The 56,372-nt window shown below is 69.7% G+C and carries 54 protein-coding genes (1 of these 54 only partly in view); 31 read left to right on the forward strand and 23 right to left on the reverse strand.

Going from position 1 to position 56,372, the window contains the following annotated elements; translation table 11 throughout:
- The first annotated feature begins 139 nt into the window (after positions 1-139).
- The 3 genes from PV396_RS35360 to PV396_RS35370 all read left to right on the forward strand — a co-directional run bounded on the left by PV396_RS35360 (position 140) and on the right by PV396_RS35370 (position 4,419).
- Positions 140-988, forward strand: a complete 849-nt coding sequence (locus tag PV396_RS35360) for a 3-hydroxyacyl-CoA dehydrogenase family protein (protein ID WP_319211746.1) — start codon at positions 140-142, stop codon at positions 986-988.
- Between the two features lie 208 nt (positions 989-1,196).
- The gene (locus PV396_RS35365) at positions 1,197-1,520 is read left to right on the forward strand and encodes an STAS domain-containing protein (RefSeq protein WP_319211747.1); all 324 of its coding nucleotides are present in this window, start codon (positions 1,197-1,199) and stop codon (positions 1,518-1,520) included.
- Positions 1,521-1,755: 235 nt separating this feature from the next.
- On the forward strand, positions 1,756-4,419 hold the full coding sequence (locus tag PV396_RS35370) for an ATP-binding protein (protein WP_319211921.1): 2,664 nt from the start codon (positions 1,756-1,758) through the stop codon (positions 4,417-4,419).
- A 79-nt stretch (positions 4,420-4,498) separates the two neighbouring features.
- Here PV396_RS35370 and nucS read toward each other — a convergent pair whose 3' ends face one another.
- Positions 4,499-5,170, reverse strand: coding sequence for an endonuclease NucS (gene nucS / locus PV396_RS35375; protein WP_319211749.1), 672 nt, complete (start codon positions 5,168-5,170; stop codon positions 4,499-4,501).
- Between the two features lie 298 nt (positions 5,171-5,468).
- On the opposite strand from nucS, the gene PV396_RS35380 reads away from it, so the two are divergent.
- Complete coding sequence (locus PV396_RS35380; protein WP_006381684.1) at positions 5,469-5,861, forward strand: SCO5389 family protein; 393 nt, start codon at positions 5,469-5,471, stop codon at positions 5,859-5,861.
- Positions 5,862-5,950: 89 nt separating this feature from the next.
- Here the strand turns inward: PV396_RS35380 and PV396_RS35385 are convergent, their stop codons facing one another.
- The gene (locus tag PV396_RS35385; protein WP_319211751.1) at positions 5,951-6,979 is read right to left on the reverse strand and encodes an LLM class flavin-dependent oxidoreductase; all 1,029 of its coding nucleotides are present in this window, start codon (positions 6,977-6,979) and stop codon (positions 5,951-5,953) included.
- 252 nt (positions 6,980-7,231) lie between these two features.
- On the opposite strand from PV396_RS35385, the gene PV396_RS35390 reads away from it, so the two are divergent.
- Positions 7,232-7,567 (forward strand): ATP/GTP-binding protein, encoded by a 336-nt coding sequence (locus PV396_RS35390; protein WP_319211753.1) that lies wholly within the window; start codon positions 7,232-7,234, stop codon positions 7,565-7,567.
- 92 nt (positions 7,568-7,659) lie between these two features.
- Here the strand turns inward: PV396_RS35390 and PV396_RS35395 are convergent, their stop codons facing one another.
- From PV396_RS35395 to mce, 7 genes are all read right to left on the reverse strand, one after another.
- The gene (locus PV396_RS35395; protein WP_319211754.1) at positions 7,660-8,523 is read right to left on the reverse strand and encodes an ABC transporter permease subunit; all 864 of its coding nucleotides are present in this window, start codon (positions 8,521-8,523) and stop codon (positions 7,660-7,662) included.
- Entirely contained in the window at positions 8,520-9,740 is a 1,221-nt protein-coding gene (locus PV396_RS35400; protein WP_319211756.1) for an ABC transporter ATP-binding protein, read from the reverse strand. Before PV396_RS35400 ends, PV396_RS35395 begins: the two co-directional genes overlap by 4 nt.
- A gap of 182 nt (positions 9,741-9,922) precedes the next feature.
- On the reverse strand, positions 9,923-10,693 hold the full coding sequence (locus PV396_RS35405) for an ABC transporter permease (RefSeq protein ID WP_319211758.1): 771 nt from the start codon (positions 10,691-10,693) through the stop codon (positions 9,923-9,925).
- The gene (locus PV396_RS35410) at positions 10,690-11,685 is read right to left on the reverse strand and encodes an ABC transporter ATP-binding protein (RefSeq protein ID WP_319211759.1); all 996 of its coding nucleotides are present in this window, start codon (positions 11,683-11,685) and stop codon (positions 10,690-10,692) included. Before PV396_RS35410 ends, PV396_RS35405 begins: the two co-directional genes overlap by 4 nt.
- A 220-nt stretch (positions 11,686-11,905) precedes the next feature.
- Positions 11,906-12,844, reverse strand: a complete 939-nt coding sequence (locus tag PV396_RS35415) for a cellulose-binding protein (RefSeq protein ID WP_053745201.1) — start codon at positions 12,842-12,844, stop codon at positions 11,906-11,908.
- A 217-nt stretch (positions 12,845-13,061) separates the two neighbouring features.
- Complete coding sequence (scy, locus tag PV396_RS35420) at positions 13,062-16,910, reverse strand: polarized growth protein Scy (protein WP_319211762.1); 3,849 nt, start codon at positions 16,908-16,910, stop codon at positions 13,062-13,064.
- A gap of 243 nt (positions 16,911-17,153) precedes the next feature.
- On the reverse strand, positions 17,154-17,594 hold the full coding sequence (gene mce / locus PV396_RS35425) for a methylmalonyl-CoA epimerase (RefSeq protein ID WP_319211763.1): 441 nt from the start codon (positions 17,592-17,594) through the stop codon (positions 17,154-17,156).
- 149 nt (positions 17,595-17,743) lie between these two features.
- On the opposite strand from mce, the gene PV396_RS35430 reads away from it, so the two are divergent.
- Both PV396_RS35430 and meaB read left to right on the forward strand, forming a co-directional pair.
- Positions 17,744-18,946: an acetyl-CoA C-acetyltransferase gene (locus PV396_RS35430; protein ID WP_319211764.1), complete on the forward strand. Its 1,203-nt coding sequence runs from the start codon at positions 17,744-17,746 to the stop codon at positions 18,944-18,946.
- Between the two features lie 54 nt (positions 18,947-19,000).
- Positions 19,001-19,957, forward strand: a complete 957-nt coding sequence (gene meaB, locus PV396_RS35435) for a methylmalonyl Co-A mutase-associated GTPase MeaB (RefSeq protein ID WP_319211766.1) — start codon at positions 19,001-19,003, stop codon at positions 19,955-19,957.
- Positions 19,958-20,171: 214 nt separating this feature from the next.
- Here the strand turns inward: meaB and PV396_RS35440 are convergent, their stop codons facing one another.
- Complete coding sequence (locus PV396_RS35440) at positions 20,172-20,792, reverse strand: PepSY domain-containing protein (protein ID WP_319211767.1); 621 nt, start codon at positions 20,790-20,792, stop codon at positions 20,172-20,174.
- A 153-nt stretch (positions 20,793-20,945) separates the two neighbouring features.
- Between PV396_RS35440 and PV396_RS35445 the strand changes: the two genes are divergently transcribed.
- Together PV396_RS35445 and PV396_RS35450 are read left to right on the forward strand one after the other, a co-directional pair.
- Positions 20,946-21,611 (forward strand): response regulator transcription factor, encoded by a 666-nt coding sequence (locus PV396_RS35445; RefSeq protein WP_319211768.1) that lies wholly within the window; start codon positions 20,946-20,948, stop codon positions 21,609-21,611.
- On the forward strand, positions 21,608-23,038 hold the full coding sequence (locus PV396_RS35450; RefSeq protein WP_319211769.1) for a HAMP domain-containing sensor histidine kinase: 1,431 nt from the start codon (positions 21,608-21,610) through the stop codon (positions 23,036-23,038). The genes PV396_RS35445 and PV396_RS35450 overlap by 4 nt, the downstream gene beginning before the upstream one ends.
- Before the next feature lie 16 nt (positions 23,039-23,054).
- Here PV396_RS35450 and PV396_RS35455 read toward each other — a convergent pair whose 3' ends face one another.
- The 4 genes from PV396_RS35455 to PV396_RS35470 form a co-directional block, all read right to left on the reverse strand.
- The gene (locus tag PV396_RS35455) at positions 23,055-23,531 is read right to left on the reverse strand and encodes a MarR family winged helix-turn-helix transcriptional regulator (protein WP_319211771.1); all 477 of its coding nucleotides are present in this window, start codon (positions 23,529-23,531) and stop codon (positions 23,055-23,057) included.
- 92 nt (positions 23,532-23,623) lie between these two features.
- Entirely contained in the window at positions 23,624-24,421 is a 798-nt protein-coding gene (locus tag PV396_RS35460) for an AIM24 family protein (RefSeq protein ID WP_319211772.1), read from the reverse strand.
- On the reverse strand, positions 24,418-25,068 hold the full coding sequence (locus PV396_RS35465) for an AIM24 family protein (protein WP_319211774.1): 651 nt from the start codon (positions 25,066-25,068) through the stop codon (positions 24,418-24,420). The genes PV396_RS35460 and PV396_RS35465 overlap by 4 nt, the downstream gene beginning before the upstream one ends.
- Before the next feature lies 1 nt (position 25,069).
- Positions 25,070-25,702 (reverse strand): AIM24 family protein, encoded by a 633-nt coding sequence (locus tag PV396_RS35470; RefSeq protein WP_319211923.1) that lies wholly within the window; start codon positions 25,700-25,702, stop codon positions 25,070-25,072.
- 245 nt (positions 25,703-25,947) lie between these two features.
- Here PV396_RS35470 and PV396_RS35475 point away from each other — a divergent pair, with 245 nt between their 5' ends.
- From PV396_RS35475 to PV396_RS35500, 6 genes are all read left to right on the forward strand, one after another.
- Positions 25,948-26,301 (forward strand): DUF3817 domain-containing protein, encoded by a 354-nt coding sequence (locus tag PV396_RS35475; RefSeq protein ID WP_319211776.1) that lies wholly within the window; start codon positions 25,948-25,950, stop codon positions 26,299-26,301.
- Positions 26,298-26,591, forward strand: a complete 294-nt coding sequence (locus PV396_RS35480) for an MTH1187 family thiamine-binding protein (protein ID WP_319211778.1) — start codon at positions 26,298-26,300, stop codon at positions 26,589-26,591. Before PV396_RS35475 ends, PV396_RS35480 begins: the two co-directional genes overlap by 4 nt.
- A 144-nt stretch (positions 26,592-26,735) precedes the next feature.
- Positions 26,736-28,484: a cellulose synthase catalytic subunit gene (locus PV396_RS35485; RefSeq protein WP_319211780.1), complete on the forward strand. Its 1,749-nt coding sequence runs from the start codon at positions 26,736-26,738 to the stop codon at positions 28,482-28,484.
- Positions 28,485-28,487: 3 nt separating this feature from the next.
- Complete coding sequence (locus PV396_RS35490) at positions 28,488-30,470, forward strand: kelch motif-containing protein (protein ID WP_319211782.1); 1,983 nt, start codon at positions 28,488-28,490, stop codon at positions 30,468-30,470.
- An 84-nt stretch (positions 30,471-30,554) separates the two neighbouring features.
- Positions 30,555-31,064, forward strand: coding sequence for a MarR family transcriptional regulator (locus PV396_RS35495; protein WP_319211784.1), 510 nt, complete (start codon positions 30,555-30,557; stop codon positions 31,062-31,064).
- A gap of 77 nt (positions 31,065-31,141) precedes the next feature.
- The gene (locus PV396_RS35500; protein ID WP_319211786.1) at positions 31,142-31,480 is read left to right on the forward strand and encodes a DUF3817 domain-containing protein; all 339 of its coding nucleotides are present in this window, start codon (positions 31,142-31,144) and stop codon (positions 31,478-31,480) included.
- Between the two features lie 17 nt (positions 31,481-31,497).
- On the opposite strand, the gene PV396_RS35505 is transcribed toward PV396_RS35500, so the two are convergent.
- Complete coding sequence (locus PV396_RS35505; protein ID WP_319211788.1) at positions 31,498-32,115, reverse strand: TetR/AcrR family transcriptional regulator; 618 nt, start codon at positions 32,113-32,115, stop codon at positions 31,498-31,500.
- A gap of 181 nt (positions 32,116-32,296) precedes the next feature.
- Here PV396_RS35505 and PV396_RS35510 point away from each other — a divergent pair, with 181 nt between their 5' ends.
- The 9 genes from PV396_RS35510 to PV396_RS35550 all read left to right on the forward strand — a co-directional run bounded on the left by PV396_RS35510 (position 32,297) and on the right by PV396_RS35550 (position 40,917).
- Positions 32,297-33,277, forward strand: a complete 981-nt coding sequence (locus PV396_RS35510; protein WP_319211790.1) for a tetratricopeptide repeat protein — start codon at positions 32,297-32,299, stop codon at positions 33,275-33,277.
- 681 nt (positions 33,278-33,958) lie between these two features.
- The gene (locus tag PV396_RS35515; RefSeq protein WP_319211792.1) at positions 33,959-34,606 is read left to right on the forward strand and encodes a DUF6230 family protein; all 648 of its coding nucleotides are present in this window, start codon (positions 33,959-33,961) and stop codon (positions 34,604-34,606) included.
- Positions 34,607-34,706: 100 nt separating this feature from the next.
- Positions 34,707-35,342, forward strand: a complete 636-nt coding sequence (locus PV396_RS35520; RefSeq protein WP_319211794.1) for a DUF6114 domain-containing protein — start codon at positions 34,707-34,709, stop codon at positions 35,340-35,342.
- The gene (locus PV396_RS35525; protein ID WP_319211796.1) at positions 35,332-36,798 is read left to right on the forward strand and encodes a hypothetical protein; all 1,467 of its coding nucleotides are present in this window, start codon (positions 35,332-35,334) and stop codon (positions 36,796-36,798) included. Before PV396_RS35520 ends, PV396_RS35525 begins: the two co-directional genes overlap by 11 nt.
- Positions 36,799-37,636: 838 nt before the next feature.
- On the forward strand, positions 37,637-38,983 hold the full coding sequence (locus tag PV396_RS35530; protein WP_319211798.1) for a hypothetical protein: 1,347 nt from the start codon (positions 37,637-37,639) through the stop codon (positions 38,981-38,983).
- Positions 38,984-39,072: 89 nt separating this feature from the next.
- Positions 39,073-39,621 (forward strand): hypothetical protein, encoded by a 549-nt coding sequence (locus tag PV396_RS35535; RefSeq protein ID WP_319211800.1) that lies wholly within the window; start codon positions 39,073-39,075, stop codon positions 39,619-39,621.
- Between the two features lie 69 nt (positions 39,622-39,690).
- The gene (locus PV396_RS35540) at positions 39,691-40,194 is read left to right on the forward strand and encodes a hypothetical protein (RefSeq protein WP_319211802.1); all 504 of its coding nucleotides are present in this window, start codon (positions 39,691-39,693) and stop codon (positions 40,192-40,194) included.
- Positions 40,195-40,244: 50 nt separating this feature from the next.
- Positions 40,245-40,649, forward strand: a complete 405-nt coding sequence (locus PV396_RS35545) for a hypothetical protein (RefSeq protein WP_319211804.1) — start codon at positions 40,245-40,247, stop codon at positions 40,647-40,649.
- Positions 40,618-40,917, forward strand: a complete 300-nt coding sequence (locus PV396_RS35550; protein WP_319211806.1) for a hypothetical protein — start codon at positions 40,618-40,620, stop codon at positions 40,915-40,917. Before PV396_RS35545 ends, PV396_RS35550 begins: the two co-directional genes overlap by 32 nt.
- A gap of 147 nt (positions 40,918-41,064) precedes the next feature.
- Here PV396_RS35550 and PV396_RS35555 read toward each other — a convergent pair whose 3' ends face one another.
- Entirely contained in the window at positions 41,065-41,571 is a 507-nt protein-coding gene (locus tag PV396_RS35555; RefSeq protein WP_319211808.1) for an ATP-binding protein, read from the reverse strand.
- Positions 41,572-41,846: 275 nt separating this feature from the next.
- Here PV396_RS35555 and PV396_RS35560 point away from each other — a divergent pair, with 275 nt between their 5' ends.
- Genes PV396_RS35560 through PV396_RS35570 form a run of 3 tightly spaced genes read left to right on the forward strand, consistent with a single transcriptional unit; the run spans position 41,847 to position 43,434 of the window.
- Positions 41,847-42,698: a helix-turn-helix transcriptional regulator gene (locus PV396_RS35560; protein WP_319211810.1), complete on the forward strand. Its 852-nt coding sequence runs from the start codon at positions 41,847-41,849 to the stop codon at positions 42,696-42,698.
- Positions 42,699-42,706: 8 nt separating this feature from the next.
- Positions 42,707-42,898, forward strand: coding sequence for a hypothetical protein (locus PV396_RS35565; RefSeq protein WP_307626615.1), 192 nt, complete (start codon positions 42,707-42,709; stop codon positions 42,896-42,898).
- 53 nt (positions 42,899-42,951) lie between these two features.
- Positions 42,952-43,434 carry a hypothetical protein gene (locus PV396_RS35570; protein WP_319211813.1) on the forward strand — a complete coding sequence of 161 codons (483 nt, stop codon included), beginning with the start codon at positions 42,952-42,954 and terminating at the stop codon, positions 43,432-43,434.
- A gap of 75 nt (positions 43,435-43,509) precedes the next feature.
- On the opposite strand, the gene pyk is transcribed toward PV396_RS35570, so the two are convergent.
- The 3 genes from pyk to pta all read right to left on the reverse strand — a co-directional run bounded on the left by pyk (position 43,510) and on the right by pta (position 48,467).
- The gene (gene pyk, locus PV396_RS35575) at positions 43,510-44,940 is read right to left on the reverse strand and encodes a pyruvate kinase (protein ID WP_319211815.1); all 1,431 of its coding nucleotides are present in this window, start codon (positions 44,938-44,940) and stop codon (positions 43,510-43,512) included.
- A gap of 192 nt (positions 44,941-45,132) precedes the next feature.
- Positions 45,133-46,353, reverse strand: coding sequence for an acetate kinase (locus PV396_RS35580; protein ID WP_319211817.1), 1,221 nt, complete (start codon positions 46,351-46,353; stop codon positions 45,133-45,135).
- Entirely contained in the window at positions 46,350-48,467 is a 2,118-nt protein-coding gene (gene pta / locus PV396_RS35585; RefSeq protein WP_319211818.1) for a phosphate acetyltransferase, read from the reverse strand. The genes PV396_RS35580 and pta overlap by 4 nt, the downstream gene beginning before the upstream one ends.
- Before the next feature lie 191 nt (positions 48,468-48,658).
- On the opposite strand from pta, the gene PV396_RS35590 reads away from it, so the two are divergent.
- Positions 48,659-49,684 (forward strand): ATP-dependent 6-phosphofructokinase, encoded by a 1,026-nt coding sequence (locus tag PV396_RS35590; RefSeq protein WP_319211820.1) that lies wholly within the window; start codon positions 48,659-48,661, stop codon positions 49,682-49,684.
- 47 nt (positions 49,685-49,731) lie between these two features.
- Here the strand turns inward: PV396_RS35590 and PV396_RS35595 are convergent, their stop codons facing one another.
- Positions 49,732-50,466, reverse strand: a complete 735-nt coding sequence (locus PV396_RS35595) for a helix-turn-helix domain-containing protein (RefSeq protein WP_416071532.1) — start codon at positions 50,464-50,466, stop codon at positions 49,732-49,734.
- 546 nt (positions 50,467-51,012) lie between these two features.
- On the opposite strand from PV396_RS35595, the gene PV396_RS35600 reads away from it, so the two are divergent.
- Positions 51,013-51,462: a PPOX class F420-dependent oxidoreductase gene (locus PV396_RS35600; protein WP_319211824.1), complete on the forward strand. Its 450-nt coding sequence runs from the start codon at positions 51,013-51,015 to the stop codon at positions 51,460-51,462.
- Positions 51,463-51,526: 64 nt separating this feature from the next.
- Here the strand turns inward: PV396_RS35600 and PV396_RS35605 are convergent, their stop codons facing one another.
- Positions 51,527-52,270: an alpha/beta fold hydrolase gene (locus tag PV396_RS35605; RefSeq protein WP_319211826.1), complete on the reverse strand. Its 744-nt coding sequence runs from the start codon at positions 52,268-52,270 to the stop codon at positions 51,527-51,529.
- A 48-nt stretch (positions 52,271-52,318) separates the two neighbouring features.
- Between PV396_RS35605 and PV396_RS35610 the strand changes: the two genes are divergently transcribed.
- Positions 52,319-52,699 carry a helix-turn-helix domain-containing protein gene (locus PV396_RS35610; RefSeq protein ID WP_319211828.1) on the forward strand — a complete coding sequence of 127 codons (381 nt, stop codon included), beginning with the start codon at positions 52,319-52,321 and terminating at the stop codon, positions 52,697-52,699.
- 24 nt (positions 52,700-52,723) lie between these two features.
- On the opposite strand, the gene PV396_RS35615 is transcribed toward PV396_RS35610, so the two are convergent.
- Both PV396_RS35615 and PV396_RS35620 read right to left on the reverse strand, forming a co-directional pair.
- Positions 52,724-53,437 (reverse strand): response regulator, encoded by a 714-nt coding sequence (locus tag PV396_RS35615; protein ID WP_319211830.1) that lies wholly within the window; start codon positions 53,435-53,437, stop codon positions 52,724-52,726.
- Positions 53,434-55,239: a sensor histidine kinase gene (locus tag PV396_RS35620; protein WP_319211831.1), complete on the reverse strand. Its 1,806-nt coding sequence runs from the start codon at positions 55,237-55,239 to the stop codon at positions 53,434-53,436. Before PV396_RS35620 ends, PV396_RS35615 begins: the two co-directional genes overlap by 4 nt.
- A gap of 240 nt (positions 55,240-55,479) precedes the next feature.
- Between PV396_RS35620 and PV396_RS35625 the strand changes: the two genes are divergently transcribed.
- Positions 55,480-56,372 carry the 5' portion of a cation:dicarboxylate symporter family transporter gene (locus PV396_RS35625; protein ID WP_416071535.1) on the forward strand. 535 nt of this gene lie beyond the right edge of the window, so 893 of the gene's 1,428 nt are visible here — the first part of the coding sequence; the start codon lies at positions 55,480-55,482; its stop codon lies off the right edge, out of view.

A 56,372-nucleotide genomic window follows, 5' to 3' on the forward strand; every position in this document is an offset into this window, starting at 1 on the left:
CACGCCGGTGTGATGTCCGCCAGATGAGACGTGACGCGCGTTACTTACCGGTCACACAGCACCCTCACGACCGCTAGGGTCCGCCGAAGAGGCCCACTACGCGAGGCACACGTAAACAGCGCGTCAGGGGAGTCGCACAGTGGCACGGAAGCTTGCCGTCATCGGAGCCGGCCTGATGGGTTCCGGCATCGCCCAGGTGTCCGCACAGGCGGGCTGGGACGTCGTACTGCGCGATGTCACCGACGAAGCGCTCACTCGTGGCACCGACGGCATCAAGTCCTCGTACGACAGGTTCGTGGGCAAGGGCAAACTGGCCGCGGCCGACGCCGAGGCCGCCCTCGCCCGTATCACCGCGACGACCGACCTCGACGCGGTCGGGGACGCGGACGTCGTCGTCGAGGCCGTCTTCGAGAAGCTGGAGGTCAAGCACGAGATCTTCCGCGCTCTCGACAAGATCGCGCGCGAGGACGCCGTGCTCGCCTCCAACACCTCCGCCATCCCGATCACCAAGATCGCCGCGGTGACCGACCGCCCGGACCGGGTCGTCGGTGTGCACTTCTTCTCGCCGGTGCCGATGATGCAGCTCTGCGAGCTGGTCCGCGGCTACAAGACGAGCGACGAAACCCTCGCCGCCGCACGGGAGTTCGCCGAGTCCGTCGGCAAGACCTGCATCGTCGTCAACCGGGATGTCGCCGGCTTCGTGACGACCCGGCTGATCTCGGCGCTCGTCGTCGAGGCGGCCAAGCTGTACGAGTCCGGTGTCGCCACCGCGGAGGACATCGACCTCGCCTGCAAGCTCGGCTTCGGGCACGCCATGGGCCCGCTGGCCACCGCCGACCTCACCGGGGTCGACATCCTGCTGCACGCGACCAGCAACATCTACACCGAGTCCCAGGACGAGAAGTTCGCTCCTCCGGAGCTGATGCGCCGGATGGTTGACGCCGGTGACATCGGCCGTAAGAGCGGGCAGGGCTTCTACAAGCACTGAGACAAACATTCGGACAAGAACTGATACGCGCAGAGCAGTACCGCTCGTAGTCAACAGGCACGGAAACCGCACGAACCCCTGGGGTATCACCCCGTGGGGTGAATTGAGTATCGGTTCGCTCACAGACGGCAACCTGACCGCCTCTCAGGCAGTCAGAGGATGCATCACCTACCGACGCGGAGCACGACACGCACTCACGGGAGCGCATATGTACATCAGGGGCGACCACGCCGAGCTGGTCGTCGGGGGCCGCCTCGACGTCCGCAGCGCGGCGGACGCCCGTACGGTCCTGCACACGGCCGTCGACACAGGCGTCGGCGATCTCGTGCTGGATCTGTCCGAGCTGGAGTCATGGGACGCCACCGGCCTCGGGGTGATCATGGGGGCCCACCGGCGGTGCGGGCGATGCGGCAGACGGCTTGTGCTGCGGGACGTACCGCCGCAGATGCAACGCCTGCTGGTGGCCACCAAATTGCACCGTATTCTGGCGATCGAGGGCGGTATCGGGGTGGAATCACTGCCCAGAGTGTGAACCTGAGTCCGAAAACGCGCTTCACGCACAATCCTCACGAGACTGTGACGTCTCGGACGGCGCGGTACCCCGGCCTGTCATAGATACTGTGCGAAGGTTTAGGGTTCGGTCGCCCGCTGCCATGACATCCCACAAGCGGGCCCGGACCAGAAGCGACAGCGCAGTGTGCAGCAAGGCCGGGAGGGGCCTGGGTCCCGTCGACCCGCACACGACGCTTTTGGGGGGCTTGAACCTTATGGACCCGAACAACCAGGGCTCCGAGGAGTACGGCCATGACGCCGACGGCAACACGCCGCGTCAGCGCCCGCCTCGGGACGCCCTCACGTCCGACTTCGGCCAGCACACGCCCGCGCTCGCCCGCACGGCGCAGCTCGTCTCGGGCGACTACCTGCTCACCGTCAACCCGGTCGACGGCAGCGAGATAGAGGTCTGCCCGCCCGCCGAACGGCCCGGCCGGCCCGTCAAGCTCACGGCGGCCGAGCGCGCCGAGATCACCCGCGCCGCCAGGCCACCCGTACCGCCCGGCCCCGCGCGGCCCGAACTGCCGCTCGTCGAGCGCGACGGCGAGCGCGAACGGCTGGTGCGGCTGCTGGCGCGCGGCCGTTCCGTACGCCTCACCGGCCCGGCCGGATCCGGCCGCACCACGCTCCTCGACGCCGTCGCCGCGGACTGCGCGGACCTCGCGCCCGACGGCGTGGTCCGCCTCACCGGCTTCCACCGCACGCAGACCGACCTCCTCTACGACCTCTTCTACGCCGTCCACAGCGCACCTCTGTACCGACCGGAACCGGACGAACTGCGGGCGCTCGTCCGCGAGGTCGGCGCTGTCGTCGTCCTGGACGACGTGGAGTTCGGCGGCGCCGCGCTCGACGAACTCCTCGACGCGACGCCCGAGTGCGCCTTCCTGATCAGCGCCACCCCCGACGTACCGGCCCCGTCCGCCGACTCGCTGCTCGAGGAACTCTTCCTCGACGGCCTCGACCGGGCCGGCGGCCTGGAGCTCCTCGAGCGCGCGGTCGGCCGCGTCCTGACCGAGGACGAGGCCAACTGGGCCGGCGACCTCTGGTTCGAGTCCGAGGGCCTGCCCCTGCGGTTCGTGCAGGCCGGCGCCCTGCTCAGGCAGCGCGACAAACTGCGCGCCCGCGCCGACGCCTTCGACGACTTCGGCGTCTTCGAGGACATCCCGGCCGACGCCCCGCTCGACGCGCCCATCGAGGCCGGCATCGAGGACGACGTACCGCTGCCCTCGCTCGCCGAAGGTGCCGCGCCCGCGCCACTGCTCGCGTCCCGGCTCAGCGCGTCCGCCCGGGACACCCTGCGGTTCGCCGTCGCGCTCGGCGGTGAGGTGCCCCACCAGGCCCATCTGCCCGCACTGGTCGGCGACACCCACGCGGACGCCGCCCTCGGCGAGCTGCTCGGCTGCGCGCTGGTCTCCCCGGTCGGCTCCCACTACCGGCTCGCGGCCGGGGTGCAGACCCAGCTGGAGGCCGCCGGGTACGGCGACGGCGCCTTCGACCGGGCGTCCACCGCCGCCCAGCACTACGCCTGGTGGGCCGGACACCCGTCCGTGACCCCCGAGCGGGTCTGCGCCGAGGCCGACGCCCTGCTCGCCGCCCTCGCCGTCCTGGTCCCCGAAACCACCGCGCCGGCGGAGGACGAGGAGAGCACGGCCGTACGGCTGGCCCGCACGGCGGCGCCCGCCTTCGCGTCCGGCCTGTACTGGAGCGCCTGGGAACAGGTCCTGCTCTACGGTGCCGAGGCCGCCCAGCTGTCCGGAGAGGTCTCGGAACAGGCCTATTTCCACCATGAGTTGGGCATCCTCGCCCTCTGCGGCGAACAGCTCGACCTGGCCCGTACGGAACTGGAGGCCGCCCTCGGTCTGCGCGGTGCCGTCGCCGACAAGCGCGGCACGGTCGCGGGCCGGCGCGCCCTCACCCTGGTCGCCGACCGGGCGGGCGACACCCCCGGTCTCGGCTCCGGCCCGGTCTCCACGGCGGGCGAGGAGGTGCCGGACGCACGGTACGAGGAGTCCGCGTCACCGGCCGGCGGTGTCCCGGCGGTCTTCGGCGCGGCGGGCTACTCGCCGCTGCAGGCGTCGTCCGCCGGTTCCGCTTCGGCTTCCGGTTCCGGGGCCGGTGACTTCGCGCCGACCGTGATCACGTCCCGGACCGGGGGCGGCGGGGCGCACAAGGTCTCGGGCATCCAGCGGCTCGTGGGCGGCGCCCGGCGCAACCTCGTGGCGGTGGGCGCGGGCGCCCTGCTCGCGGCCGTACTCGGCACGGTGGTGACCCTGGGGGCGACCTCGAACCCGGGGGACGTGCCGTCCGACCAGGTCGGCGTCAACCCGTCCGCCAGTCCGGGCAACGACGACGACAGCCTGGGCGCCGACAAGGCCGACAACGGCGGCGGCACCGGCGGCAGCGACAGCAACGGCGACACGGGCACGGCCACGAGCCGCCCGACCGACCCGGGCCCCGACGGCACCATGGGCACCTCGGACGACCCGACTCCGCCTCCGGCGGCCGGTGGCGAGAAGCCTTCGGACGAGCCCACGGGGACGCGGACGCCGGGTGGCGGCAGCAGTACGGGGACGGGCGGGAGCAGCGGCAGTACGTCGCCGAAGCCCACTCCGACTCCGTCGGGTGGGTCCCCCTCGGAGACTGCCGGCGGTTCCCCCACACCCACCCCATCCGGGGGCTCGGCGACGCCGACGCCGACGCCGACACCGACGCCAACTGGGCCGACCGACGAGCCGCCTCCGACGCCGACCACTCCGGACACCACCGTCACGGCCAGCGGCCCGGCCTCCAGCCCGGCCCAGACCGAGACGGCCAGTGAGCCGGCGAGCGAGCCCGCGAGTGCCCCGGTCGACACCGACGCGCCGACGCCGGTGATCTGACAGCACGACGAAGGGGGCGGGCCCGTGACAACGGACCCGCCCTTTCTCGTACGACCGAACTACTCGCCCCGAACCGGCGTCAGAACAGCCGGAGTTTGTCGTCCTCGATGCCGCGCAGCGCGTTGTAGTCGAGGACCGCGCAGCCGATGCCCCGGTCCGTGGCGAGGACGCGGGCCTGGGGCTTGATCTCCTGGGCGGCGAAGATGCCGCGCACCGGAGCGAGGTGCGGGTCGCGGTTCAACAGTTCCAGATAGCGCGTGAGTTGTTCCACGCCGTCGATCTCGCCGCGCCGCTTGATCTCCACCGCGACCGTCGCGCCGTCGGCGTCCCGGCACAGGATGTCGACCGGGCCGATGGCCGTCATGTACTCGCGGCGGATGAGGGTGTAGCCGTCGCCGAGGGTCTCGATGCGGTCGGCGAGGAGTTCCTGGAGGTGCGCTTCCACGCCGTCCTTGATCAGGCCCGGATCGACGCCCAGTTCGTGCGAGGAGTCGTGAAGAATCTCCTCCATCGTGATGATGAGCTTCTCGCCCGCCTTGTTGATGACGGTCCAGATCCCCTCGTCGTCACCGGCCCCCTCTTTCAACGTGCAGGGCGGAGACATCCAGTTGAGAGGCTTGTAGGCGCGGTCGTCCGCGTGGATCGAGACGCTGCCGTCAGCCTTGACCAGGATGAGACGGGGGGCCGACGGGAGATGAGCGGTGAGCCGGCCCGCGTAGTCCACGGAACAGCGCGCAATGACGAGACGCATGGTCGGCAACGCTACTCGACGCGCGGTGGTCCACGCGATTCGCCCACCTCACAGTGGTGACACGTCCTTGGTGGGCCGAAGGAACATGCCAGTGGCAACTGTTCGTTGTTGGCTGATTGTGTGCCTACGAGCACGGTTCTGACCGGTCCTGTATCCGCGTTTTCCTGGTGCCGTCACGGTCCGTTGCTTACGGTAGTAACCGGGAGGTCGCGATGCGTGTACGGAGCGTGCTCGGTGTCGTGGGCTCCCTTTCCCTGTCAGGCAACCCCTGTCACCCGGGGGTGCGAGAGGAGAACTCATGTCGCTCGACGTCTCACCGGCCCTACTCGAACAGGCCGAGCGAGGCGAGGTCGACGAAGCTGAATTCGTCGACTGCGTCCGGACCTCCCTGCCCTACGCATGGGAGATGATCAGCTCTCTGGTGGCCCAGCTGAAGGTGGACGGCGGAGACTTCGCCGACAACCAGACGCCGCCGCCGGACGAGCAGGCACGTGGCCAGTTGCTGCGTGCGCTGGCGAGTGACGCGATACGCGGCGCGCTGCAGCGGCACTTCGGTGTGCGGCTGGCCTTCCAGAACTGCCACCGGGTGGCGGTGTTCCCGCTGGACTCCTCTGTGGACGTCAAGCTGGCCCGCTTCACCTCGGTACGCAGTCAGTTGCTGAACCAGTCACCGGAATTCAGGGACTGCTGACGCGAGGGGCAACGGCTTGCCGCTCCGTACGCGGGAGGTGTTTCTGTACGGGGCGGCAAGCTCCCGGCGGCAGGCGGGTGTTCAGTGGTTCAGCGCAGCTGCGTGAGCACCTCGGTGCCCAGCCGCCGTACGTTCTCCTCCGTGGCCGCCAGGTCGCCGGAGCCCTCGACGAGCAGGGCGAAGCGCGAGATGCCCGTCCGTTCCGAGGTCGCCGCGAGACGGTCGGCGCACAGCCGGGGCGTGCCCACCGGGTGCAGTCCGCAGAGGAGTTCGGTGTAGGCCACCGGGTCCCGCATCGACCGCTGACGGCCGTCCACCGTGACATGCGCCTCCAGTCCCTGTCGCAGCCAGCCCGGCATCGCCTTCGTCAGCGTCTCCACCGCGTCCGTACGCCGGTCCGCGATCTGGCAGACGCCGGCCGACACATGTGCGGCGCCCCGGATCTCGTCCCCGGAGCGGCCCGCCGCGCGCGCGAACTGCCGCCACAGGGCGACCATCTCGGCCTTCTCCTCGTCCCCGACGTGCATCCCGAGGAGCATCGGCAGCCCGCGCTCGGCGGCCAGCCGTACGCTCGAGGGGGAGGTGCACGCGACGACGACCTCCGGTCCCGAGGTGTCCGTCAGCGACTCCGACGGGCTGGGTACGACGGGCACTTCACGGAACCGGAACCGCTCGCCGTCTGCCGACACGGACGGTTCGCGCAGCCAGCGCAGCAGCAGATCGAGTGATTCCGGGAACGCCTTCTCGTACGCATCGAGGCCCGTCCCGAACACCTCCAGGTCGACCCACGGCCCGCCGCGCCCCACGCCCAGCGTGAACCGCCCGCCGGACGTCAGATGCAGCAGCGCGGCCTGTTCGCCGAGCGCCACGGGGTGGGTGGTGGGCAGCACGCTCACCGACGTACCGACCCGGATGCGCCGGGTGCGGCCCAGCAGCAGCGCGGCCAGGGTCGTCGCGGACGGACAGGCGCCGTACGGGACGAAGTGGTGCTCCGCCAGCCAGACCGTGTCGAGCCCCGCCTCGTCGGCGACCTCGGCGGACCTGACCGCTCGGTGCAGCGCCTCCCCCTGGCCCTGGCCCGGGAACTGGGCCGCCAGCACAAAACTTCCTACGCGCATCGCTCTTTCCTGCTTCCTAGGCCCCGACAAGGAGCTCCCCGCACGGCATAACCGCTCGACACGTGCCGAAGTCACGGCTTGGCGGAGAGATTGGCGGATTGTCTGCAGAATCAATCGGGCAGCCGGGCGGGGAGCCTCGTTTGAGAGAAGTGGTGGGGGTGCGTGCGGAGATGGTGATTTACCTCTACCCCGGATGGCGCCGCGTAGGCTGGAGTGGCCCCATGCCCCCTGAACCGCTCCGTGAGGTGTTCTGTGTCCCCGCGTCGTAACCGCCCCCAAGACCCCGGCGGCTCGTCCGGCCGGAGCGCCGACGGGGACGACTCCGGCCGTTACGGCGGCTTCCAGTCCTCCGAGAGCTGGCAGGGCGAGAACTGGAACGTCCGGCATGTCGCGGGGGCCAGCGCCCAGGGCAAGACGTACCGCTGCCCGGGCTGCGACCAGCTGATCCCCTCCGGCGTCCCGCACGTCGTCGCGTGGGCCGAGCACGCGGGTGTGGACGACCGTCGGCACTGGCACAAGGCCTGCTGGAACGCGAAGGACCGCCGCACCACGCGGGTGCAGCGGTCCCGTAACTCCCCGAAATTCTGACCGGGTCCGACAGGGTCCGACCGGGTCCGGCCGGGTCCGGCCGGGTGGGTGAACTCGCCCCGCAGCCGCGGGAGTTCACGCCTCCGGGTGAATCACACGTCCCGGCGGTCGAGCAGGACGAAGGCGCCGGCGATCGCAGCGGCGGTCAACCCGGCGAGCAGACCGAGCTGTGCGCCGCCGCCGCTGCCGTCGGCCTCGTCGATCCCGAAGATCTTGGCGAGGGAATTGGGGGCGTTGTACTCCAGCATCTTCTCGCCGATCGTCTGCATGCTCTCGGACAGCAGCAGGAACGCGGGCAGGATCGCCGGTACCAGGACGAGCCCCAGCATCGCGGTGATCGCGCCCGCCGAGTGACGCAGCATCGAGCCCACCGCGAGGGCGAGCACACCGAGCAGTGAGACGTACAGCGCGCCCATGACGACCGTGCCGCCCCACGCCTTGCCCTCGATGCCGGTGTGCATCGACTCGGTCACCAGACCGACGAAACCGATCGCGAACGCGGAAACGACGAACGCGACCGCGAAGAAGATGATCAGTTTGGCGGCGAGCACCCGGTGGCGCTGCGGCGAGGCGGTGAACGTCGTACGGATCATGCCCGTGCCGTACTCCGACGAGATGACCAGCACGCCCAGCGTGATCAGACAGATCTGCCCGAGGACCAGCCCGAAGAACGCGGGGATGGTGTAGGGCACGTCCCCGAAGTCCTCGCCGGTCGTCTGCGCCGCGACCAGCAGGCCGATGCCGATGACGAGGACCAGGAAGACCCCGAGCGTCCAGATCGTGGAGCGCACCGACTTGATCTTCGTCCACTCGGAGGCGAGGGCATGACCGAGGTGCGTGCGCGTGATGGGAATGGGCGAGGTGTAGGGGGCGTACGAAGTGCCGGGCGCCGCCTGCCGATTGGGCGCGGGCTGCGGCACCGGCTGCTGAGTCGGGGACTGGTAGGGCGTGCTCATCGGGCGTCCTCGGGCTTGGTCAGGGCGGGGGCTGCGGCGGCGGAGGGCGCCTGCTGAGGTGCGGCGGCGGGCTGCGCGTACGGGTTCGGGTGGCCGTCGGCGGGAGCGCCGGGGCCGCCAGGCGCGCCGTACGGGCCGGCGGGCTGTCCGGGCTGCCCGGGTGTCGCGAACGGCGACGGGCCGCCCTGCTGGGGCGGCGGAGGGGCGTACCAGCCCGGCTGGCCCTGCCCCGGCACCGGCATCTGCACCGGCGGCTGCGCGCCCGGCGGCAGCGGCTGCTGGAGACCGGCCTTCTGGTCGACGGTCGAGCGGTAGTCGACGGCGCCCTGCGTCATCCGCATGTACGCCTCCTCCAGCGACGCCTGGTGCGGCGACAGCTCCCACAGGCGTACGTCGGACGCGTGTGCGAGATCGCTGATCCGGGGCAGCTCCAGCCCGGTGACCCGCAGCGCGCCGTCCGGTTCGGGCAGCACCTGGCCGCCCGCCTCGGTCAGCGCGGCGGTCAGCTTCTCGCGCTGCTGCGGCTCGGTCTCCGGTGTGCGCACCCGCGCGAAGTCGGCCGAGTTGGTGGAGATGAAGTCCTTCACGCTCATGTCGGACAGCAGTTGTCCGCGCCCGATCACGATCAGGTGGTCGGCGGTCAGCGCCATCTCGCTCATCAGGTGGGAGGAGACGAACACCGTCCGCCCCTCCGCCGCGAGCGCCTTCATCAGGTTGCGCACCCAGAGGATGCCCTCGGGGTCGAGGCCGTTGACCGGCTCGTCGAAGAGCAGCACCTGGGGGTCGCCGAGCAGCGCGGCGGCGATGCCGAGCCGCTGGCCCATACCGAGCGAGAACCCCTTGGAGCGCTTGCGCGCCACGTCCTGGAGTCCGACGACGCCGAGCACCTCGTCCACCCGCCGCGCCGGGATGCCCGACAGCTGGGCCAGGCACAGCAGATGGCTGCGGGCTGACCGGCCGCCGTGTACGGCCTTGGCGTCGAGCAGTGCGCCCACCTGGCGGGGGGCGTTGGGCAGCTTGCGGTAGGGGAAGCCGCCGATCGTCACCCGGCCCGAGGTGGGCTGGTCCAGGCCGAGGATCATCCTCATCGTCGTCGACTTGCCCGACCCGTTGGGGCCCAGGAAGCCGGTGACGGCCCCCGGCCGCACCTGGAAGGAAAGGTCGTACACGGCCGTCTTGTCGCCATAGCGCTTCGTCAGGCCGACTGCCTCGATCATGCTCCGCACCCACCGAAAAATTCAGACAGCAGGGCACACGCCCCCGTAAGGGTTAGGAGCTTATCCGGACGCTGACGGTTCCCCCCAAAGAGCGGTAAAAATGTCGGGGCCATGACCGGGGCGTGGGGAGGCGTGGGTGGGGTGGGTGCGGCGGGTGCGGTGGGGGACACGACGGGCTGGGCTCAGGCGTCCCGCTTCTTGAGCAGCACATACCCGCCGAGCAGGGCCACCGCGACCCACGCCACCATGATCGCGAGCCCGCCCCAGGGGCCGTACGGGGTGTCGTTGTCGACCGGGGTGACCACCTGCATGATCTTGCTGCCGGCCTGGTCGGGCAGATAACGGGCGACCTTCTTCGTCGCCGAGACGGCGCCCAGAATGTTCGAGATCAGGAAGAAGAACGGCATCAGGATGCCGAGCGACAGCATCGGACTGCGCAGCATCGCGGCCACACCCATGGAGAACAGCGCGATGAGCGTCATGTAGAGCGCCCCGCCGATCACCGCGCGCAGGACGCCCGGATCGCCGATGGACGTCGAGTGACCGCCCAGCATCGCCTGCCCGAGGAAGAACGCGGTGAAGCTGGTGACCACCCCGACCGCGAAGGCCAGCCCGGCGGCCACCGCGAGCTTGCCGGCGAGGAACGTGCCGCGCTGCGGTACGGCGGCCAGCGAGGTGCGGATCATGCCGGTGCTGTACTCGTTCGACACGACGAGCACCCCGAACACGATCATCGCGAGCTGACCGAGACTCATCCCCGCGAAGCTCGTGTACGTCGGGTCGAAGGAGAGCCGGTCCTTCTCGCTCAGGTCGCCCCACTGGTTCTTGAACAGCAGCGAGATCAGCGCGCCTAGCGCGATCGTCACCACGGCCGCGAGACCGAGCGTCCACACGGTGGACGCCACCGACCGGATCTTGGTCCACTCGGACCGGATGACCTGGGCGGCCGTCATGACCAGCCCTCCTTCCAGCCGTCGCCCCACACCGCCGCAGGAGGCCCCGGCGGGGCAGTGGCCGGGAACCCGGAGGGGATCGCGGTGTCGCTGTGCGCGTGGTACTCGACCGACTCGGCGGTCAACTGCATGAACGCCTCCTCCAAGGAGGCCTGCTGGGGGCTCAGCTCGTGCAGGACCAGGTTGTGCTGCGCGGCCAGTTCACCGATCAGCTCGGCCTTCCCGCCGTCCACTTCGAGCGTCTCGCCACCGGCCTCCACGACGGTGATCCCGGCGGCGTGCAGGACGTCGAGCAGCCGTTCGCGCTGAGGGGAGCGGATACGGACGTACGAACGCGAGTTCCGCTCGATGAAGTCCGCCATGGACATGTCGGCGAGCAGCCGCCCCTGCCCGATGACGACGAGGTGGTCGGCGGTCAGCGCCATCTCGCTCATGAGGTGCGAGGAGACGAAGACCGTCCGGCCCTGGCCGGCCAGCGATTTCATCAGGTTGCGGATCCAGTGGATGCCCTCGGGGTCGAGGCCGTTGACCGGCTCGTCGAACATCAGGATCCGCGGATCCCCGAGCAGCGCGCCCGCGATACCGAGCCGCTGTCCCATACCGAGCGAGAACCCCTTCGCCTTCTTCCGGGCGACCGCGGTGAGCCCGACGGTGTCGAGGACCTCGTGCACGCGCGCGCGATGGATGCCGTTGCTCTGGGCGAGACAGAGGAGGTGGTTGAAGGCGCTGCGGCCGCCGTGCATGGCCTTGGCGTCGAGCAGGGCGCCGATGTACTTGAGGGGGTCCTTGAGCCGGTCGTAGTGCTGACCGTCGATCCGGACGTCACCGGCGGTGGGGCGGTCGAGGCCGAGCATCATGCGCATCGTGGTGGACTTGCCGGCGCCGTTCGGGCCGAGGAAGCCGGTGACGATGCCGGGTCTGACGGTGAAGGTCAGGTGGTTGACCGCCATTTTGTCGCCGTAGCGCTTGGTCAGCCCCTCTAGCTCGATCATGCGGCCACGCTAGTTCGGGGGGTGGGGGGCTGCCAGTTGGCTTCGCCGGGCGGGAGGCCAAGTGTGCGGCAACTTTTGGTGAACGCGGGTTCGTTCTTTTGGGGTGTGGCCGTTGTGGGTCGGCCGCCCGCCGGTGGGGGCTGGTCGCGCAGTGCCCCGCGCCCCCAAAGGCGGATGCCCGCACCCCTTTTCTGAGAGGTGCGGGCATCCGTGGTGCTGTTTAGCGGGACTGCTGGGCCGGGACTCCGCGGGTGATCGGCTCGTCGTCCGTGACGGGGGCGCCGGCGGCGGCGACCGCGGCTCCTGTCAGGGTGGCGAGCATCTCGCGGACGTTCGTCAGCTGGGCGTTGATCGAGTCGCGGCGGTTGGTGAGAGCCGCCAGCTCGCGCTCCGATTCCGAACGGATCCGGTCGGCCTTGGCGTTCGCGTCGGCCACGATGTCCTCGGCCTGGCGCTGGGCCGTCTCGACGGTCTGACGGGCGCGGCGCTCGGCGTCCGTGCGCAGCTTCTCGGCCTCCAGGCGGAGCTGCTCCGCGCGGTGCTCGATCTCCGCGAGGCGCTTCTCGGCCTTGGCCTGACGGGACGCGAGGTCGCGCTCCGACTGCTCGCGGCGCTTGGCGAGGTTCGTCTCGAAGTCCGCGGCGGCCTGGGCGGCCTTGGCGCGGGTCTCCTCGAAGAGGGCGTCCGCCTCCTCACGCTTGGACTGCGCGTCCTTCTGCGCCTCCTGGCGCAGCTGGGAGGCGTCGCTCTTGGCCTTCTCGACGATCCGGACGCCCTCGTCCTCCGCCTTGGACTTGCGGTCCGCCGCGAACGATTCTGCGTCGTTGCGCACCTGCTGGGCCGCCGACTCGGCGAGCTCACGGTGCTGCTCGGCCGCGCGACGGGCCTCCTCGCGCAGGTCCTTCGCCTCCTCCTCGGCAAGACGGAGGATCTTCTCGACGCGCGCGCCGAGACCCGCGTACGACGGCTCTGCGTCGCTGACCTGGGCCTGGGCGTTCTGCGTCTCGAGGTGGAGTTCCTCGATGCGCTTTTCCAGAGCAGTGATACGAGCCAGAGCGCTGTCACGGTCGGAGACGAGCTTCGAGATGCGTTCGTCCACCTGAGCGCGGTCGTACCCACGCCGCACAAGCTCGAAGCCGTAGGGGGAAGTGTCGCTCATGGGGTTCCTGTCGAATGAGACCGGTGAGGTGATAGGGGAATCCTAGGGTGCCAAGCGGCGTGTCATCGAGCAGTCACCCGATTGATATGGAGAATGAGACCCCTTTTGAGTGGCTAACCGGCGGGCCGCTTGCCAAAAAGTTGGTCAAAGACCCCAGAAAGCCCCACAGGGTGCACACAGCGCGCCCTGCGCGTCAGCCCTCAACGCACCCTTCGCACTAGCTCTCTGACGACTTGCCACCCGAACGAGGTACGCCGACGGCGGCGCCCGCCTTGACGCCGCCGTCCTTGCCGGCCGACGGGGCCTCAAAGGACTCCAACGCTTCCAGGACGTCCTGGACACGGGAGATCTCCGCCTGGATGTCCTCACGACGCCGGACGAGGATCTCCAGCTCCCGCTTGCCCTCCTCGACCGTGGCCTTCGCCTCGCGGATCGCCTCGGCCCGCAGTTCCTCGGCCTCCCTGATCAGCGAGGTCTTCTTCTGCTCGGCCTCCTTCAGGAGTCCCTCGGCCTTCTTGACGGCGGCGATGCGGACCTTGCCCGCCTCGGAGTTGGCCTCCGAGACCAGGTCCTTGGCCTTGGCCTCCGCCTTGGCGAGCTGTTCCTCGGCGGCCGTGATCAGTGCGTCGCAGCGGTCACCGGTCGACCTCATGGTCTCGGCGGCCTCACGGCGGGCCCGCTCGTGCAGGCTTTCGATCTCGGCAGTGATGCGGTCGCGCAGCTCCTCCGCGCGTTCCCTGATGGCGGTGGCGTCCCGGCGCGCGCCGACGAGCAGTTCGTCCGCGTCCGTACGGGCCTTCTCCACCGTCGCGTTGCCCCGGGCCGTCGCCTGCGCCAGCAGCCGGTCGGCCTCGGTGCGGGCCGCGCCCACCATCGAGTCGGCCTGCGCCTCCGCCTCCGCGGTCGTCTTCTGCGCGGCCTGCTGCGACTCCGACAGCAGCTTGTCGGCCTCGGCCGCCGTCTCCGTGATGAGCGTGTCGACCTGCTCGGCCGCCTCGGAGCGCCGCTTGTTGGCCTCCTTGCGGGCCTCGTCCAGCGTGGTGTCGGCCTCGTCGCGCGCGGTCGACATGAGCCGGTCGGCCTCCGCCGCCGCCTCGGCCTTGACCCGCTCCGCCTCGACGCGGACCCGCTCCGCGTGCTGCTGCGCCGAACCGACCGTCTCGGCGGCCTCGGCCCGCAGCCGCTCCGCCTCCCCGGTCGCCTCGGAGATCAGCTGGTCCGCCTTGGCCGTGGACTCGGCCCGGACCCGCTCGGCCTCGGCGTTGGTCTCCTCGGTGAGCCGCTCCGCCTCCGCCGTCACCTCGGTGATCAGCGTGTCGGCCTGCGCCGCCGCGTCCGAACGGATCCGGTTCGCGTCCTCACGCGCCTCCGCACGGCTGCGCGCCGCGTCCTGCTCGGCGTTCGCGATGGTGTCCGACGCCTCGGTACGCACCCGCTGGGCGTGCGCGGAGGCGTCCTGGCGCAGCCGCTCCGCCTCGGCGATCGCTTCGCCCACCGTGCGCTCGGCGAGCGCCTTGGCGTGCTCCGACGCCTCCGCCGCCTCGCGCCGTACGCGGCTCGCGTCCTCCGAGGCCCGCTCCCGCTCCGAGTAGGCGTCCGCGCGGACCCGGTCCGACTCCTCCTGCGCCTCGCGCCGCATCCGGTCGGCGACGTGCTCGGCGGCGGAGCGCAGCCCCTGGATCTCCTCCTGGGCCTGCTCGTGCAGCCCGGACACCGACTCCCGCACCTGCTGGGCGTGCTGCTCGGCCGCCGACACCATCTCGTTGGCGCGCCGGTCCGCCTCCTCGACCAGCCGTACGGCCTCGGCCTGGGCGTCCTCCACGCGCCTGCGCGCCGACGCCAGCAGCTCCTCGCTCTGCTCGCGGGCCCGCTCGCGCTCCTGGTCGGCCTCCTGGCGGGCGGAACCGAGGGTCTCCTCGGCCTCGCGCCGGCGCCGGGCGGCCTCCTCCTGAGCGGCGGCCAGCGTCTCCGACGCCTCCGCGGCCAGCCGCTCTGCGGCGGCCTGCGCCTCCGCCCGTACCCGGTCGGCGGTGTCCTGGGCCTCCGTCTTCAGCCGCTCGGCCTCCGCCGCCGCCTCGGACCGCAGGCGTACGGCGATGGCCTCACCCTCGGCCCGGGACGCGGACGCGTCCGCGGCCGCCTCGTCGCGCAGCCGCTGGATCTCCGCGTCGGCCTGCGCCTGCAGGCTCCGGATGCGCTCGGCGGCCTCGGAACGCAGCCGCTCCGACTCCTCGGAACCCTCGCGGCGGATCCGGTCGGCCTCCGCGCGGGCGTCGGTGAGCGCCTGCTCGGCGGCCGTGAGCCGGTCCTCGGCCTCGGACTGCAGCCGGGTCAGCTCGGCGGCGGCCTCCTCGCGGCGCGCCTCTATGGCCCGCTCGGTCTCCTCACGCAGCTCACGCGCGCCCTGCTCGGCGTCCGCCGTGATGCCCTCGGCCTGCTCGACGGCCTCCGCGCGGGCCCGCTCGGCCTCCTTGCGGGTGCGCTCCAGGGTCTCCTCGGCCTGCCGGCGCAGCGCCGTCGCCCGCTCGATGGCCTCCGTACGGACCTTCTCGCTGTCCGTCTGGGCGGTCTGGCGCAGCTCGTCCGCGTCCGCCTTCGCCTTGGCCAGCAGCTCCTCGGCGGTCCTGGCCGCCTCCTCGATCTGCTGGACGGCCTCACGGCGCGCCTCCGCGCGGATGCGCTCGCCCTCGGCAACCGCGTCGGCGCGCAGCTGCTCGGCCTCGCCGCGCAGCCGCCGGGCCTCCTCCTGGAGCTCGACCGTCTTGGCGCGGTACTCCTTGGTGTCGTCCTTCGCCGTGCCCTTGAGCTGCTCGGCGATGTCGTGCGCCTCGGCACGCAGCCGGTCCGCCTCCGCCTCGGCCTCGGCGCGGATGCGCTCGGCCTCCTCGGTGGCCGCCTTGGTGGTCGACTTGGCGTCCTCGGACGCCTTGTTCAGGACCTCCTCGGCGGTGCGGGCCGCCTTGGAGAGCTGGGAGGCGGTCTCCTCGGCGGTGAGACTGCGGGCGGTCTCCTCGGCCTCCGCGACGATCTTCTCGGCCTTGGCCTTGGCGTCGGCGACGACCTCCTCGGCCGCCGCCTTGGTGGCCTCCGCCTCCTGGCTGGCCTCGGTGACCAGCCGGGCGACCTGCTCCTTCGCCGTACGGGTGCGCTGCTCGTTGGCCGACTCGGCGCTCGAGGTCGCCTTGGCGGCGGTCTCCTTCGCCTCGGCGACGACCTTCTCCGCCTCGGCGCGCGCCTCACGCAGGGCGGCCTCGGCCTCCTGGATCCGCTGCTCGGCGGCGCGGCTCAGCTCGGTGGCCTGACGGCGGGCGCTGTCCGACTCGGTCGCCGTGGAGCTGCGCAGCTGCTCGGCGTGGTCCGCGGCCTCGCGGGCCTCTGACGTCGCGCTGTTCAGGAGGCGCTCGGCCTCGGCGCGGGCCCGGCGCAGCAGTTGGTCGGCCTCCGCGCGGGCGGACTCGCCCTCGCTCTGCAGCCGCTGCCTGGCCTCGTTCGCGACCCGCTCGGCCTCGGCGCGCGCGGCGGCCAGCGCCTGCTCGGCCTCGGCCCGCGACTCGTCGACGAGCCGCCGTGCCTGGGACTCACTGCGGGCCCGCAGCTGCTCGGCCCACGCCACGTTCTCGTTGACGTGCGACTCGACGGTCTGCCGGCGCTCGGCCAGCTCCTGGTCGAGCTGCTGGCGCCTGGTCACCGCCTCCTGGTGCAGTTCGGCCTGCAACCGGGCCGCCTGCTCGGCGTGCTCCTGCAGGATGCGCTGCGTCTGGGCGCGCGCCTGCGACATCTCCCGCTCGGCGTCCTGGCGGAGCTGGTCCGCCTGGATCTGCGCGTTGCGCAGCAACTGCTCGGCCTGATAGCCGAGGTCACCGCCGTCATAGGCGGGCCGGGACATGAGGGTGCGGCGCGCCTCGTGAAGCTTGGCGCGCAGCACCTCGACCTGGTAGCCGAGGTCCTCGGCGTGCTGAATCGCCTTTTCCCGCTCGGTCTTCAGCCGCTCCATCTCGGCCTCGAACCGAGAGAGGTGGTCGACGTCAGCCGCCGGCTCTCGCTCCTGGCGTTCGTAGCCCCGCACTGCGCGGTCCCATCCGTCCCTGGTCGCAACCTTCTCCGAACGAGCCACGTCCGTCCGCTGAACGGGGCCCCCGGGGAATGGTGTCAGATCAACGCCGAGGCACGGTCTCCCGCCCTCACCCTCGGCCCCCGAAACCTGTACCCCGGCCCTCGGATCCCGCACCTCGACACACCGGGACCCGGGCCGCTCCCCGACAACACGGCAGCGGCCGTCCCCAACCCTACCGGCCCATATGTACGAGGGTCAGTGCTCAGGTGACTCAACAGCCGCCGAAGTGACCAGTTCTGTCAGTACTCCGTGGCAATCCTTCGGGTGCAGGAAGGTGATCCGCGACCCCATGGAGCCGATCCGTGGCTCCTCGTACAGAACGCGTACGCCCTTCTCGCGGATGTCCGCGGCGTCACCGTCCACATCCGCCGTACCGAAAGCGATGTGGTGCACCCCTTCCCCGTTCTTGGCCAGCCACTTCCCCACGGCTGAGTCCTCGCGGGTGGGCTCCAGGAGCTGGAGGTAGGAGGCGCCGCCGTCGTCCGTGTTGTTGATCTTCAACATGGCCTCGCGTACGCCCTGCTCCTCGTTGACCTCGGAGTGGAACACCTCGAAGCCGTACGTGGCCCGGTAGAACTCGACAGTCGTGTCGAGGTCGAAACAGGCGATCCCGATGTGGTCGATTCGCGTCAGCATGGTGTTAGTGCAGCGCTCCGGAGGTGGTTACGCAACGTGCGCGCGATCACACCGACAGCCGGATGACGGAGGGACTACCGCTCAGTACATTCAAGTAAACCCTCGTTCACACACTCCTCAGCTCTTCAGCTGAAAGGGGATCCCACCTCATGTCAGGAACGAACAGCACCACCTCGGTGATCGTCGCGGGCGCCCGTACGCCCATGGGACGACTGCTGGGCTCACTGAAGACCTTCTCCGGAGCCGACCTCGGCGGCTTCGCGATCAAGGCCGCCCTCGACCGTGCGGGTATCGGTGGCGACCAGGTGCAGTACGTGATCATGGGCCAGGTCCTCCAGGCCGGCGCGGGCCAGATCCCGGCCCGCCAGGCCGCGGTCAAGGCCGGCATCCCGATGAGCGTCCCGGCGCTGACCATCAACAAGGTGTGTCTGTCGGGCCTGGACGCCATCGCCCTTGCCGACCAGCTGATCCGCGCCGGCGAGTTCGACGTGATCGTGGCCGGTGGCCAGGAATCGATGACGAACGCCCCCCACCTGCTCCCCAAGTCCCGTGAGGGCTACAAGTACGGCGCGATCGAGATGCTCGACGCGATGGCGCACGACGGCCTGACCGACGCCTTCGAGAACATCGCCATGGGCCTGTCGACGGAGAACCACAACACCCGGCTGGGCATCCTCCGCCCCGAGCAGGACGAGCTCGGCGCCCTCTCCCACCAGCGGGCGGCGGCTGCCCAGAAGAACGGCGTCTTCGAGGCGGAGATCACCCCGGTCGAGATTCCGCAGCGCAAGGGCGACCCGATCGTTTTCAGCCAGGACGAGGGCATCCGGGCCGAGACGACCACGGAGACCCTGAGCAAGCTGCGCCCGGCGTTCACCAAGGACGGCACGATCACCGCGGGCTCGTCGTCCCCCATCTCGGACGGCGCGGCGGCCGTGGTGGTCATGAGCAAGGCCAAGGCCGAGGAGCTCGGCCTGGAGTGGATCGCGGAGATCGGCGCCCACGGCAACGTGGCCGGCCCGGACAACTCGCTCCAGTCCCAGCCCTCCAACGCCATCCAGCACGCCCTCAAGAAGGAGGGCCTGGGCGTCGAGGATCTTGACCTGATCGAGATCAACGAGGCCTTCGCGGCGGTCCTGGTCCAGTCGATGAAGGACCTCGGCGTGTCAACGGAAAGGGTGAACGTCAACGGCGGCGCGATCGCTCTCGGTCACCCGATCGGGATGTCCGGCGCACGGGTCGTACTGCACCTGGCCCTGGAACTGAAGCGGCGCGGCGGCGGCGTCGGCGCGGCGGCCCTGTGCGGGGGCGGCGGCCAGGGTGACGCGCTGATCGTGCGGGTACCCAAGTCGTAAGGGGAATCCCATACGGCTGGCATCCCATACGGCTGTGATCGGAACGGAGTTGTGATGCAGGACGTCCCCGAGCTGGTGGCCCAGGCCAGGGAAGGCCGGCCTCGGGCCGTGGCCCGGCTGATCTCCCTGGTGGAGGGGGCGTCCGAACAACTCCGCGAGGTCATGGCCGCGCTGGCACCCCTGGCGGGCAACGCGTACGTGGTCGGCCTGACGGGATCACCGGGTGTCGGCAAGTCGACGTCGACCTCGGCGCTGGTCACCGCGTACCGGCGGCAGGGCAGGCGGGTCGGCGTCCTCGCCGTCGACCCCTCGTCGCCGTTCTCCGGCGGCGCGCTGCTCGGCGACCGGGTGCGGATGTCGGACCATGTGTCGGACCCCGGCGTCTACATCCGCTCGATGGCGACCCGGGGTCACCTCGGCGGTCTGGCCTGGGCGGCCCCCCAGGCGATCCGCGTCCTGGACGCGGCGGGCTGCGACGTGATCCTGGTCGAGACGGTCGGCGTGGGCCAGTCCGAGGTGGAGATCGCCGCGCAGGCGGACACCAGCGTGGTGCTCCTCGCGCCCGGCATGGGCGACGGCATCCAGGCGGCCAAGGCGGGAATCCTGGAGATCGGCGATGTGTACGTCGTCAACAAGGCGGACCGGGACGGCGCGGACTCCACGGCCCGCGAACTGAACCACATGCTGGGCCTGGGCGAGTCCCGGTCCCCCGGCGACTGGCGCCCCCCGATCGTGAAGACGGTCGCCTCCCGGGCGGAGGGCGTCGACGAGCTGGTGGAGGCCCTGGAGAAACACCGCGCGTGGATGGAGGAGCGTGGCGTCCTCACCGAACGCCGGCGGGCCCGCGCCTCCCACGAGGTCGAGACGATCGCCGTAACGACCCTGCGCGAACGCATCGGCGACCTGCACGGTGACCGACGCGTCAGCGCGTTGGCGGACCGAATCGTGAGGGGTGAACTGGATCCCTACAGCGCGGCGGACGAACTGATCGCGGGCCTGAAGGAGCAGTGAGGGGTTTTCCCACCCACCGGCGTTTGAAGGGCACCGTCGCCGTAGCCCAGGCCTCGTTTCCCGCCCGCCCACCCGTTTACGGCACGTGATCAGCGCGGCCCGGGTGTATCTCAGCCCGTCCGGCGTGTGAGGACGAGGCCCGTTCAGGGCCGTAGTGGGGGCCTGGGGGCGGTAGCCCCCAGGGATGGGACGGGTAGGGGCGGCGGGGGCGTTCTCAGTCGTCGTCGGAGTTGGCCCGCGTGACCTTGCCCGTGTCCAGCGCCACCTTCCACTCGCTCACCTTGCCGTCCTTCACCGTCTCCGCACCCCACGCCACCGCCCCGGCATCCTCCTCGGCCCCGACCTCCACAACCGTCCCCTTCGCGGCAGCAGCCCGCACCGCCTCCCGGGCGTCGACCTTCGCCCCCTTCAGCGCCGCCGACTCCGCCCGGTCATCGGCGTCCTCGTCCGCCTCGGTGTCCCGCTGAGCGCCCAGCACCTTCCCGCTGCCGGAGACCTTCACCTCGTACTCGGCGCCGTCACCCCGCACCACGTCCACGCCCCACACACCGGCCTCGGCGCCGTCGTCGTCCAGTTCGGCGGAGACGGCGGTGCCCGGCGTGTGCCGCAGCGCGGCCGCGATGGCCTCGCCGGCGCTGACACTGTCGCCGCCGCGAACCACCGTACGGTCGTCCGAGTCGTCGCCGGTGTCGTCGTCCCGGTCGGAGACCACCTGCACGGTCGTGCCCGTCCGAGGCCGCGCCTGCGACTCGTCGTCGCCCGCCGCGAAGGCCACGACGGTGCCTCCGGCCAGCGCGGCGGCGGTGAGGGTGGCGATGACGATGTTCCGCTTCATGGTGTGTTCCTGCCTCTTCGCTCAGAATCTTGGCGATCCGGATCTTGGCGATCCGCTCGCCTCGATGACGAGAACCAAGCTGCCCGAGGCCGCCTGAAGCTGACCTGAAGTCACCTGAAGGCGCCTTCAGGTTCGGTTTGCGAGGCTGTACCCATGCGCCTGTTGATCGTCGAGGATGAGAAGCGACTGGCCCTGTCGCTCGCCAAGGGCCTGACCGCCGAGGGATACGCCGTGGACGTCGTCCACGACGGCCGCGAGGGCCTGCACCGGGCCACCGAGACGCTGTACGACCTGGTGATCCTCGACATCATGCTGCCCGGCCTCAACGGCTACCGCGTCTGCGCGGCCCTGCGCGCCGCCGGACACGACGTACCGATCCTCATGCTCACCGCGAAGGACGGCGAGTACGACGAGGCGGAGGGCCTCGACACGGGCGCCGACGACTATCTGACCAAGCCGTTCTCCTACGTCGTCCTGGTCGCCCGCGTGAAGGCGCTGCTGCGTCGGCGCGGGTCGGCGGGGTCCTCGCCCGTCCACGTGGTCGGCGAGCTGAGGGTCGACACCGCCGCCCACCGCGTCCACCTCGGGGAGCACGAAGTCGTCCTCACGGCAAAGGAGTTCGCCGTCCTGGAACAGCTCGTCGTGCGGGCCGGCGAGGTGGTGTCCAAGGCGCAGATCCTGGAGCACGTCTGGGACTTCGCGTACGACGGCGACCCGAACATCGTCGAGGTGTACGTCAGCACGCTGCGCCGCAAGCTCGGTGCCCCGCTGATCCGGACCGTGCGCGGCGCCGGGTACCGGCTGGAGGCGTCGCGGTGAGACGCGCCCTCGGCTCGGTGCGGGCCCGCGCGACCCTCGGTGCCACCCTCGTCGTGGCCATCGCGCTGGTCGCCGCCGGGACCGCCGTCCTGCTCTCCCTGTGGTCCAACCTGAGCGGCCAGGCCGGTACGCAGGCGGAGCGGACCGCGCGGACCGTCGCCGCCGACCTGGCGGCCGGCACGGCCTACGACAAGCTGTCGCTCGATCACGACGACCGGCCCGTCCAGGTCGTCGACGAGTCAGGGCGCTTGGTGGCGGCCAGTGAGGACCTGGAGCGGATCAGCGGTACGGGTGTCACGGCGGTGCGCCCGCAGGCGACGACGGGCGGAGACCCGGACGACAGCGCGGCCGGGGAGGACGGCGACCACTCCCTCTCGCCCGGCGAGATCGACGACGACGTCTCCTTCACCGACGGATCCGCGACCGTCGAGGGCGACGAGGCCGACTACCGGTTCGCGGCCGTACGGGTCGAGGTCGACGGCAAGGGCACGCTCACCGTCCACGCGGGCGCGCCGCTCTCCGCCGAACAGAGCGCCGTCAGCACCGCGTTGACCGTCATGCTGATCGGTTTCCCGCTGCTGCTCGGCGTCGTCGCGGGCGTCACCTGGCTGGTCACCCGGCGGGCGCTGCGCCCCGTCGAGGGCATCCGGGCCGAGATGGCCGCGATCACCGCGTCCCAGGACCTCGCCCGGCGCGTTCCGGTGCCGGACACGCACGACGAGGTCGCCCGCCTCGCCCGGACCACCAACGAGACCCTGGCCGCCCTGGAGACCTCCGTGGAACGCCAGCGCCGGTTCGTCGCCGACGCCTCCCACGAGCTGCGCAGCCCCATCGCGTCCCTGCGCACCCAGCTCGAAGTCGGCGCCGCGCACCCGGAGTTGCTGGATGTCGACGGCGCCGTGGAGGACACCGTACGACTGCAGCGCCTCGCCGCCGACCTGCTGTTGCTCGCCCGGCTGGACGCGGGGGAGCGGCCCGGTGACGCGCGCTTCGACCTCGCGGAACTGGTCCGGGAACAGGCGGAAGGGCGGGTGGGGGTGACCGTGGTGACGGGGGCGGGGGCGGAGGTGGAGGTCGCCGGGTCCCGGACGCAGTTGGGGCGGCTGGTCGCCAATCTGCTGGACAACGCGCAACGGCACGCCCGGTCGGAGGTCACCGTGACCGTGCGGCAGGAGGGCGGGCGGCAGGGCGGCGGGCGCGCCCTGGTCGAGGTCGCCGACGACGGTGACGGGGTGCCCGTGGCGGACCGGGAGCGGGTCTTCGAGCGGTTCGTACGGCTCGACGCCGCCCGCAGCCGCGACGACGGCGGCGCCGGGCTCGGCCTCGCCATCGCCCGGGACGTCGCCGTACGGCACGGCGGAACGCTCACCGCGGGTGAGGCGGCGGCAGGCGGAGCCCTGTTCGAACTTCGCCTGCCGGTCACCTGATCCGTGGGGGAGGGCCCTACGGCCTGCCCCGGTGGCCGCGAAGGTGCTCCGCGACCGGCTTGAGCGACGCGCTGAGCTCGGCCAGGGCCTCCGGGGACAGCAGGCCGATGAAGTGCCGCCGCACGGACGCCACATGATGGGGCGCGACCTTGTTCATCGTGTCCATGCCCTGCTGGGTGAGCACCGCGTACAGACCCCGCCGGTCGGACTCGCAGTTCTCGCGGCGGACCAGGTTCGCGTTCTCCATACGGGTGATCTGGTGCGAGAGCCGGCTCTTGGACTGCAGGGTGGCGGACGCGAGGTCGCTCATCCGCATGCGTACGTCCTCCGACTCGGACAGGTTCACGAGGATCTCGTAGTCGTTCATCGTCAGGCCGAACGGTTGCAGGTCTTTTTCGAGCTGGTAGGTCAACAGCCTGTTGACCTCCAGGTGGGTGCGCCAAGCGCACTGCTCCGCGTCGGTCAGCCAGCTTGTGGCCGTCTCGGTCTCCATGAATGAAGTCTACCTAAAAGGTTGAAAGGCGAACTAGTGAGGGTGGTGTGACGGCGTGCACATGTTCGACGTCACACTCCGCAGACTACCGCTCACAGCCCGAAGCGACGCTGGAGGTCGCCGAGCTGTCCGGGAAGGCGTGGTGTGCCCGGCTGCTGCGGATGGCCCGCCGGGGTCCCGCCGCCACCCGGCACCCCGGGCTCGTGCGGAACCACGCCCGTGGCCTGCTCGGCCATGAGCGTCTCGGAGGACTGGAGCAGTACCGTGCCGGCCCCGACGAACTCGAACTGGTGCTCCTCGCCGGAGGCCCCGCCGAGGCCCGTCATCGCACGTAGACCGCCCATCAGGCCCGTCATGTACTGGTGGTCGTAGTGATGGCAGGGCGAGGGGCAGTCGGCCCAGCCGACCAGGGCCTGCGGGTCCACCCTGATCGGGGGTTCCATGAACACCACCGGCCCGTTCGACGCGGCCACGAACTTGCCCGTTCCGATGAGGGTCAGAAAGCCGGGCACGATCGACTGCTTGAGCGCGAGACTTGGCTGAAAAGCGAGGAGATTGCCCGAGCGAATGGTCAGGTTGCCCTCCTCCAGATCGTACGAATTCACGTCGAAGGCCCGGTCGGCGAGCAGCATCTTGCCCGACCCCTCGGCCACGACCCAGTCACTCGCGTGCAGAGGCGAATGGAAGGACGTACGGACGAGACGGTCCAGGCGGCCGTGTCCGATGCCGTTGAAGTCGATCGAGCCGTAGTAGGCGATCATCTTCCCCTTCTGCAGGAACCACTGGCTCCCCTTGAGCTCCACGCAGAAGGTGTAGTTGTTGACGTTGTCGTCGGACGGCAGCGTCATCGGATCGTGGACGACGGGCCCCGCGCCCGGGTAGGTGGTCACAGTTTCTCCTCGGACGCCTGGACGTACACCGCACCGCTGCCGCTCAGCTCGAGTTGGAAGGCCTCGCCCGAGCCGCGGCCCACCATGTCGCGCCAGCCCAGCGCCGTGGACAGCTTGTTGCGGACGTCGCCGTGGTGCGCGACGTACGCCTGCGGGTCGACGTGGACCGGGCGCTGAGGCGTGATCGGCACCTCGATCACCCCGCCGTGGGCCATGACGGCGACCGCGCCGTGCCCCTTGAGGGTGGTCGTGAAGAGCCCCTGGCCCGTCACCTGCCCCCGGACCATGCCCATGACGCCGCCCTGCGAGCCCATGAACATCGTGCCCTGCTGGAGGGTGCCGTCGAAGGCGAGGAGGCGGTCCGCCTCGACGCACAGCGTGTCCCCGGCGAGGTTGATGACCTGGATGTGGTGGCCGCCGTGCCCGAACAGGACCGTGCCGCTGCCCTCGACCGTCATCAGCGGGGTGGCCTCATTGGCGACCCGGCGGCCGATCATCGACATGATCCCGCCCTGGCCGCCCTGCATGTTGGGCGTGAAGGACACCTCGCCCTTGTAGGCGAGCATCGCCCCGCGCTGACTGAACAGGCGCTGACCGGGCATGACGGTCGCCTCGATCATCTTGGAGTTGATCTCACGGAAGGGCATGTCACACGTCCCCGGCGATCGTGTTGCGCTCACTGGGCTGGACGTACACCAGGCCGTCGCCCTCGAAGCGGATCTGGAAGGCCTCGCCGCCGCCCTCGCCCATGAACGTGCGGAACGACACGCCGGACTGGAAGGACTGCCGCAGGTTGCCCTGGTGCGCGATGTACGCCCCCGGGTCGACCGTCAGCGGGAACTGGGGGCTCACCCGGAGCACCACCGCCGGGCCGTCCGACATGATCGCCGCCTGGCCGTGCCCCTCGACGGTCGTCGTGAACAGCCCGTTGCCCTGCGAGGCGCCGCGCATCCCGGTGAACGACGTGCCCGTGCGCAAGCCCCCGTCGGTGGCCAGCAGGTTGCTCGACTCCACGTACAACTTGTCCCCCTGGAGGCCGACAAGGTTGATCTCGGAGGCGCGGTCGGCGAACCAGCAGGTCCCGTGCCCCTTCACCTCCATCAGTGTCATCTGCTCACCGGTGATCCGCCGGGTGACCATCCCCCGGATGCCCTCACCGCCCCCGCTGAGCTTCTTGAAGTCCATCTGGCCGTCGTACGCCACCATCGAGCCGTTCTTCGCCTTCACGGCGTCCCCGGTCATGTCGATGGCCAGCACCTTGCTGCCTTGAAGTCGAAACATCGCCACGGGGCGAAGGTAGCCCGCCGGGGACCTCCGGCAACAGATCCCGAAGGTGGAGATCGCCCCCCAATCTCCCCCTAGGGGCCCCTGGCCCGGCCTCGGGACCCGGGCCCTGGGGCCGGACCCCCGCCCCGGTCGCCCCAGCCACGAATGCCACAATGGGTGAACGTTTGTGCATCCATTCACAAAGCAAGCCTCTGAGTAACCCCCTGAGCAACCCCCGAGCGACCCACCGAAGGTGACCCGTGGACATCAAGACCGCCTCCGCCCTCCGCCGACTGCGGCTGGTCTCGGCCCCCGAGGCCGTTTCCTTCCTTCTCCTGCTGGTCTGCTCGGTGCTGAAGCGGACCACGGACTTCAACGCGGTGCCCGTCATGGGCATGGTCCACGGCATCCTCTTCGTCCTCTACGTGATCTTCTGGGCGGACGCCTGGAACCGCGCCAAGTGGTCCCTGAAGACCGCCGCCCTCTACTTCGTCCTCTCCGTCCTGCCGACCGGCGGCTTCTTCGCCGAGCGCAGGCTGCGCCGCGAGGCCGAGCACGCCGTCAACGCGGCCATCGCCACCCGGGTCCGCCAGGAAGAGGCCTCCAAGTCATGATCGTCGCCTTCTCCGTGACGCCCCTCGGTGTCGGCGAGGACGTGGGGGAGTACGTCGCCGACGCCGTCCGCGTCGTCCGGGACTCCGGGCTCCCCCACCGCACCGACGCCATGTTCACCTCCGTCGAGGGCGACTGGGACGAGGTCATGGACGTCGTCAAGCGTGCCGTCGCCGCCGTCGAGGAACGCGCGCCGCGCGTCTCCCTCGTCCTCAAGGCCGACATCCGCCCCGGAGTGACCGACGGTCTGACCTCCAAGGTGGAAACCGTGGAGCGCCACCTCTCCCGGTAAACGGGCACGCCGAACCCGCACGGTAAACCGGCTTCGCCGCTCACTCACCCATCCGCACTCACCCGTACGGACGCATCCAGTTCGACCAGCCGTCATATCTCCACTTTGGTGGGGATATCGGCTCGTTCGATCCCTGGAGGCGCTGTGCGGCCGGACGGCTACGACTACGACACCCACAGCCGACTGGCCGGGCCCCTCACCGAGGTACCGGCCGGATCCCCCTACCGCGTCCGGTACACCTCGCTCCTCTCCCGGGAACCGCGCCGCATCCGGGCCGTCCTCCTGATGACCCTCGCGCCGCTGCTCACCGGCACTCTGCTCGTCTACCTGGTCTGGCCCACCCACTGGGTGGAGCGCGAGGGCGGCAGTGCGTGGATGGTGCATCTCGACATCGTGATGCTCATGGCCATCGGGCTGATCGAGCTGTTCATGCTCGTCAACGTGGTGTCCATCGCCCACGCCACCATGGTCGCCCGCGACCCCGTGCCCGTCGTCCCCGAGCCCGGCACCCGCGTCGCCTTCCTCACCACGTACGTCCCCGGCAAGGAACCCCTCGCCATGGTCCGGGCCACCCTCGAAGGCGCGACCCGGGTCCACCACACCGGCACCCTGGACGTCTGGCTCCTCGACGAGGGCGACGACGAACAGGCCAGAGCGCTCTGCGTCGAGCTGGGCGTACGCCATTTCACCCGGCACGGGGTCCCCGAGTGGAACCGGGCCAAGGGCGTCCACAAGGCCCGCACCAAGCACGGCAACTACAACGCGTGGATCGCCCTGCACGGCGACGAGTACGACCTCTACGCCTCCGTCGACACCGACCACGTTCCGCTCCCCGACTTCCTGGAACGGATGACGGGCTTCTTCCGCGATCCTGACGTCGCCTTCGTCGTCGGCCCCCAGGTGTACGGGAACTACACCCACCCCGTCACCAAAGCCGCCGAGTCCCAGCAGTTCCTCTTCCACGCGCTCATCCAGCGCGCCGGCAACCGCTACCGCGCCCCCATGTTCGTCGGCACCAACAACGTCGTACGCATAGCCGCCGTCAAACAGATCGGCGGGCTGTACGACTCCATCACCGAGGACATGGCCACCGGGTTCGAACTGCACCGCCGCCGCAATCCGGTGACCGGGCGCCACTGGCGGTCCGTGTACACGCCCGACGTGCTCGCCGTGGGCGAGGGGCCCGCCTCCTGGACCGACTTCTTCACCCAGCAGACCCGCTGGTCGCGCGGCACGTACGAGACCCTCTTCAAGCAGTACTGGAAGGCCCCCTTCACCATGCCCCCGGGCCGCCTCTTCTCGTACACGCTGATGCTCGTCTACTACCCGATGACCGCCGTCAACTGGTTCCTCGGCATTCTGAGCTGCTTCCTCTTCCTCTGGTTCGGGGCCTCCGGCACCCAGGTCGCCGCCTCCGTCTGGCTGATGCTCTACAGCGACGCAGCCGCCCTCCAGATCGGGCTCTACCTCTGGAACCGGCGGCACAACGTCTCGCCCCACGAGCCGGAGGGCTCCGGCGGGCTCGCCGGCATGGCGATGTCGGCGCTCTCCGCGCCGATCTACCTGAAGTCGTTCGGCGCGGCCCTGCTCCGGCGCCCCTGCCGGTTCGTCGTCACGCCCAAGGGCGGGGACGCCAGTCCCGACCGGCTGCTCACCTTCCGCGTCCACCTCTTCTGGGCCGCGCTCCTCGCGACCTCGCTCGCCGCCTCCATCCACCTCGGGCACACCCATGCGGCCATGCGCACCTGGGCCGTCCTCGCGATGGTGATCTCCCTTGCCCCGGTCGTGGTGTGGATCGTCACCCGGGTCAAGGACCGCACGCCGGCCGACGAACCGGCCGTCGCCACGAACACCGTCGCCTCGGTCTCCGGCACCCCGACGGGAGGCAACTAGGCCATGGCCGCACAGCTGTCGAAGAAGACCCCTGCGCCCCGCACATCCCAGAAGGCCAAGAAGACTTTTCTGGGCATCGGAGGTGTCGCCCTCCTCGCCGGGCTCAACGCCCCCGCCGTGCTCGGCTTCGCGAGCGAGCGCTACCACGAGTACAAGATCGCCCAGCCCGGCTACCGGGCGAAGTACGGCTCCTGGAGCGCGGTCGACATCCCGAAGCAGTTCCGTACCAACGCCATCCACGCGGCCCTGCTGCACACCGGCAAGGTCCTGATCGTCGCGGGCTCGGGCAACGAACAGAAGAAGTTCGACAAGGGGTCCTTCGACACGATCCTCTGGGACCCGAGGACGGACACCTTCAAGAGGATCGCCACCCCCGACGACTTCTTCTGCGCCGGCCACGCCCAACTCCCCAGCGGGCGCCTCCTGGTGGCCGGCGGCACCGCCCGCTACGAGCTGCTCGACGGCGAGGTCGAGCGGGCCGGCGGCGGAATGCGCGTCAAGAACGAGAACCCCGACAAGCCGATGCGCCTGAAGAAGGGCACCCGGTTCCGCTCGCCCTCCGGGGTCGAGTACGTCAGCAGGTTCGACGTCACCGTCCCCAAGGCCAGGCGCACCCAGAAGATCACGTACGACGCGGCCGGGGTCATGCGGCCCTGGGTGACGAAGGTCGTCCCGAGCGAGGCGCGGGTCTTCGTCGAGGCGGCGAAGGCGGGGCCCGTGTCGATCACCGCCAAGCAGGCGCAGTACGAGATCGTCGGTCTGAAGGGCAAGGACGCCGACAACACGTACGGCCTCTCCGAGAAGATCACCATGGACAAGCAGGACTTCCAGGGGATCCGGGCCGCCTACGAGTTCGATCCGAGGGCAGAGAAGTACATCCCGGTCGACCCGATGGACAAGGCCCGCTGGTACCCGACCCTCGTCGGCCTCGACGACGGACGGGTGCTGGCCGTCTCCGGTCTCGACGACGTCGGGGCGATCGACCCCGGCGACAACGAGATCTACGACCCGAGGACGAAGAAGTGGACCCCGGGCCCCAAGCGCTACTTCCCCACCTACCCCGCCCTCTTCCTCACCAAGGGCGGCAAGCTCTTCTACCCGGCCTCCAACGCCGGTTACGGGCCCGCCACCAAGGGCCGGGCGCCGGGCCTGTGGGACCTGGAGAAGAACACCTTCGAGAAGGTGCCGGGCCTCACGGACGCCGACGAGACCGAGACGTCCGCCTCCGTCCTCCTGCCGCCCGCGCAGGACCAGAAGGTGATGATCCTGGGCGGCGGAGGCGTCGGCGAGTCGAAGAAGGTGACGCGGCGCACGGCCGTCGTCGACCTGAAGAAGGACAACCCGGTCTTCGAGGCCGGCCCCGACCTCCCCCAGGGCACGCGCTATCTGAACAGCGTCCTCATGCCGGACGACACGGTGTTCACGTCCAACGGCTCCACCGACTACCGGGGCCGCAGCGGCAGCAACATCCTCAAGGCACAGTTCTACGACCCCAGGGCCAACGTCTTCCGTGCCGCGGCCTCCCCGAAGGTGGGCCGCAACTACCACTCCGAGGCGCTGCTGCTGCCCGACGGCAGGGTCGCCACCTTCGGCTCCGACCCGCTCTACGACAACCAGCAGAACACCAAGCTCGGCCACTTCGAGCAGCGCATGGAGATCTTCACCCCGCCCGCGCTGCACAGGAACGGCAAGAACCGTCCCGTACTGGGTGACGGCCCCCAGGAGACCGACAGGTACGGCCGCGCGACCTTCGCCACCGCCCACCCCGAGCGCGTCTCGAAAGCCCGGCTGATGCGCCCCAGCGCGGTCACCCACACGACGGACGTCGAACAGCGCTCCATCGACCTTCCCCTCAGCAAGGACAGCACCTCGGTGACCATCGACGTACCGAAGGACCGCACCCTCGTGCCGCCCGGCTGGTACATGCTCTTCGTGACGGACGCGAAGGGGACGCCGTCGGAGGCGAAGTGGATCCAGGTGAAGTGAACCGAAGTGAAGGTGAAGTGCGGGGTCGGACCGAAGGGCGAGACGGGGCTGACCACGATATGACCGGCCGGTAAGGTCTCGTCCGTGCCGAAGCCGCTCAGTCTCCCCTTCGACCCCATCGCGCGTGCCGACGAACTGTGGAAGCAGCGCTGGGGAAACGTCCCGTCCATGGCCGCCATCACCTCGATCATGCGCGCACAGCAGATCCTGCTCGCCGAGGTCGACGCGGTGGTGAAACCGTACGGTCTGACGTTCGCGCGGTACGAGGCGCTGGTGCTGCTCACCTTCTCCAAGGCCGGTGAGCTCCCGATGTCCAAGATCGGCGAGCGCCTCATGGTCCACCCGACGTCGGTCACCAACACGGTCGACCGCCTGGTGAGGTCGGGCCTGGTCGCCAGACGCCCCAACCCGAACGACGGACGCGGCACCCTCGCCACGATCACCGAGAAGGGCCGCGAGACCGTCGACGCGGCGACCCGCGACCTGATGTCGATGGACTTCGGCCTCGGTGTGTACGACGCGGAGGAGTGCGCGGAGATCTTCGCGATGCTGCGGCCGTTGCGGGTGGCCGCGAGCGACTTCGCCGAGGAGTAAGGGGGGGAGTCAGCAGGCGGGAGGGGGTGCCGGGGCCGCCGGAAGATCGCCGGAAACCGGCGGTTACGCTCATTCCCATGAAAAAGAGCGTGCTGACCCGCTACCGCGTCATGGCCTACGTCACCGGTGTGCTGCTGGTTCTGCTGACCCTCGGGGTGTTCGCCAAGTACGTCCTGGACGTCAAGGGCGCGGACGGTTTCACCAGCGTCGTCGGCATCGCGCACGGCTGGCTGTACGTCGTGTACCTGGTGTTCGCCTTCGACCTGGGCTCCAAGGCGAAGTGGCCGGTCAGCAAGCAGCTGTGGGTCCTGCTCGCCGGCACCGTCCCCACGGCCGCGTTCTTCGTGGAGCGCCAGGTCACCCACGAGCTGGCGGTGCGGCTGGAGAAGCAGGCGCCGGTGGACGCCAAGGTGTAGCCGCTGAGGCGTGAGCGCTACGGGTGTCGGCCCAGCCCCAGCACCAGTACCCGAGTGAACGCCGCCGCCCATTCCCGGTCCACCGGCTCGGCGCTCACCAGTGTGCGGTGCACCACCGCGCCCGCCACCATGTCGAAGATCAGGTCCACCGTGCGGGCGGCCTCCTCCGGGTCCGTCTCCGGGGGGAGTTCGCCGCGCTGCTGCGCGCGGGCGCGGCCTTCCAGGACCAGGCGTTTCTGCCGGTCCACGATCGACGCGCGGATGCGCTCCCGCAGCGCGTCGTCGCGCGTCGACTCCGCGACGACCGCCATCAGGCCGCTCTTCGTCTCCGGGCGGACCAGGATCGCCGCGAACTGGAGGACGCAGCCCTCGATGTCGGCGGTGAGGCTGCCCCGGTCGGGCATCTCCAGTTCGTCGAAGAGGGCCGCGACCGCGTCGACGACGAGTTCGTTCTTGCCGGGCCAGCGGCGGTAGAGGGTCGTCTTCGCGACCCCCGCGCGCGTGGCGACGTCCCCCAACGTCAGCTTGGACCAGCCCAGTTCGACCAGGGCGTCCCGGGTCGCCGCGAGGATCGCCGCGTCCGCGGTGGCGCTGCGAGGGCGTCCCGTACGGCCGGCGGGGGTACGGCTCTGCATGGCATGACCATAACCGGCGGTTCCGGCCCGGTGTGGCCGTGAGGTAGGTCACTCGGGAGTGGTTCCCAGTGGCTCGCGACTCCCGTTACGCTACGACTCGTAGCGTAAGCGGCGTCCATCGACCGGGATGCTTTTCACAGGCCCTTTCACATGTGCGCGCGGGACGGGGGAGGATAGACGCATGCAGCCACGGAACATGTCCATGAGCGGGGTCGTCGACCTCGCCGCGGTGAAGGCGGCCCAGGAGGCCAAGTCGAAGGCGGAGCAGGCTCGCGCCGAAGCCGCCCGGCAGGGCGGGGGAGGGGCCGTCTCCCCGGCCGACCTCGTCATCGACGTCGATGAGGCCGGGTTCGAACTCGACGTCCTGCAGCGGTCCACCGAGGTGCCCGTCGTCATCGACTTCTGGGCCGAGTGGTGCGAGCCGTGCAAGCAACTGAGCCCTGTCCTCGAGCGGCTGGCCGTCGAGTACAACGGGCGCTTCGTCCTCGCCAAGGTCGACGTCGACGCCAACCAGATGCTGATGCAGCAGTTCGGTATCCAGGGGATCCCGGCCGTCTTCGCCGTCGTCGCCGGGCAGGCCCTGCCCCTCTTCCAGGGCGCCGCGGGCGAGGCGCAGATCCGGCAGACCCTCGACCAACTGGTGCAGGTCGCCGAACAGCGCTTCGGCCTCACCGGCCTTGTGGTCGACGCGGACGCCGAGCCCGGCGACCGGCAGGCCGCCGCTCCCGAGGACTTCCCGGCCGGGCCGTACGACGCGCTGCTGGAGGCCGCCGTACAGGCCCTGGACGCGGGGGACTTGGGCGGTGCGGTGCAGGCGTACAAGAACGTGCTGAGCGATGACCCCGGGAACACGGAGGCCAAACTCGGCCTCGTGCAGGCCGAGTTGCTCCAGCGGGTGCAGGGGATCGACCCGCAGCAGGTGCGCAGGGACGCCGCCGAGAAGCCGAAGGACGCGGACGCGCAGATCGCCGCCGCCGACCTGGATCTGGTGGGCGGCCATGTCGAGGACGCGTTCGGCCGGCTGATCGAGACGGTGGGGCGTACGGCGGGGGACGACCGGGACGCCGTACGGCTGCGGCTGCTGGAGCTGTTCGAACTCGTCGGCGCGGACGACCCGCGGGTCGCGGCGGCCCGGCGGGCGCTTGCGCGGGCGCTGTTCTGACGGGTCGGTCGGATGGTTGACGGGTGCGCCGCGCGCCGCCGTTCGATCAGTGGTCTGACCTGTCGCTAAACATGTCGGCGCGTGTTGTCCGCGTGAAGAATTTGCCGATCGGGTGTCAATGCGGCCGCGCTTTACCAAATCTTGGTAATCGCGGCCGCTGTTACTTGGAGTAAGTCAGAGGCGTCCCGCTGTCGGGATTGCGGTGAGAAGCGGGCGGTTTGTCACCCCCCTTGACGCCACCCAGCGTTGTCGAACAGCATCCGCGGGTCGCCATGCGGTTATCTGCCCGTTACTAGCCAGTAACGAACCCCCTTGTGCGGGCGGCGAGAATGCACCACGATCGGCGACGCTCGGTCCTATCCCGTACGCCGACAGCCAGTCGGCCGGACGGGAGTTGTTGGGTCCCCACCGGGCAGAGCCGGCGGCAGTGGCGCCGGCTCTCGGACAGGGGGGTCTTCGCCTTCTGGTGGAGCCTGTCCGGCAAGGTTGTGCGTGATGTGCGTCAGGCGCGACCAGTGGTTGTCACTCGGGGGTGATCGCCGGTGATTCGGGCGCTGTTCGCGCCGTCGGGCGCAGGCGCTCTCCTTACCGAGGACGTAGCACTTCTCCCATCCCTGCCCGGCTGAGCCGCCGTCATGGGGCAGTCAGGGCCAGGAGATGTACGTCCGAGAAGGAGGAAATATGGAGTCCCAGGTGCGTGGCGGGACCAGATGGAAGCGTTTCGCTGTGGTGATGGTGCCCAGCGTTGCCGCTACGGCATGTATAGGTGTTGCCCTCGCGCAGGGTGCTCTCGCCGCTTCGTTCAGTGTGTCTGGTCAGTCCTTCAAGGTGAAGGCGAGTCAGCTCGACGGTACGGGCTTCTCGCAGTACGGGGCGATCGACAGCGGTTACACCCTGTCCGGTGAGAAGACCATTCACCCGGTGGCGGTCTCGGCGTTCAACACGGCCGAGATCACCAACATGTGCCAGTCCGTGGTCACGCCGAACATTCCGATCCTCGGATCGGTCACCCTCCGGCTCGAGGCCGGCGGCGGCGGTACCCCGGTCAAGGCCGAGAACCTGTTCATCGACGTCGAGGACCTGGAAGCGAACGCTACCTTCCGGGGCATCGACATCGGTGTGGCCGCCGGTTCCTTCACCAAGGGACCGAAGGTCAAGGCGGATGAGATCAACCAGAAGCAGGCGAACCCGTACGGATTCGGCCAGCAGGCGGAGTCCGCGACGCTCACCGACGTGAAGCAGACGGCGTGGGCCACCACTGCCGGAACCTTCAAGCTCAGTGGCCTCTCGATGAAGCTGTCGAAGGGCACAGGCGCCGAGTGCTTCTAGGCGCTCAGTGACGGGCGGGGCCCGATGGTGCCCCGCCCGTTCGCTCCTAACACCGCAGTAACACTCATCACGGCAACACCGCTCCAGGGAGCTGTTTTCCATGAACGCCGAGTCGCCCGCGCAGGACGAGCACTATCTCCACGTCTTCAAGCGGAAGTTCCGCGACTGGCGGGGCACCCGTCCCTTCTGGGCAGGCCTCCTGGTCCTGCTCGCAGGCTTCCCGATCATGTACTTCCCGTACTACAGCCTCCAGATCGGCCATCTCACGATGGCGATGTCGACGACGGCGGGCGCGGGATCCCTGATCATCGGTGTGCTGCTCGTCGTACTCGGCATCAACCTCTGGTTCCAGAAGCACGTACGGACCTTCGCCGGCACCGCCGCGATCCTGCTGGGACTGGTGTCCCTCCCGGTCTCCAACTTCGGCGGGTTCATCATCGGCTTCCTGCTGGCCCTGATCGGTGGCGCGCTCGCCATCGCCTGGGCGCCCGGAGTGCCGGAATCGAAGTACGGGGAGCCCGTGGGCCAAGGGGTGAACGCCGTCCCCGCCGCCGAGACCTCCGAGGTCCCTGTGGCCGCCGAAGCGACCGCGACCACCGCGACCAACGGCGGAGCGGACCCGGTGGCGGAGCCCAGCGGGCTGAACATGAGCAAGTCGGACGAGCCGTACGAGCCGAACGATCTGTCAGGAACGAGCCCGGTGAACGGGGCGAACGGGAGGCACAGTGCCGGCTGACGAGGTGACCCACGGGACTGACGTGGACACGTCCCGCGGGAGAACCGGGCCGCGGCATGCGGCCCCGAGGAAGCCGCTGTTCACCAGGTTCCATGTACCGGCCGGCAAGGCGATAGCCCTGGCGGCGATGCCCACCGCAGTGCTCATGGGCATGGGATTCACACCGACGCTCGCCAACGCCGACGACCAGCCGGCGTCGAACAGCCAGCAGGCCGAGGAGTACAAGGCCTGCGTGGCGGCGATGGAGGACGACGCCTCGACGTCGACCAGCCAGACTCCGTCCGCCTCGGACAGCACGAACACGTCCGACGAGGACTCCGACGAAGCGAAGCCGACCCCGTCGGCCACCGCCGGGGACTCCGCGTCGGGCGACGACGACTCGGCCTCGGGTTCGGACGGCTCTTCTTCGTCGGATTCAGGTTCCGACGACGAGGCCACGCCGACTCCGGCGCCGTCCGCGAGCACACCCGTGTCCAGCGGTGCCACCGGCGGCGACAGCGCCGGTGACAGCGACAAGGCCACGCCCACTCCCTCGGCGAGCGCGAGTGCGCCCGAGGAGAAGAGCCCCAACCTGCTGGAAACCATCGGCGACGCGATAACGGGCATCTTCACGGGCGGGGACGAGGACTCGTCGTCCGACAAGACGGCCACGGAGTCGGAGGAGTCGAAGGCGACGGACGATTCGGCCGCGGCCGACACCCCGGCGCCGACCGCGTCGCCTACGCCGAGCCCGAAGACGGCCGACAAGGACACGGCCGCCAAGGACACGGCCGCCAAGGACACGGACAAGACCACCACGACGGTCAAGAACTCGGCTGCGAAGGTCACCGAGGTCCTCAAGGACACCACCGAGAAGGCGTCCAAGGCGGCCGAGGGCACCCCCGAGGCGGCCGAGGACACCTCGACGGCCAAGGACGCCACGAAGGCGGCAGAGGCCGTCACGGCGTCCCCGAGCGCCTCGGCGAGTGCCACGCCGGACCCCGACGACTGCCCGGCCGCCACCGACGATCAGGGCGGGGTCGACAACACGATTCGGCTGCCCGACGACCCGTGGACGCTGAACGCCAGTTCGCTGCTGCTCAAGGGCGCGGACTACCAGGGCATCGTCAAGGTGCGCACGGCCGGCGGCACGGTCAAGGAGGTCCTGAAGTACGTGATCTCCGGCGGCACGGACATCGGCGACCTCCACCAGACCGTCAAGGACAGCCTGGCCGGCAAGACCTACCACGTGCAGGCGGCCAAGGGCTCGACGTCGACGATCACCGACGGCAAGACGATCATGTATACGGAGAGCATATCCGGCAACCTGTTCGGCCTGATTCCGATCACGTTCGACCCGATGAACCCGCCGCCGTTGAACATCCCGCTGATCTACTTCACCAACGTGAAGGTCACTCAGGCCGGCCAGTTCGGCGGCACGCTGACGGTCCCGGGCCTGCACCAGTACACGACCTGAGCTTCACCACCCTGTTCGGGAGCCGCACCGAGGACTGTGGCCCGGCCCATCGCTGTTGGCGAGGGTCGGGCCACAGGACTGTGCAGGCGGCAATGTCATGATGATCAGGTCCCTGCTGAGCGACCGTCAGGTTCGAGGGCGCGAGGCCGCTGAGGCATGCTGCCCTCGCCGCATCCTTCGGTCGGCTCCCTGATCAGAACGGGGACTCCATTGCGCTCCAAACCCCCAGGGACACCCAAACCCCTGCTTCCACTCTCTCGTTTGACCGGGCGTCTGCTCCCGCCGATGCTCGTCATGGCCGTAGTGGCCGGGGTGGGTGTCAGTAACGAGTACACGGCACCGCAGACCGAGCTGGCCGCTGATTACGACTGGTACGAAGACATCGCCGCCGAGCAGTTGCGGCAGGACCAGTGCCTGATGAGTGATGTACTGCGGTTGGGCGGGCCGGCCATGACCGCCACCGCGAAGGACGGGCTCAACCAGAGTCCGGCGCGGCTGCGGGAGTTGGCAGACCGGGACTACTGGGCGGGGACAGTGGGCGGAAAAGACCGAGTTCCCGATCACCGGCAAGTGGGACGAGTACGAGTCGCTGGGCACCATCTACAAGGCCAGCGGTCCCCCGGAGGCCGCGGGGAACGGAGTGCGAGTGGTCTTGAAGAGACTCCCGGGCAAGAAGGGCCATGAAGGCTTCATCGTGTTCAGTTCGTTTCCGTTGCCCAAGTCGCCCTAGGGACACCAAGACACACAGCGTGAACGGTTGAATCCACCGCGGGTGGGTCCGTCCCTGCAACGGGACGGACCCACCCGTCGACGTCTCTCGAAGGCAGGGCAATGCACCATGGCGAGACAGCGTGAGCAGTACGGCATTCTCTACGAGGGCGACTTCGGCCTCAGCGCACTCGCCGAAAAGCTGTCCGTGACGACCGGATACCCCGACGAGACGCAGGCACTGCGCCTTGCGTCCGAAGTCGCCGCTGCCGCCGAGGGCGAGGGCGCGGTCGAGCTGGGCGTCGACGTGCGCTGCCTCCTGGACGCACCATTGCCGGACGACATCATCCGCACAGCGTGGCTCGCCGCCGCGCGCGGGCGCTTCGATCCGGCGGCGTGCGAGTCGGGCGTCCGAGGCTGGCTGCGCCGGCTCGCCGAGCGCTGGCCGGAACACGAGCGCAGGCAAGCCCACGGACAGTGGGATGTCCGACCGGGCATAGAGGAAGAGGAACTACGCACGGCTGTCGGCGCGGAGATCCGCGTATCGGCGGGCACGGTCGACCAAGGCGTTGCCGAGAGCGACCACGTCGCGCTGCCGTCCGGTGCCGTCGCCGAGTCGTTGGAGGCGGTCGCACGGCAGGGTGATGGCGACCTCGGGCTCCGGCTCTTCCTGCGCGTGTTGAAGGAGTACGACGTACCGGTCGACAAGGAGCAGTACGGCCGTCTCATGGCCTTGGACACCGCCCTCGGCCTTCCCGGGCCGCTGGTGTACGACGGCCTGAACGTGCTGTGGCCACCTATCGACACGGCGCGCCGCGACGCCTCGGGCGACTTCGGTCTTTCAGCGCTCACGTCGTGGTTCGAAGGGGGCTGGCAGGAGAGCACCGCACGCGAACGTGTCCGGCAGGCCGCGGCCGCCGACGACAGTGCGCAGACCCCGGGCTCGGCGGCGGCACTGTTGCTCGCGGACGCAGGCCGCCTGCTCGACTCCTCATTGCGCACTGAGACGATCAAGGTGCTGTGGCTGTCCGCCACGGGCCGGGGCTACAACATCGACCACCTCGGTACCGACGCGAAGGCCTGGCTCCGGTTGATCGAAGGCGTGTGCGAAGAGCGTCTGAGGGAGATCGCCCCCCAGTACCGCCATGCCGGACCGTCTGACCGGAGCGACTTTCATACCGACATCCGGAGCGCCGTGCTACGAGCGGTCCGGGAGGCTGCACCCCTCCTGAAGGAGTCCGTCATCAGCCCGCACTGGGAGCCGATTCCCGGCGCGACCGCGTTGGCCGCCGTAGAGGAGGTCGTCACCGACGTGGATGCCGACCTCGGATTCCGGCTCTTGCTGCGGTTGCTCGACGTGGTGTCCCCGTCCCTTACCCAGGAGCTATACAGCCATTACCAGGCGCTCGGCAGACGGTTCGGCTACGGAGAGGACCACGTCACCGGGAAACTGGAGCAGCTCGTACGGCAAAGCTGACCGCCGGACGGTAGTGCGGGACCGGGAGGGAGGTAAGTACGAAGACGCATTGGTAAGGAGTTGTTCGAGGCAGCAGGGGTGATCTTCGGATGGGCGGTCTCATCGACAACTTGGACCGGCTTGACCTGGACGCGCACGAGCGTCGCTGGTTGGCGCTCGGCGCAGGTCCCGTCGATGGCGCCGCGAGTCAATGGATGGCTGCGGCCCGGACGTTCACCGCCCGTATCCAGCAGGACTTGGCTGCGATCACCGACGAGCAGTGGCGGAAGAACGCCGAGGCATGGGCGAATCTGATGGCAGCCGCCGAGCGGTCCACCGGCCCTCAACACAACGAATGGTTGCTTCGTGACCTGTGGCTCAGGTCCTGGTTACTGGAGAAAATGGGCCCGCGTGAGCACGGGCAGTTGTTTGATCCCGGACTCGTGATCGAGCGGGCCCTGGACGCCATGCCGATGAGCCCGGAACAGGCCGCCGAACTCGCTTCGCAGTGGCGCGAGTTGGAGCGTTCGCACATGTTTTCGCTCCGCATGATCCGACGGCTGCTCAACCCCGTGCGCCACTTGGCCCCGCTCCTTGTGGATCACCTGCGGTGGAGCGAGTTCGAAACGTGGGAGCGGCTGGCGGGCGACTTGCCGTAGCGTCTTGACACCCAGAGCATCCGTACGATCAGGGAGGATGTCCCAGTCTCCGTGGGAAGGCACAAGCACGTGGCTGCTGATCCCTCCCCGGCCCTGGGCGAGTTGCTGCGGCAGCTCGCCCAGTTTGTCGGCGGGTACGAGGACAACGCTTCCTTCGCCGACGGGCACGATCGCTGGTCCCTCTACCGGGCGGCGATGGACACTCCCGCCGTACTGCCGCTGCTGTTCGAGGCGGTGGCGCTGGAGTCGGACGGTCCGCTGGCGTCCGGAGTCGTGGGTGAGGCGCTGGAACGGGTTCCCGGCGATGAGCGCGAGCGGTGGGTGGGGATCCTCCCGCCGACTGTGCGCGACTTTTCTGCGCGCCGGGCGCGGGATCTCGGGGTCCTGGAATCGATCGAGGGGGGCGCGATGTCGGCAGAGGCCGTCGGCGATCTCATCGATGGCTGGTCCGACTGGCTGCAATCGAGAGCGGTCCGTGTGACCGCCGACGAGGACGTCCTGCGCGTTGTCTCTCAGAGGGGCCGGACCAAGAGGATCAGGCGCGCTGCCGTCGACGCTCTCCGGCAGCGCTGACTCCGCGGAAACCGTCGTCTACACCTCGAACCCGAAGTGAGGCAGTGAACATGGCCGAGCCGCATGACGAGTTCGGCGTCGACTTCGGGCTCAGTGGTCTCACAGGGTTCTTTCACTACCCCACGCTGCTCCCGGGGGAGGCCGAAGCCGTCCGTCTCGTGGCGGCGTTGGCGGGTGACTACGAGGGTGCGTACGCCTGGCAGCTTCTGGAGGATGTTCGGCGGTTGTTGGAGGCTCCGCTGGCCGATGAGGAGATCCGTATCTTGTGGCTGGCCGCGACACAGGGGTACTTCGACCCGGGCGCCCACGGCTTCGACGGTCGTGGTTGGCTGCGGCGGATCGCGGAGGTGTCCCTCGCGGAGATCCGCGCGGGGGGACGCTTCCTTCATCCCGGGCGCTCCAGAGCCGGTGACGGAACCGGAGGTGAGGGATGCGGTCCTGGCGGAGATCCGTGAGATCGCGTTGCCCCTGGCCGAGGCGACCATGACCAGCCTCTACGCCGCTCCACTGCCGGACGTCGTACCGGCGCTGGAGCGAATCGTCACTGATGCCGATGCCGATCTCGGGTTCCGGCTCTTTCTGCGGGCCCTGAAGGCGTACTTCGTGGAGATCGATGAGGGCACCCTGAACCGGTTCTGCGCTCTCGGCGAGAGGTTCGGCTACCACGAGCTGGCCGTCGAGGACGGAAACCTCAACATCCGCTATTCCGACCTGGCCGACTGACCGCCTGCTGCCACCGCGCTGAGGACGCCTCCCTCACAGGAGGCGTCCTCGGGTGCGTACAGCCATCGGATCAGTTGTGCGAGTTCGGGCCCGAGGCGTTTCGGTGAGGCACGAGGCTAGGGGCGGCGCCAATTACCGCCCTCCACGTCACCATCCTTCCCGCCCCGCGAATTCCAAAGCCCTCTCCGTCGGCAGCACCGCCCACATCCGCGTCCCTCGGCCCGGCTCCCGAGCCTCCCCGAAGCCCCACTCACCACCACATGCCTCCACCACGCACCCCAGAACCTCCAACGCGTCGCCCCTGCGCTCATCGCACGCAGCGGCCAGTCGGGGGTGCGTGTGCCTGCGGTGCCCGTCGTAGACAACGACCTGGAACTCCCCCTCCCACCACCGCAACGACACATACACCGAGGCATCCACGGCGAACCGGAAAGCGCAAGCGGTCAGTTCGCCCACCACCTGCACCGCGACGTCCGCCATCTCCTCCAGCCCGTGTGCCTGGACGACAGCCTGGGTCGTGGCCCTGGCAACCTGCGAACTCACCGCCTCGGCAGGCAGAGTGAAGCCGTACGTGAGTGTGTCCGGCCGGGGCGGCGCTGTCTGCGTGAGGTCGGCCGAGACGAGACAGGCCGAGACGGCAAGCGATGAGGACATGGCGAACTCCCTTGCTGGACAACGGATGTGACGGTGCTGATGTACGCCCCGACCAGTGGCCTGTCTCCCTGACGCGGGCACACCCCTCCTAGGGAAGGAGAAGGCGGGCAGGCTCGCGCGATGCACTTCCGGACGATGTCGGGCCGTAAGTAACTGGTAACCAACCGTAGCTCAATGGGGGAGTACGAGTACTACTCTTCGTCGAAGTTCAGGTGGACCGAGAGCGCACCACAGCGGCAGACTGACCCCGTCACACAACTGAACGGGAGGGACGCATGCCGCCAAGGAGCAACCCGACGGAGCGTCAGAGGCGGTTGGGCGCGGAGCTGCGCAGGATGCGTACGTCGGCCGGGATCAAGACGGAGCACGCCGCCCGGCTGCTGAACGTCCCTCGTACCAACGTGCCCAACATGGAGTCGGGCCGCTCCGGTCTCAGCGCCGACCGGGTACGTACTCTCGCCGCCAACTACGGTTGCGTGGACGAGGAGTTCATCGAGGCGCTGGCCGCGATGACCGCCGGGCGGGACAAGGGCTGGTGGGAGGTGTACCGGGGCCTGCTCCCGGACGGCTTCCTGGACATCGCCGAGATGGAGTGGCATGCCAGGCGGCTGCGGATCACCGTCAGCGTGCACCTGCCGGGGCTGCTCCAGACCGAGGACCACGCCCGCGCCGTATTCGAAGCGGTGATCCCGCCGCTGTCTGCCCCCGGTCTTGATGCGCGCTTGGCGCACCGGGTCGACCGGCAGCAGGTGCTCGACCGGCCGGAGCCCCCGGCCCTCGACGTCATCCTCCATGAGGCCGCGCTCCGCATGGAGTTCGGCGGATCCTCCGTCGCCCGGCGGCAGTTGGAGCACCTGCTGCACGTGTCCGAGCGTGAGGCCGTGACGATACGGGTCATCCCGTTCAAGGCGGGCGGCTTCCCCGGCGCCGGACAGTCCGTCGTCTACGCCGAGTCGACGGTCCCCCGCCTCGACACCGTGGAGCTCGACAGCACACACGGCCCGGAGTTCATCGACACGGAGGCACAGCTCAGCAAGTACCGGGCCCACCTGGCCGCCGCCGAAGCCGTGGCGCTCGCCCCCGCGCCCTCGCGGGACTTCATCCGCACCCTCGCCAACAACCTCTAGGAGACCCCGTGCCCGACATCACCTGGGAAGAGCCCTACTGCGGCGAAGGCGCCAACTGCTTCCGCATAGGCACCGATCCCACCGGAAACGCCTACATCGCCATCGCCGGACAAGAAGACACCTACCTCACCGACACCCGAGACGCCCTCCGCACCCTCATCCAGGACATCAAAGCCGGCAAAGCCGACCACCTCCTCTAGCAACCTGGTGACCGATATACCCAAGAATGTTCGGTAAAGGGAAGGGAGGGCAGATGATTACTTTCGCTTTCGTGCCCCGGTCCGAGGACCTCTTCTGGTCCCCGGACCGGCGACCGGAGAACCCTGACCGGCCGGAACACCCGGAGCTGACTGGTGCGGACTTCTCCGTGAGCTACTTCCAGGCAGACGTCCGGCTCGTCGTCCACGGTGTGGATCTCAGCCTGCGCACGCTGGGACTGCCCGTGGTCGACTTCGCGCTGATGCTGGAGTACGCGAGGAGGGAGCTGGAGACCCGGAGCGACATCGCGGTGGAGACAAGCGTGACCCAGCATGTGTTCTCGTTCATCCGCGGCGCGGAAGCCGTGACCCTCACGACGAATTACGCGCCGCGTGTAGCGGAGCTGACCTGGGCTGAGCTGCGGGAGCTCACCGACCGGGCGAAGGCGGAAGCCTTTCGGCTGATCACCACGGTTCATCCGGGGCTGCGCGACAACGCGTGGCTGCGGGAGACGGTGGGGGCATCGCAGGCCAGGTGATCCGGCAGCGAAAAACCGAGGGCGCCCCCTGCAACCTTCCGCAGGGAACGCCCTCGAAGCCGTACAAGCGCCCGATCAGGCGTGTTCGCCCTCGCCCAAGTGATGCACGCGGACCATGTTCGTCGTGCCCGGGACGCCGGGCGGGGAGCCTGCTGTCATGACGACGATCTCGCCGACCTTGAAGCGGTTCAGCTTCAGCATCTCCTGGTCGACCAGGGAGACCATCTCGTCCGTGCTGTTGACGAACGGGACGACGTACGAGTCGACGCCCCAGCTCAGGGCGAGCTGGTTGCGGGTGCCCTCGTCGGTGGTGAACGCGACGATCGGCTGGGCCGCGCGGTAGCGGGAGAGGCGGCGGGCCGTGTCGCCGGACTTGGTGAAGGCGACCAGGCCCGTACCGCCGAGGAAGTCGGCGATCTCGCAGGCCGCGCGGGCGACCGAGCCGCCCTGCGTCTTCGGCTTCTTGCCGGGGACCAGGGGCTGGAGGCCCTTGGAGAGGAGTTCCTCCTCGGCGGCCGCGACGATCTTCGACATCGTGCGGACCGTCTCGAGCGGGTACGCGCCGACCGAGGACTCGGCGGACAGCATGACCGCGTCCGCGCCGTCCAGGATCGCGTTCGCCACGTCGGACGCCTCGGCGCGCGTCGGGCGGGAGTTGGTGATCATCGACTCCATCATCTGGGTCGCGACGATCACCGGCTTGGCGTTGCGCCGGCACAGCTCCACCAGGCGCTTCTGCACCATCGGGACCTTCTCGAGCGGGTACTCGACGGCGAGGTCACCGCGGGCCACCATCACACCGTCGAAGGCCGCGACGACGGCGTCCATGTTGTCGACCGCCTGCGGCTTCTCCACCTTGGCGATGACCGGGACGCGGCGACCCTCCTCGTCCATGATCTTGTGGACGTCGTCCACGTCCGCGGCGTCGCGGACGAAGGACAGGGCGACCAGGTCGCAGCCCATGCGCAAGGCGAAGCGCAGGTCGTCGATGTCCTTCTCGGAGAGGGCCGGGACGTTCACGGCCGCACCGGGCAGGTTGATGCCCTTGTGGTCCGAGATGACACCGCCCTCGATGACGATCGACCGCACCCGCGGGCCCTCGACGTCCAGGACCTTCAGCTCGACGTTGCCGTCGTTGATCAGGATCTGGTCGCCGCGCGACACATCACCCGGAAGGCCCTTGTACGTCGTACCGCAGATGGTCTTGTCACCGGGGACGTCCTCGGTGGTGATGACGAACTCGTCCCCGCGGACCAGCTCGACGGGGCCTTCGGCGAAGGTCTCCAGGCGGATCTTCGGGCCCTGCAGGTCGGCGAGGACACCGATGGCCCGGCCGGTCTCCTTGGCGGCGGCCCTGACCCGGTCGTACCGGCCCTGGTGTTCGGCGTGCGACCCGTGGCTGAAGTTGAACCGGGCCACGTTCATTCCGGCCTCGATCAGCGACACGAGCATTTCATGGGAGTCGACCGCGGGGCCGAGAGTACAAACGATTTTCGAACGGCGCATGGGGCGATCCTATCGGTTTGTTTCGCTTCGGAATATTCCGCCTGGTGGACGACGTAGAAGCACCTACTGGACACAAAGGGGCGGGATAGCGCTCAGGTGAGGCTCTTCCGTCGGAGTCGGCCGAGTCAGCCGATCTCAGCCGATCTCTTCCCAATGTCTTCCCCTTGTTCGTCCAATATCCGTTAAGTGTCTTCAGATGTCCCTTCTCACCAGCGCGTACGTCTGCGTTGAGATCTCCAGCTCCTCGTCGGTCGGGACGACCGCCACCGCGACCCGGGAGCCCGCGGGCGAGATCAGCCGCGCCCCCTGGCTCCGTACGGCGTTCAGAGCGCCGTCCACGGCCACGCCGAGGCCCTCCAGGCCGGCCACCGCCGCCTCGCGCACCGGCGCCGCGTTCTCGCCGACACCGGCCGTGAACGCGATGGCGTCCACCCGGCCGAGTACCGCGTAATAGGCGCCGATGTACTTCTTCAGTCGGTGGATGTAGATGTCGAAGGCCAACCGGGCCGCCGGGGCGTCCGCGCCGTCCTCGTCGATACGGCGGCGGATTTCCCGCATGTCGTTGTCTCCGCACAGGCCGACCAAGCCGCTCTTCTTGTTGAGAAGAGTGTCGATCTCGTCCGTGGACATTCCGCCAACTCGCGCCAAATGGAAGATGACAGCCGGATCCAGGTCACCGGACCGGGTCCCCATGACCAGTCCCTCGAGCGGCGTCAGCCCCATCGAGGTGTCCACGCACCGCCCGCCCCGCACGGCGGACGCGGACGCCCCGTTGCCCAGGTGCAGCACGATCACGTTCACCTCCTCGGGCGCCCGGCCCAGCAGCCGGGCTGTCTCCCGGGACACGTACGCATGGGACGTGCCGTGGAACCCGTACCGCCGGATGCGGTGCTCGTCGGCCGTCGCGACGTCGATCGCGTAGCGGGCCGCCGACTCCGGCATCGTCGTGTGGAAGGCCGTGTCGAAGACCGCGACCTGGGGGAGGTCGGGGCGGAGCGACTGGGCGGTACGGATGCCGGTCAGGTTCGCCGGGTTGTGCAGGGGGGCCACCGGGATCAGGCGCTCGATCTCCGCGAGGACCGTGTCGTCGATGACCGTCGGCTCGGTGAACAACTGGCCGCCGTGCACGACCCGGTGGCCGATGGCCGCCAACTCCGGGGAGTCCAGGCCGAGTCCGTCCTGCGCCAGCTCCTCCGCGACCGCCTTCAGGGCCGCCTCGTGGTCGGCGATCGGGCCCGTGCGTTCGCGGGAGGCGCCGCCGGTCGTCAGCGGGGTGTGCTTCAGGCGGGACGTGTCCTCGCCGATGCGTTCCACCAGGCCCACGGCGAGGCGGCTGCTGTCGCGCATGTCGAGCAGCTGGTACTTCACCGACGACGAGCCGGAGTTGAGGACGAGGACGCGGGTCGCGGTCACTGGTGGGACACCTTCTGGGTGGGAACCTGGCTGAGGGCAGGGTCGGTGGTCTGGGCCTGGATCGCCGTGATCGCGACCGTCGTGACGATGTCCGGGACCAGGGCGCCCCTGGACAGGTCGTTGACCGGCTTGCGCAGGCCCTGGAGGACGGGGCCGACGGCGATCGCGCCGGCCGAACGCTGCACGGCCTTGTAGGTGTTGTTGCCGGTGTTGAGGTCAGGGAAGATCAACACGCTTGCCTGGCCCGCGACTTCGGAGCCCGGCAGCTTGGTGGCGGCCACGGTCGGCTCCACGGCCGCGTCGTACTGGATCGGGCCTTCGATACGCAGGTCCGGGCGCCGGGAGCGCACCAGTTCCGTCGCCTCCCGCACCTTGTCGACGTCGGCGCCGGAACCGGACGTACCCGTCGAGTACGACAGCATCGCGATCCTCGGCTCGACACCGAACTGCTCGGCCGTGGCCGCCGACTGGATGGCGATGTCGGCCAACTGCTCCGCGTTCGGGTCGGGGTTGACCGCGCAGTCGCCGTAGACGAGGACCTTGTCGGCCAGGCACATGAAGAAGACGGACGAGACGATCGAGGCGTCCGGCTTCGTCTTGATGATCTCGAAGGCGGGGCGGATCGTCGCGGCCGTGGAGTGGACCGAGCCCGACACCATGCCGTCGGCCAGGCCCTCCTGGACCATCAGGGTGCCGAAGTAGTTGACGTCCGAGACGACGTCGTAGGCCAGCTCGACCGTGACGCCCCGGTGCGCGCGGAACTGGGCGTACTTCTCCGCGAACCGGTCCCGCAGCTCGGAGGTCTGCGGGTCGATCAGCTGGCAGTCGCCGAGGTCTATGCCCAGGTCGGCGGCCTTCTTGCGGATGCCGTCGACCGGGCCGAGCAGCGTCAGGTCGCACACGCCCCGGCGCAGCAGCACCTCGGCGGCGTGCAGGACGCGTTCCTCGGTGCCCTCGGGCAGGACGACCCGGCGCCTGTCGGCGCGGGCGCGTTCCAGGAGCTTGTGCTCGAACATCATCGGCGTGACGCGGTCGCTGCTGGGCGCGGAGACGCGTGAGAGCAGTTCCGTGGTGTCCACGTGCCGTTCGAAGAGGCCGAGGGCCGTCTCCGCCTTGCGCGGGGTGGCCGCGTTCAACTTCCCCTCCAGGGAGAAGAGTTGGGCGGCGGTGGGGAAGCTCGTGCCGGCCACGGAGACGACCGGGGTGCCCGGGGCGAGGCGGGCGGCGAGGGTGAGGACCTCGTCGCTGGGACGCTCGTTGAGGGTCAGCAGGACGCCCGCGATGGGCGGCGTACCGGCGCTGTGCGCGGCGAGGGCGCCCACCACCAGGTCGGCGCGGTCGCCGGGGGTGACGACGAGGCAGCCGGGGGTCAGCGCGGTCAGGAAGTTGGGCAGCATCGCGCCGCCGAAGACGAAGTCCAGCGCGTCACGGGCGAGGCCCGAGTCGTCGCCGAGGAGCACCTTGCCGCCGAGCGCGTGGGTGATCTGGGCGACCGTCGGCGCGGAGAGGGCGGGCTCGTCGGGCAGGACGTAACAGGGCACGGGCAGGCGGGAGTCGAGGCCCTCGGCGATGGCGGTGCGGTCCTCGCGGGCGACGCGGTTGGCGACCATGGCGAGGACGTCGCAGCCCAGCGCCTCGTACGCGCGGTGCGCGTTGCGGGTCTCGGCGAGCACCGACTCGGCGGTCTGGTCGCGTCCGCCGACGACCGCGACGACGGACGCGCCGAACTCGTTGGCGAGGCGCGCGTTGAGGGCCAGCTCGTCCGGGAACTGGGTGTCGGCGAAGTCGGTGCCGAGGACGAGGACGACGTCGTACTCGCGGGCGACGCGCAGGAACCGGTCGACGAGGGTCGAGACGAGCTCGTCGGTGCCCTGCTCGGCCTGGAGCGCGGACGCCTCCGGGTAGTCCATGCCGTACACGGTCGCCGGGTCCTGGGAGAGGCGGTAGCGGGCGCGCAGCAGCTCGAAGAGGCGGTCCGGGTTGTCGTGCACCAGGGGGCGGAAGACGCCCACGCGGTCGACCTGCCGGGTCAGGAGTTCCATGACTCCCAGCTCGACGACCTGGCGGCCGTCGCCCCGGTCGATCCCGGTCACGTACACGCTGCGGGTCGTCACGCGTGCTCTCCGTTTCAGCTGGATTGTTCGGGCCTCTCGACAGTACCCGCGTCGCTGGTCACAGCCCCGGCCAGGCCGGTCGGGGCCGGTGAGGATCGAGGGTCCGGCCGGGGCGTGAAACAATTGGAGTGGCTCACAGGTATCAAAAGCGACCAGAACGATCGATCACAGCGAGCAGGAGACACAGCACGATGCGTATCGGAGTTCTCACCGCAGGCGGCGACTGCCCCGGCCTGAACGCAGTGATCCGGTCGGTCGTCCACCGGGCGGTCACGCAGTACGACGACGAGGTCATCGGCTTCGAGGACGGTTACGCGGGCCTGCTCGACGGCCGCTACCGCACCCTCGACCTCGACGCGGTCAGCGGCATCCTCGCCCGTGGCGGCACGATCCTCGGGTCGTCCCGGCTCCAGCGCGACCGGCTGCGCGAGGCCTGCGAGAACGCCTCCGACATGATCCACGAGTTCGGCATCGACGCGCTGATCCCGATCGGCGGTGAGGGCACGCTGACGGCGGCGAGGATGCTGAGCGACGCGGGCCTGCCGGTCGTCGGCGTCCCCAAGACCATCGACAACGACATCTCGTCGACCGACCGCACGTTCGGCTTCGACACGGCGGTGGGCGTCGCCACCGAGGCGATGGACCGCCTGAAGACCACTGCCGAGTCGCACCAGCGTGTGATGGTCGTCGAGGTCATGGGCCGCCACGCGGGCTGGATCGCCCTCGAGTCCGGCATGGCCGCCGGCGCCCACGGCATCTGCCTCCCCGAGCGCCCCTTCGACCCCGCCCACCTGGTGAAAATGGTCGAGGAACGGTTCGCGCGCGGCAAGAAGTTCGCCGTCATCTGCGTCGCCGAGGGCGCGCATCCCGCCGAGGGCAGCATGGACTACGGCCACGGCGAGATCGACCAGTTCGGCCACGAGCGCTTCCAGGGCATCGGTACGGCACTGGCGTACGAGCTGGAGCGACGGCTGGGCAAGGAGGCCAAGCCGGTCATCCTCGGCCACATCCAGCGCGGCGGGACGCCCACCGCGTACGACCGCGTCCTCGCGACCCGGTTCGGCTGGCACGCGGTGGAGGCCGCGCACCAGGGCCGGTTCGGGCGGATGACGGCACTGCGCGGGACGGACGTGGTGATGGTGCCGCTCGCGGAGGCGGTCACCGAGCTGAAGACGGTCCCGAAGGACCGGATGGACGAGGCGGAGTCGGTGTTCTAGGCCCAGTTGGCCGTTCGTAGGGGCGGTACTTGGCACTTGGCCGTCGGTCAGGGGGTGTTCGGGCCGCCGGAGCCGACCCTCTCCCAGAAGTGCTCCACGATCCGGTCGAGGAAGTCGCGTCCGGCGCGGCTCGCCTCGACCGCCGCGGAACCGCCCGCTCCCCAGGTCAGGGTGGCGGCCATCTGCCCCTGGTAGTGACGGTGCAGCTCCTGGAGGGTGCTCTCCAGGAGGCGCCGGTTCAGCGGCACCATCTTGTTGACCGGGCGGACGTACGCCTGCCAGCGCGTCGTGACCGCGCCGCGCAACAGGCCGGCGAGCCTGCCGTCGAGGCCGGTGAGGGTCATCAGGTCGGCGAGCGAGAGTTCGAGCACCTCGGCGAGGATCGCCGACTGGCGCTCGGTGCCGCGCCACTCGCCGCTCTCCTCCATCCGTACGTAGACGAGGAGTTCGAGCCCGACGGCCCGGGCGACGTCCTCGGCGCTGAGCCCGCGCGCGGCACGGTGTTCGCGCAAGGTGCGGGGGCGGCCGATGAGTTCGCAGGGCGCGCACCACAACACGCCCGCGAGAGCGGTGAGTTCGTTCTTGCCGGGGGCCATGATGCCGCGTTCCCAGGCGATCACATGGTCGGACGTGATGTACGGCAGCCCGTACGAGACCTGCATCCCGTACGCGACGTGCTCGGGGCCCATTTGCAGGGCCAGACGCAGTCTGCGGGCGGCGGGGGCGTCGAAAGGGGGAGTCGGGGGCGTGGATGGTGGGGGAGGGACTGGAGGTCGGCGCACGCGCCACAAGCTAGGGGTGCGGGGCGGCGGTGACTACGTTCTGTTCGGCCACAATCACGGATTGTAGAAAGCTACGGGGTCGGGCGGTGGTCCCCGTTGATTTCGCGGCGGTCGGAGACCGGGGGTCGGGAGCTGGGAGTCGGCGATTGTCCGGCCTGTGTGGGCGTCCGATCGTGCGAACGGCAAGGTGGCGGGGCATATGCGCGCGCGTTCTCCGGTGCGGGCGGGCGGGGGTTGAGGTGGTCGGGGTGTCGGCACTGTGGGCGAGTGCCGAAGGTGAGTGCGGTGTGGTGGGGGGTTCGGAGGGGGGAGGCGGGGTGGAGTGGGACGGGTGACCGGCGAGTAGGGACGGCGTGATTTGTGCGGTGCGGGGACGGGGTGCGGCTGTCTTGCCGCCTTTCGGCGCGGCCGCCGTAGCTGCTGGAGCTCGGTACGACGACCAAGTGCCCGTTCGGCTGGGCCTGTTGGGGGCTTCGGGCGCGTACGGTGTCGGTGGCGGTTTTTGGCGGGCGCCGGGTGGCGTCGGAAAGTGGTGGTCCTGTGAGCGTGAGCGGTAAGACGGAGAAGGTCGAGGGGCACATACGGGAGCGGCTGCTCGCCCCGAACTTCTGGCACCTCGCGACGGTCGGCGCGGACGGCATGCCGCAGGTGTCGCCGATGTGGGTCGACATCGAGGGCGACCATGTCATGGTCAACACGGCCATCGGCCGCGTGAAGGAGGAGAACCTCCGCCTCAACCCGAATGTCTCGCTCTCCCACCACGACCCCGAGAACCCGTACGACCGTGCGGAGATCCGGGGGCGCGTGGTGCGGTTCGTGGAGGGCGAGGAGGCGGAACGGTCCATGGACCGGCTCACGCAGAAGTACATCGGCGAGGACCGGTACCCGTGGCTGCTGCCCGGGGAGCGGCGCGTCATGCTGCTCATCGAGGTGACGCGGGTGCGGCGGGTCGTGGGGGTGGAGCCGTTCCGGCCGGGGGTGCTGCCTGAGGCGTGAGGGGGCGCCTTACGGGGGTGTGGGGGCGGGGCGGTCACGGTCGACGCGGACTCGAGGCAACCGGTCAGCCAGCCTTCACCAGCAGGTCGGTGAGTGCGTCAGGCACGGTGACCATGCAGTCATGGCCGCTCCGCAGTTCCCACACCTGCGACGCGGCGCCGCCTGGCTGCACCGCCGGAACCGGGCGGCGCGTGACGTCCTCCGGCGTACTGCCGACACAGTGGATGTGTGTTCGTGAAATCGCGTCGGCGGCCGGGTTGTCCAGCCGGACCGGCTGCAGGAAGCAGCGCACCGATTCGTCCGACATCATCGTGCGCAGCCACGCCGTGTCCGCCGGGTCGGTCACCCCGAACAGGCCTACTGGGGCGGGCATTTCCGGCATGGGCGGGATGCGCCAGGGGGCGTCGGAGGCGGCGGCCGCGTCGATCAGTCGCTGGGTCTTCTCCGGTATGACATCCAGCGCGCTCTCACCGTCGCTCGGGACCATCGCGTCGACGTAGACCAGATGCGCGATCCGGTCCGGGACCTCGTCGGCCACGCCGGATATGACCATTCCGGCGTAACTGTGCCCGACCAGGACCACGTCGGTGAGATCCCACTCGTCGAGAAGCGCGACGACGTCGCCGACGTGGGTGTCGAGGTCGACGTCCGGAGTGAGCAGGTGTTCCTTCTCGCCGTGGCCGGTCAGCGAAGGGGCGAACACCTGGTGCCCGGCCCGGGCCAGCAGGGGAACGACCCGGTCCCAGACGCGCCCGCTGTGCCAGGCGCCATGGACAAGGACATAGGTTTTCGTGTGCGACGTACTCATGTGAAGGACGCTACTGAGCCGATAGGTACCTCCTGGTAACCTTCGGCGATGCCTGACTCAGCCGGAAGCGTCTTCCTCGCAGACTGCCCCGCCCGGCTCGCCGTCGACATCATCACCAACAAGTGGGCCGTCGTCGTTCTGTTCGCCCTCAGTCGCAGGCCCCGCCGGCACGGTGAACTCGTCGACCTCGTCGGTGGCATCTCCCGCAAGGTCCTCACCCAGACACTGCGCAGACTTCAGAGCTACGGCCTGATCGAACGTCGTGCCTACGCCGAGGCGCCCCCACGGGTCGAGTACAGCCTCACCGACCTCGGACAGACCCTCACCGGCCCCATCGCCGCCCTGACCGACTGGGCGACGACGTACGGCGCCGCAGTCGCCGACTTCCAGGAAGCGGCGCAGAAGGACACCCCGCCCTCCGACATCTGACCGCGGCCTCCGGAGCCCCCGCCGCTAGCCCTTCACCCACCGGTACTGCAACTCGGGTCGCCCCACCTGCCCGTACTGCGGGCTCCGTGCCGCGCGGCCCGCGTCCACCAGGTGTTCCAGGTAACGCCGGGCTGTGATGCGGGAGATGCCGACCTCCTCGGCGACCCCGGCCGCGGTGAGCCCCTCCGTGCCGGACCGCAGGGCCTGCGTGACCCGTTCCAGGGTGGGGGCGCTCAGGCCCTTGGGGAGAGCGGCGGGGCCCGGTGCGCGCAGGGTCGCCAGGGCGCGGTCGACCTCGTCCTGGCCGCTCGCCTCGCCGACCGACGCGTGGAACTCGGCGTACCGCACCAGCCGGTCCCGCAGGGTCGCGAAGGTGAACGGCTTCAGCACGTACTGCACGACCCCCAGCGACACCCCCTCCCGCACCACCGCCAGGTCCCGTGCCGACGTCACCGCTATCACGTCGGCGTGATAGCCGGCCGCGCGCAGCGAGCGGGCCAGTTGCAGCCCGTGGCCGTCGGGCAGGTGCAGGTCGAGCAGGAGCAGGTCGACGGGCGTACGGTCCAGCGCGCGCCGCGCCTCTGCGCCCGTGTGCGCCTTGCCGACGGCCGTGAACCCGGGCACCCGGCCCACGTACATGACATGCGCGTCGGCTGCGACCGGGTCGTCCTCCACGACGAGAACCCGGATGGGGCCGGTCGTCGTGGCCCGGCGCGTCGTATCTCTCGGGTCGGTCATACGTCGCCTCCTGGCAAGGCGGATTCGGCGGGCTCAGTCGACTCGGTCGACTCAGCCGGCTCGTGCGGCTCGTGCGGCTCGTTCTGCTCAGTGGACCCGGCGGGGGCGCTCCGCCCCGAAGCGCTCGCCGAGCCCGAAGTCATCATGGGCGCCGCCACCTTAGGCAACGGCAGCCGTACCTCGAACTCCGCCCCGCCGCCCGCCGCCTCCGCCACCGTCAGCGTGCCCTCGTGACGGGCCACCGCCTGCCGTACGAGCGCCAGCCCGAGACCCCGCCCGCCCGGTCCCGCCGGCTTGGTGGAGAAGCCCCGCTGGAAGACCGCCTCCGCGTGGGCCGGATCGACACCCGCGCCGGTGTCCGAGACCCGCAGCACCAGCAGGGAGTCCTCCGTCAGGGCCGTCACCGTCACCCGGGACGCCCCCATACCGCTCTCCACGCTTCCCTGGGCCGCGTCCACCGCGTTGTCGATGAGGTTGCCCAGGATGGTGACCAGGTCGCGGGCGGGGAGCGTGTCGGGGAGGAGACCGTCGTCGAGGCTGCTCTCCTCCGACACCACCAGCTCCACACCCCGCTCGTTCGCCTGCGCCGTCTTGCCGAGCAGCAGAGCGGCCAGCACCGGTTCGCTGACCGCCGCGACCACCTGGTCGGTGAGCGCCTGGGCGAGTTCCAGTTCGGCGGTCGCGAAGTCGACGGCCTCCTCCGCCCGGCCCAGCTCGATCAGGGACACGACGGTGTGGAGCCGGTTCGCCGCCTCGTGCGCCTGTGAGCGCAGCGCCTGCGTGAAACCGCGCTCGGAGTCCAACTCGCCCATCAGGGACTGGAGTTCCGTCACATCGCGCAGGGTGACGACCGTGCCCCGACGCTCGCCGCTCGACACCGGGGAGGTGTTGACGACCAGGACCCGGTCGGCGGTCAGATGCACCTCGTCGACGCGCGGCTCGGCCGACAGCAGCGCGCCCGTCAGAGGTGCGGGCAGCCCCAGCTCCGCCACGGACCGGCCGACGACACCTCCCTCGCTCCTGCCGTTCTCCTCGTCGTGGACGCCCAGCAACTCGCGCCCGCCGTCGTTCATCAGCGCCACCCGGTACTGCCCGTCGAGCATCAGCAGCCCCTCGCGTACGGCGTGCAGGGCGGCCTGGTGGTAGTCGTGCATGCGGCTCAGCTCGGCCGCGTTCATCCCGTGCGTGTGGCGGCGCAGGCGGGCGTTGATGACGTACGTGCCGACCGCGCCCAGCACCAGCGCGCCCACCGCGACCCCGACCAGCGCGGTGACCTGGTCCTGGACCCGGGCGGTTATCTCCTCGACCCGGATACCGGCACTGACCAGCCCGATGATCTCGCCGCCCGCGCCGTCGGCGTGGATCGGGGTGACCGCGCGGACGGACGGGCCGAGCGTGCCGGAGAAGACCTCCGTGAACGACTCGCCGCGCAGCGCGCGTTCCCTGTGCCCGAGGAAGCGCTGACCGATCTGGTCCTTGTCCGGGTGGGTCCAGCGGATGCCCTCGGGGTCCATGATCGTGACGAAGTCGACGTCGGTGTGGTGCTGCACCTGGAGGGCGTACGGCTGGAGCAGGGTCGTCGGCTTCGGGGCGGTCAGGATCGCCTCCCGCACCGACGGGGCGTCCGCGACGGAACGGGCGACGGCCATCGCCTGGCGGCCTGCCGCGTCCTCGGCCTGACTGCGGTCGCTGAGGTACGTGAACAGCGCACATCCGGCCACGACGACCGCTATGAGGACGGCCTGCATCGTGAACAGCTGGGCGGCCAGACTGCGGGGTCCGGGAACGCGGGGGAAACGCATGGTGTCAGTCTGCCTCTCCTTATAAGCGTGAACTAAATGAACGGAAGGGTGACCGCCCTCACAGGCCGGGGGATAGTCACGGCATCGCAGGGACGCGATTCTGGGGCCTTGGCCTGATTTCGGTCGCCGCCCGCGACCCCGCAGCACCAGCCGGTCCCCAGCAGTCTCAGCAGTCCCCAGCACCACTGAGTCCCCGCACAACTTTCTCCCCATCTCCCGGACGTGAGCCGCACGCCGGTGATGCCGACGACGACGTCAAGGAGGGCAGCCGTGGCCACCTCATCCTCAACGGCACCTGCCGCACCCGCCGCCAAGCGGGACCGTACCCACTACCTCTACATCGCGGTCATCGCCGCGGTGGCCGCCGGTATCGCCGTAGGTCTGATCGCCCCGGACTTCGCCGTCGAGCTGAAGCCGATCGGTACCGGCTTCGTGAACCTGATCAAGATGATGATCTCGCCGATCATCTTCTGCACGATCGTGCTCGGTATCGGCTCGGTGCGGAAGGCGGCGAAGGTCGGCAAGGTCGGCGGTATCGCGCTCGGCTACTTCGTGCTCATGTCGTTCGTCGCGCTCGGCATCGGCCTCGTCGTCGGCAACATCATCGAGCCGGGCACCGGCCTCGCGCTGACCGACGCCGTCAAGGAGACCGGCCACGCGCAGGTATCGGCCGAGGCCAAGGACACCACCGAGTTCCTCCTCGGGATCATCCCGACCACGTTCGTCTCCGCCTTCACCGGCGGCGAGGTCCTCCAGACGCTGCTCATCGCCCTGCTCGCCGGGTTCGCCCTGCAGGCCATGGGCTCGGCCGGCCAGCCGGTCCTGCGCGGTGTGGAGCACATCCAGCGCCTGGTCTTCCGCATCCTCGGCATGGTCATGTGGGCCGCGCCCGTCGGCGCGTTCGGCGCCATGGCCGCGGTGACCGGCTCCGCCGGTGTGGACGCGCTCAAGCAACTCGCCGTCCTGATGCTGTCCTTCTACCTCACCTGTGTCCTCTTCGTCTTCCTGGTGCTCGGCGCGCTGCTGAAGATCTTCACGGGCCTCAACATCTTCTCGCTCCTCAAGTACCTGGGCCGTGAGTTCCTGCTGATCCTCTCGACCTCGTCCTCCGAGTCGGCGCTGCCGCGTCTCAT

It is taken from the genome of Streptomyces sp. ME02-8801-2C (genome assembly GCF_033793965.1).
Taxonomy (GTDB): Bacteria; Actinomycetota; Actinomycetes; order Streptomycetales; family Streptomycetaceae; genus Streptomyces.

Excerpts from the sequence above, each read along its gene's own strand:
- PV396_RS35365 (WP_319211747.1), top strand. The coding sequence starts at position 1,197 with ATGTACATCAGGGGCGACCACGCCGAGCTGGTCGTCGGGGGCCGCCTC.
- PV396_RS35370 (WP_319211921.1), top strand. The coding sequence starts at position 1,756 with ATGGACCCGAACAACCAGGGCTCCGAGGAGTACGGCCATGACGCCGAC.
- nucS (WP_319211749.1), bottom strand. The coding sequence starts at position 5,170 with ATGCGTCTCGTCATTGCGCGCTGTTCCGTGGACTACGCGGGCCGGCTC.
- PV396_RS35380 (WP_006381684.1), top strand. The coding sequence starts at position 5,469 with ATGTCGCTCGACGTCTCACCGGCCCTACTCGAACAGGCCGAGCGAGGC.
- PV396_RS35385 (WP_319211751.1), bottom strand. The coding sequence starts at position 6,979 with ATGCGCGTAGGAAGTTTTGTGCTGGCGGCCCAGTTCCCGGGCCAGGGC.
- PV396_RS35395 (WP_319211754.1), bottom strand. The coding sequence starts at position 8,523 with ATGAGCACGCCCTACCAGTCCCCGACTCAGCAGCCGGTGCCGCAGCCC.
- PV396_RS35400 (WP_319211756.1), bottom strand. The coding sequence starts at position 9,740 with ATGATCGAGGCAGTCGGCCTGACGAAGCGCTATGGCGACAAGACGGCC.
- PV396_RS35405 (WP_319211758.1), bottom strand. The coding sequence starts at position 10,693 with ATGACGGCCGCCCAGGTCATCCGGTCCGAGTGGACCAAGATCCGGTCG.
- PV396_RS35410 (WP_319211759.1), bottom strand. The coding sequence starts at position 11,685 with ATGATCGAGCTAGAGGGGCTGACCAAGCGCTACGGCGACAAAATGGCG.
- PV396_RS35415 (WP_053745201.1), bottom strand. The coding sequence starts at position 12,844 with ATGAGCGACACTTCCCCCTACGGCTTCGAGCTTGTGCGGCGTGGGTAC.
- mce (WP_319211763.1), bottom strand. The coding sequence starts at position 17,594 with ATGCTGACGCGAATCGACCACATCGGGATCGCCTGTTTCGACCTCGAC.
- PV396_RS35430 (WP_319211764.1), top strand. The coding sequence starts at position 17,744 with ATGTCAGGAACGAACAGCACCACCTCGGTGATCGTCGCGGGCGCCCGT.
- meaB (WP_319211766.1), top strand. The coding sequence starts at position 19,001 with ATGCAGGACGTCCCCGAGCTGGTGGCCCAGGCCAGGGAAGGCCGGCCT.
- PV396_RS35440 (WP_319211767.1), bottom strand. The coding sequence starts at position 20,792 with ATGAAGCGGAACATCGTCATCGCCACCCTCACCGCCGCCGCGCTGGCC.
- PV396_RS35445 (WP_319211768.1), top strand. The coding sequence starts at position 20,946 with ATGCGCCTGTTGATCGTCGAGGATGAGAAGCGACTGGCCCTGTCGCTC.
- PV396_RS35455 (WP_319211771.1), bottom strand. The coding sequence starts at position 23,531 with ATGGAGACCGAGACGGCCACAAGCTGGCTGACCGACGCGGAGCAGTGC.
- PV396_RS35465 (WP_319211774.1), bottom strand. The coding sequence starts at position 25,068 with ATGCCCTTCCGTGAGATCAACTCCAAGATGATCGAGGCGACCGTCATG.
- PV396_RS35470 (WP_319211923.1), bottom strand. The coding sequence starts at position 25,702 with ATGTTTCGACTTCAAGGCAGCAAGGTGCTGGCCATCGACATGACCGGG.
- PV396_RS35480 (WP_319211778.1), top strand. The coding sequence starts at position 26,298 with ATGATCGTCGCCTTCTCCGTGACGCCCCTCGGTGTCGGCGAGGACGTG.
- PV396_RS35490 (WP_319211782.1), top strand. The coding sequence starts at position 28,488 with ATGGCCGCACAGCTGTCGAAGAAGACCCCTGCGCCCCGCACATCCCAG.
- PV396_RS35500 (WP_319211786.1), top strand. The coding sequence starts at position 31,142 with ATGAAAAAGAGCGTGCTGACCCGCTACCGCGTCATGGCCTACGTCACC.
- PV396_RS35505 (WP_319211788.1), bottom strand. The coding sequence starts at position 32,115 with ATGCAGAGCCGTACCCCCGCCGGCCGTACGGGACGCCCTCGCAGCGCC.
- PV396_RS35510 (WP_319211790.1), top strand. The coding sequence starts at position 32,297 with ATGCAGCCACGGAACATGTCCATGAGCGGGGTCGTCGACCTCGCCGCG.
- PV396_RS35515 (WP_319211792.1), top strand. The coding sequence starts at position 33,959 with ATGGAGTCCCAGGTGCGTGGCGGGACCAGATGGAAGCGTTTCGCTGTG.
- PV396_RS35520 (WP_319211794.1), top strand. The coding sequence starts at position 34,707 with ATGAACGCCGAGTCGCCCGCGCAGGACGAGCACTATCTCCACGTCTTC.
- PV396_RS35530 (WP_319211798.1), top strand. The coding sequence starts at position 37,637 with ATGGCGAGACAGCGTGAGCAGTACGGCATTCTCTACGAGGGCGACTTC.
- PV396_RS35535 (WP_319211800.1), top strand. The coding sequence starts at position 39,073 with ATGGGCGGTCTCATCGACAACTTGGACCGGCTTGACCTGGACGCGCAC.
- PV396_RS35545 (WP_319211804.1), top strand. The coding sequence starts at position 40,245 with ATGGCCGAGCCGCATGACGAGTTCGGCGTCGACTTCGGGCTCAGTGGT.
- PV396_RS35555 (WP_319211808.1), bottom strand. The coding sequence starts at position 41,571 with ATGTCCTCATCGCTTGCCGTCTCGGCCTGTCTCGTCTCGGCCGACCTC.
- PV396_RS35560 (WP_319211810.1), top strand. The coding sequence starts at position 41,847 with ATGCCGCCAAGGAGCAACCCGACGGAGCGTCAGAGGCGGTTGGGCGCG.
- PV396_RS35570 (WP_319211813.1), top strand. The coding sequence starts at position 42,952 with ATGATTACTTTCGCTTTCGTGCCCCGGTCCGAGGACCTCTTCTGGTCC.
- pyk (WP_319211815.1), bottom strand. The coding sequence starts at position 44,940 with ATGCGCCGTTCGAAAATCGTTTGTACTCTCGGCCCCGCGGTCGACTCC.
- PV396_RS35590 (WP_319211820.1), top strand. The coding sequence starts at position 48,659 with ATGCGTATCGGAGTTCTCACCGCAGGCGGCGACTGCCCCGGCCTGAAC.
- PV396_RS35605 (WP_319211826.1), bottom strand. The coding sequence starts at position 52,270 with ATGAGTACGTCGCACACGAAAACCTATGTCCTTGTCCATGGCGCCTGG.
- PV396_RS35610 (WP_319211828.1), top strand. The coding sequence starts at position 52,319 with ATGCCTGACTCAGCCGGAAGCGTCTTCCTCGCAGACTGCCCCGCCCGG.
- PV396_RS35615 (WP_319211830.1), bottom strand. The coding sequence starts at position 53,437 with ATGACCGACCCGAGAGATACGACGCGCCGGGCCACGACGACCGGCCCC.
- PV396_RS35620 (WP_319211831.1), bottom strand. The coding sequence starts at position 55,239 with ATGCGTTTCCCCCGCGTTCCCGGACCCCGCAGTCTGGCCGCCCAGCTG.